Source organism: Amycolatopsis sp. lyj-84, from assembly GCF_046549075.1.
Taxonomy (GTDB): Bacteria; Actinomycetota; Actinomycetes; order Mycobacteriales; family Pseudonocardiaceae; genus Amycolatopsis.
Genome location: NZ_JAJPWO010000004.1, coordinates 1 through 56,165 on the forward strand (window position 1 = coordinate 1; position 56,165 = coordinate 56,165).

Sequence of the window (56,165 nt, forward strand, 5' to 3'; positions counted from 1 at the left end):
TCAAATCCTCCCCACTCGCCCACATCGGCATCCAGAACAAGCTCTACAAGCTCGCCGAGATGACATCAGGATCCAGTGGTTAGGCAAATACCGGTCCACCAGAACCGTCCTTACCACTCACGAGGCCTAAATCGTTTGCCCCCGCTCACCCAGATGTCGCACACTACTCGCACCCCAGTCCAGGAGGAGGACACATGCCGCGACGCCGCTACGCCATGGCTTGCCTCTTCCTTGGCATGGAAGAGAAACACGGCTCCCCGCCGTCGTCCTAGTGCGACGTCGTACCAGTGAGCCGCCCTTCGGGAAACCGAACCGGGCGGCTTTTTCATGATGAACCCTTGTAGCTCAACGGAAAGAGCACGGCACTACGAATGCCGGGGTCCAGGTTCGATTCCTGGCAGGGGTACTTCTGGAACGAAACGCCTTTGGTGCGCAGTGTGCGCCGGAGGCGTGTTCCAGGCCAAACCCCCGGCACGGCGGGGAAACCTGTTCCGTCGTACCGGTGCGGCGGTGTGGGGTCCGTGCGCTCCACGCCGCCAGACGCGCACGGTCCGGCGACCGGCCGGGATTCATAGCCCCGGCCAGCCTGGCTCGACACCAGGGTGCGCGACTCAGGACGCCTTGCGGGCGCTGTGCACGTCGCCGCTTTCGTGGCGGTGCAGCACGATGTCCCGGAAGCCGTTGTCCCGCAAGCCTTCCTCGAACGAGAGCCCGTTCGTGGCCACGACCACGAGCAGCCCGCCCGCCGCCAGGCTCGCGGTGACACGGCCGAGCCGGCCGGGGGAGTCCAGGAAGGCCAGGACGATCTCGAAGGTCCCCATCACCGGCAACCGGTCGAGCCGGTGGACCTCGTAGGAGATCCCGATGGGATTCCGTTCTTCTTCGCGTTGGGCGACCGCGATCAGCACCTGGTCCGCGTCGACCCCGACGACCCGGCCGGCGCCCTCGCCGCGAAGCAGCCGGGGATAGCGGCCATCGCCGCACCCGACGACCAGGACCGACCTGCCCGCCAGGTCCGGCAGCACTTCGAGCAGCGCCGCGGCCTGGTCCGCCATAGCGCCGACGCTAGCCGACGGGATCACCGTCCCGACAGGACCAAGAGGCCTATCCCGGACCAGGGCCGTGCCCGTATCCGCGATGAGCCGGACAGCAAGAAGCCCCGCCGCGCGATACGCGGCGGGGCTTCTTGTGAACTGTCGAAACCGTCAGGTGGCCGCAGAGCCCAGCACGGTCTCCTCGGCCTTGTTGTCGGTCAGCGCGATGTGCTTCTTGCTGCGCCGGTTGCGCTTCTCGAGGTACGTCGCCAGCGCCGTCAGCAGGAGGCACAGGCCGACGTAGATGCCGGTCGCGACCAGCGTCGAGGGCACGATCGGGCGGCCGAACTCGCCCTGCGTGCCGATGTAGCGCGCGTAGTACAGCAGTTCCTGGAACGTGATGATGAAGCCCAGCGCGGTGTCCTTGAGCAGCACCACCAGCTGGCTGATGATCGTCGGCAGCATCGCCCGGATCGCCTGCGGCAGCAGGACGAAGAACATCACCTGGGTCTTGCGCATGCCGAGGGCGTACGCGGCTTCCGCCTGGCCCTTGGGCAGCGCCTGGATGCCGGCGCGAAAGACCTCGGCGAGCACCGAGCCGTTGTACAGCGTGAGACCGAAGACCACGCCGAGGAACGGGGTCATCGGCACGCCGACGGCCGGAAGACCGAAGTAGAAGAGGAACATCAGGATCAGCGCGGGGATGGCGCGGAAGAACTCCACGATCGCCCCGGAGATCCGGCGGATCCAGGCGTGGTCGGACATCCTGCCCGCCGCGAACACCGCACCGAAGACCAGCGCGAGGGCGGCCGCCACCGCGAAGGCCCGCAGGGTCTCGAGCACGGCGTTGAGCAGGTCGATCTGGACCTGCTGGTACTGAAGCCATTCCCACTTGCGCGCGGCGAACTGGCCGGTGTCGTAGAACCGGTAGACGACGAACGCGATCAGGGCGGCGATGGCGAGGACGCCGATGACCGCGTACAACCGGTGACGCATCCGGGCCTTGGGGCCGGGGACGTCGAACAGGACACTGCTCATCGGGCCACGCTCCAGCGCTTCTCCAGGCTCCGCTGGACGAAAGAAAGTACGGCGACCAGGATGATGAAGCCCAGCGCGACCCACAGGAGGCCGATCAGCTGGTTGTCACCCCGTTCGGAGAGGTAGGACCGGATCGCGCCCGCCTCGGCGACCGAGAAACCGGCGGCGATCGTGGTGTTCTTCAGCAACGCGATCAGGGTGCTGACCATCGGCGGCGCCACCGAGCGCAGCGCCTGCGGCAGGATGATCTGGCCGAGGATCTGGCCGAAGGTCAGCCCCAGCGCGCGCCCGGCTTCGGCCTGGCCGACCGGGACGGTGTTGATGCCGGACCGGACGACCTCGCAGATGAACGCCGAGGTGTACACGGTCAGCGCCACGACCGCGGCGGTGAAGAAGCTGAGCTTGACGATGTCCAGCAGCGGGTAAGCGAACACGAAGAACGCGAACACCAGGGTCAGCGGAGTGTTGCGGATGAGGGTCACGTAGGTCGTGCCCGTGGCGCGGAACGCCACGACCGGACTCACCCGCATCATCGCCAGAATCGTGCCGAGGATCAGGCTGCCGAAGGCGGACCAGATGAACAGTTCGATCGTGGTGAGGAAGAACGGACCGTAGAGGTCCAGGTTGTCGAGCAGGACGTTCATGGAGCCTTTCCCCGCTGCCGTCGACTGGAGGTGGGTGTGGAGCGGCCGGTGAACCCATTCACTGGTCCACCGGCCGCGGGACTACATCAGTACTTCTGCAGGGTGGGCTTCTGCGCCGCCGAACCCGACTTGCCGAGGGTGGCGTCGTAGATCTTCTGCCAGGTGCCGTCGTCCAGCGCCTTCTGCAGGGTGTCGTTGATCTTGTCGCGCAGGACCTTGTCGTCCTTGTTCAGGCCGATGCCGTACGGCTCCTTCGAGAAGGTCTTGCCGACGACCTTGAAGTTCTCGGAGTCCTCCGAAGCGAAGCCCTTGAGGATCGCGTCGTCGGTGGTGACGGCGTCGACCTCCTTGGTGGAGAGCTTCTCGACGCACTGCGAGTACTTCTGGAACTCGACGATGTTGCCGGGCTCGGTCAGGCCCTGGTCGCGAACGCGCTGGATCGGGGTCGAGCCGGTGACCGAGCAGACCTTCTTGCCCTTCAAGGTCTCCGGGCCGGTGATCGAGGAGTCGTCCTTGCGCACCAGCAGGTCCTGGCCTGCCTCGAAGTACGGGCCCGCGAAGGAGATCTGGGCCTTGCGCTTGTCGGTGATCGTGTAGGTGCCGACGTAGTAGCCGACGTCGCCGTTCACGATGGACTGCTCACGGGCACCGGAGTCGACCGTCTTGAAGGTGATCTTGTCTTCGCCGAAGCCGAGGCTGGCGGCGACGAGCTTCGCGATCTCGATGTCGAAACCACCGAACTTGCCGCTGGTCGGGTCCTTCTTGCCGAGACCGGGCTGGTCGTCCTTGACGCCCAGGGTCAGCTTGCCGTCGGCCTTCATCTTCGCGAAGACCGGTGAGCCCGCCAGGTCGACGTTCGACGCCACCGTGTACTGGGGCAGCTGCGCACCGGCGTTCGCGCCTTCGGAGCTGCCGCCGGGCGAGCTGGGCGTGCCTTCCTTGCCACAAGCGGTCAGTGCGAGACTGCCGACGAGCAGTCCCACCGCAAGGGTGCGGATCCTCATGTGAACCTCTCCTGTTTCATCCGTCGATGCGGCACGCGCCCGCGCCGCGGAAATGCCTAGTGGGTCAGGATCTTGCCGAGGAAGTCCTTGGCACGGTCCGTCTTCGGCTTGGTGAAGAACTCTTCCGGGGTGGAGTCCTCGACGATCTCGCCGTCGGACATGAAGACCACCCGGTTCGCCGCACGCCGCGCGAAGCCCATCTCGTGGGTGACGACGAGCATCGTCATCCCGTCCTTCGCGAGCGTGGTCATCACGTCGAGGACCTCCTGGACCATCTCCGGGTCCAGTGCCGAGGTCGGCTCGTCGAACAGCATCACCTTGGGGCGCATGGCCAGCGCGCGGGCGATCGCCACCCGCTGCTGCTGCCCGCCGGAGAGCTGCGCCGGGTACTTGTCCGCCTGGTTGGCGATACCGACGCGCTCGAGCAGGTCCATCGCGGTCTTGCGGGCCTCGCCCGAGTTGACCTTGCGGACCTTCATCGGCGCGAGCATGACGTTCTCGACGATCGTCTTGTGCGCGAACAGGTTGAACGACTGGAACACCATGCCGACGTCGGCGCGCAGCGCGGCCAGCGCCTTTCCTTCGGCGGGCAGCGGAACGCCGTCCACCGCGATCTCACCGGAGTTGATGGGCTCCAGCCGGTTGATCGCCCGGCACAGCGTCGACTTGCCAGACCCGGACGGCCCGAGCACGACCACGACCTGCCCACGCGGCACCTCGAGGTTGATCTCCTTGAGCACGTGCAGGTCGCCGAAGTACTTGTTCACGGCGGCCGCCTTGATCATCGGCGCCGCCACCTCCGCGGTCATCTGGCCTCCAGGAGCGTTCGTTTGCAGGGGACTGCGGGGTCAGGCACCACGCGATGGCGGAAACCTACTCCCGTCGGACCGCTTGTAAAGGCGGCTTGACCAATACTTAGGGTTTCAAGTCCGTATCGTTCCGAGCCACCGGACGGACGCGGTCCACCTCCGTCCGGCGCTGATCAGCCTAGACAAGGCAGGGGTGTCCCGTAACCGGGGTCACACGACATCTGTGACGCATCGTGACCGGACGTGCCGCTCACTAGGCCGGACGGCCCAGCGGTACGGGCAGCGCGAGAGGTGACTCACCCCATAGAGTCGTTCTTCAGTCGTCGCGGTGCGGGGACGGCGTGAAAGGGAAAACACGGGTGCGGGTACTGCTGGTGGAGGACGACGACCGGGTCGCGGGCGCCTTGACGCCCGCGCTGGCCCGGCGCGGCCTGACGATCAAACGCCTGGCCTCCGGCGCCGGGGTGCTCGAGCTGGTGCACGAGGTCGACGTCGTGCTGCTCGACCTGGGGCTTCCCGATATCGACGGGATCGTCCTGTGCCGCCGGATCCGGGCGGTCAGCGACGTCGCGGTGATCGTCGTTTCGGCGCGGGGCGAGATCGACGACCGGATCCAGGGCCTGCGGTCCGGCGCCGACGACTATCTGGTGAAGCCCTACGACGTCGACGAGCTCGTCGCCCGCGTCGAGGCCGTACGCCGTCGCCGGGGTGAACGCCCGGCCGTGCCCGAACCGGCGGCCGTCATTCGCGCGGGTGATGTCTCGGTCGACATCGGACGGCACGAGGTGCAGGTCGACGGGCAGCCGGTTTCGTTGTCCCGCAAGGAGTTCCAGGTACTCGCGCTGGTGGTCACCGCTCGCGGCGCGGTGTGCGCCCGCGACCACGTGCTCAGCGAGGTCTGGGGGCACCGGGGTCCGGCGGAGAGCCGCTCGCTCGACGTCCACGTCGCCACCCTGCGGACCAAACTGGGCAGGCCCGCGCTCATCGAGACCGTCCGCGGCGTCGGGTACCGCCTCGGCGGCGCCTACGGCCCGGCCGAAGAGGGCTGATCAGGTGCGCGTCCGGCTCCAGGCGATCGTGCTGACGCTGGTCGCGGCGCTCGTGTTCGGTCTCGGCATCCCGCTCGCGCTCAGCGTGGCGGCCAGTGTGCAGCTCGACCTCTTCCTCGACCGCCTCACCGACACCTCCCGGTTCGCGTCACTGGCCCAGCGCCCGCTGGTGGAGAACCGGCCGGACCTGATCGAGGACGAACTCCGCCGCTACACCGAGGTCTACGGGGTCCCGGTGGCGATCGCCGACCAGGACGGCGAGGCCGTGGCCGGCGGGCGTGCCGAAGCCACGAAGATCGACCTCAAGGACCCCGTCATCGCTTCGCATCTGCAGCAGGCGCTCGCGGGACGGCGGTCCGAGCCCGGCCCGCTGCTGATGCCGTGGGCCACCGAGCCGCTGGTGCTGGCCGAGCCGATCCTGATCGACGGCGAGGTGCGGGGCGCGGTGATCACCCTGTCCTCGACCGACAAGGCCCGCGCCGACCTCTTGTGGTGGTGGCTGCTCATCGCGGCGGGCGCGGTGGTGGCGTTCGGGCTCGCGCTGCTGGTCGCGGTGCCGGTGGTGCGCTGGATCCTGCGCCCGGTCCGGCGGCTCGACGACGCCACCGGTGCCCTGGTCGCCGCCGTGGTCAGCGGCCGTGAGGTCGAGCGGGTGGGGGAGTCGGGCGGTCCGCCGGAACTGCGGCAGCTCGAACGGTCCTTCGACCGGATGGCCGCCAGCGTCGACGAGGCGCTGTCGGCGCAGCGCGCGTTCGTCGCCGACGCTTCCCATCAGCTGCGGAACCCGTTGACCGCGTTGAAGATCCGGCTCGGCAACCTCGACGGGCACGTCGACGACGACCTGGCCGCGGCCGACCTCGAAGCCGCCGTCGTCGACGCGCGGCGGCTCAACCAGATCCTCGACGAACTCCTTTCACTGGCCCGCGCCGAAGCTTCGGGTGGCGAACTGGTGCCGGTCGGCCTCGACGAGGTGATCGGTGCCCGGGTCGCCGACTGGACCGTGGTCGGCGCGACGCGCGAGGTCACGCTGGTCTCTTCCGGACTGGGCGGCGGCCTGCGGGTGCTGACGCCCGCGCGCGGGCTCGAAGTGGTGCTCGACGCCCTGCTGGACAACGCGCTCAAGTTCACCGAGCCGGGAACCGAGGTGCGGGTCGCCGTCACCACCGCGGACGGGAAGGTGGACATCGCCGTCCGCGACCACGGACCGGGCCTGCGCGAAGAGGAACTGGAGCGCGCGGCGGACCGGTTCTGGCGGAGTGCCGCGCATCAGAACGTGCCCGGCTCCGGCCTCGGCCTGGCGATCGTCACCGAGATCATGGTCCGCTCGGACGGTTCGCTGCGGCTCGGCTCACCCGAAGGCGGCGGTCTCGAAGTGACCGTGACCCTGCCGGTCGCTAGTCAGTGCTAGTCAGTGCTAGTCAGTGCTAGTCCTTGAGCGACCGGAAGTACCGCAGAGCACCCGGGTGCAGCGGCAGGGGAGAGGTCTCGATGGCGGGGTGGACGTCGATCGACAGCGCCGCACCGGCCGCCTTGCCCAGCTCGTCGCGTGCTTTGAACAGCCCTCGGACCAGCGCCTCGGCGACGTCGTCCGACATCGAGGCGGGCACCACCAGGAAGTTCGGCAGCACGAGCGTGGTCACCGGCCCCGGCAGGTCGTAGGCCGTCGCCGGGATGGTCGCGGTGCGGTACACCGGGCTGGTGGCCCGCAGGGCGTCCGCGAGGTCGGTGATGTCGAGCAGCCGCAGGTCGACCGTCTTCGCCCGTTCCGTGATCGAAGGCGTCGGCACGCCGCCGGACCAGATGACGGCGTCGATCTGCCGGTTCTCCAGCGCGGGCAGCGCTTCGTTGAGCCCGAGGTTGCGGCGGTCGATCGCGCCGGTCAGGCCGGACGCCTTGAGCAACTGCTTCGACAGGAACTCGACGCCGGAGTCCGGCGAACCGATCGCGACCTTGTGCCCGCGCAGCTGCGCGAACGACTTGATCGACGAGTCGGCCCGCACGACGACGTGCAGGTAGTCGTCGTGCACGCGGGCCAGCGCGGCCAGCCCGGCGGTGTTCTCGGTGGCGACGTCGGCGGCCACGAACGCGACATCGGCCTTGCCCGCGCGGACCCTGGCGATGTTGTCCGGGGAGCCCTCGGTCACCTGGACCTCGGGGCGTTCGGCGTCCAGCTCCGCGGCCCAGGCGTCGGCCAGAGGCTCGGCGAGCTTGTCGTAGACGCCGCCGTTGAGCCCCGCCGCGATGCGCACCCGCGTCCTCGACAGGTCGGGCCCGCACCCGGTGGCCAGGACGCAGACCACGGCCAGTCCCGCCGCCAGCACGCCCCGTCTCCTCATGAGGGTCGATCGTGCCATGGAACCCCGCCCGCGTACCCTCGAAGGCGAGATGAGCGCGCGCACATACCAGATCCGCACCTTCGGCTGCCAGATGAACGTGCATGACTCCGAACGTCTTGCCGGGCAGCTCGAGGACGCCGGCTACGTTCCGGGTGACGGCGAGGCCACACCCGACCTGATCGTGTTCAACACCTGCGCGGTGCGGGAGAACGCGGACAACAAGCTGTACGGCACCCTGGGGCACATCCGGCCGCAGAAGACCGCGAAACCGGACATGCAGATCGCCGTCGGCGGCTGCCTCGCGCAGAAGGACCGCGGCGAGATCGTCAAACGCGCGCCCTGGGTCGACGTCGTGTTCGGCACGCACAACATCGGCGCGCTGCCGACGCTGCTGGAGCGCGCACGGCACAACTCCGAGGCCGAGGTCGAGATCCTCGAAGCGCTCGAAACGTTCCCCTCGACGCTGCCGGCGAAGCGCGATTCGGCGTACGCGGGCTGGGTGTCGATTTCGGTCGGCTGCAACAACACCTGCACCTTCTGCATCGTCCCGGCGCTGCGCGGCAAGGAACGCGACCGCCGCCCCGGCGAGGTCCTGGCCGAGGTCGAGGCGCTCGTCGCCGAGGGCGTGCTCGAAGTAACCCTGCTCGGCCAGAACGTGAACTCCTACGGCGTCGAATTCGGCGACCGCCTCGCCTTCGGGAAGCTGCTGCGCGCCTGCGGTTCGGTGGAGGGCCTGGAGCGCGTCCGGTTCACCTCGCCGCATCCGGCGGCGTTCACCGAGGACGTCATCGACGCGATGGCCGAGACGCCGAACGTGTGCCACCAGCTGCACATGCCGCTGCAGTCCGGCTCGGACCGCGTGCTGCGCGAGATGAAGCGGTCCTACCGTTCGGGGCGCTACCTCAAGATCCTCGACCGCGTCCGCGAGTCGATGCCCGACGCCGCGATCACCACCGACATCATCGTCGGCTTCCCCGGCGAGACCGAGGAAGACTTCCAGGCCACGCTCGACGTGGTCGCGCAGGCGCGGTTCTCCACCGCGTTCACCTTCCAGTACTCGATCCGGGCCGGTACGCCCGCCGCCGAGATGGACGGGCAGCTGCCGAAGGAGGTCGTGCAGGAGCGCTACGAACGGCTCGTGAAGCTGCAGAACGACATCTCCTGGGACGAGAACAAGAAGATCGTCGGGCGGCGCGTCGAGCTGCTGGTCGCCTCCGGCGAAGGCCGCAAGGACAGCGAGACGCACCGTATGAGCGGCCGGGCCCGCGACGGCAGGCTCGTCCACTTCACGCCGGCCGGGCCGCTGGTGGACCGCTCGGTGCGGCCGGGCGACGTCGTCGAGACCGTGGTGACCTACGGCGCTCCGCACCACCTGGTCGCCGACAGCGATCTGCTGTCGCACCGCCGCACCAGGGCGGGCGACAACTCCGAGGCCGGGCTCCGGCCGAAGACCAACGGCGTGACGCTGGGCCTGCCGGGCTTCGGTGCCCCGGCCGTCACGCCGGAACCGGTGAGCGGGTGTGCACTGTGACCGAACCGAAGATCGACGAACTCGCCGCGGAGATCGACGAGGTCGGCGAGCGCGCGGCCAAGACGATCGAGCTGGGCAGGCGCGGATTCTCCATCGCGGTGCTGGCGTTCGTGCTGCTGGTCGCGCAACTGCTGCCGTGGGTCGGCGAACACGCGGGCTGGGAGGTGCTGCTCGGCAGGGGCGGCGGGATCCCGCAGCTGTTCGCCGTGACCTCCACCGGCATCGGCGTTTTCGCCTCCGCCGTGGCGCTGGTGACCCGGCGCTGGTGGCTGGCCTGGGTCTGCGCCGCGGGCGGCTGGTTCGCCTCCGTCGACGGGATGCTCGCGATCTGGTCCCAGCAGTCCTCGCACGCGACCGGCGCGGCCGGTGGCGGTCCGGGCTTCGGGATGATCCTCGCCTGGTTCGCCACCGTCGGGCTGGCCATCTACTGGATGCGTGCCGCTTTCTCGCGGAGCTGACCCGGCGGTGCCGCTTCGCCCTCCCCGAACGCTATGAAAGGCCCGTTACTTGCAAAATTTGCAAGTAACGGGCCTTTCATGGCGCGCTCTGGGGCTTACCGGTCCGCGATCGCCGCTTCAGCCGCTTCGAGCCACTCACGCCACTGCGCGGCCTGCTCGTCCGCCTTCTTCGCGCGACGCTCGTCGCCCGCCGCACGGGCCTTCTCCGCCTGCGACTCGAACTGCGCGACCCGCTCGCGGAACTGCGCCGCCCTGGCCTGCGCCTCCGGGTCGGTCCGCCGCCACTTGCTGTCCTCGGCCGACTTGACCGCGTCCTGCACGGCCTTCAGGCGGCCGTCCAGTTCGCGGATGCGCTCGCGCGGGACCTTGCCGATCTCGTCCCACTGTTCCTGGATCTTGCGCAGGTGGTTCTTCGCCGCGTCGAGGTTCGAGGCCGGGTCGATCTTCTCGGCCTCGACGAGCAGCTCTTCCTTCTGCTGCGCGTTGGTCGCGAACTCGGCGTCCCGCTCGGAGAACACCGAAGACCGGCGCGCGAAGAACTTGTCCTGCGCGGCGCGGAAACGCTGCCAGAGCGCCTCGTCGCTGTCCTTGGGCGCGCGACCGGCGGCCTTCCACTCGGTCATCAGGTCCTTGTAGCGGCCCGCCGTGTCGCCCCAGTCCGACGACTCCGAGATCGACTCGGCTTCGGCGATCAGTTCTTCCTTGCGGTTCTTGGCACCCACGCGCTGCTTGTCCAGCTCGGCGAAATGCGAGCCCCGGCGCCGGTTGAACGCCTCGCGGGCCTTGGAGAACCGCTTCCACAGCTCGTCGTCGGTCTTGCGGTCGACGCCCTTGACGGTCTTCCACTCGTCCAGGATGGCGCGCAGCCTGTCGCCGGCGGCCTTCCACTGGGTCGACTCGGCGGCGAGCTTCTCGGCTTCGTCGGCGAGGGCCTGCTTGCGGACGACGGCTGCCGCGCGGGCCTCTTCCCGCTCCTGCTTGGCCGAGGCCAGCGACTTTTCGGCGTGGGCGATGACCTGCTCGATACGGCCGCCCAGCGCGGCGATGTCGCCGACGACGGCGGCTTCGGAGAGCCCGTCGCGCAGCTGCGTCGCCGTCGCCAGCGCGTGCTTCGGGTCGCCCGCGCCGGACTCCAGCCGCGTCTCCAGCAGCTCGACCTCGGTGCGCAGGTCGTCGAACCGGCGCGCGTAGTGGAGCAGTCCCTCGTCCGGGCTCCCGGCCTGCCAGACACCGACCGCGCGTTCGCCGTCGGGCGTGGTGACGTAGACCGTGCCTTCGTCGTCGACCCTGCCCCAAGCGGACGGGCTGGGCTCGGCGGGCGGCACGGGGGGTGCGGGGTGCCCGCCACCGAGCGCGTGCGGCACCGGGTGCGGCGCCGGGGTACCGGTGGTCGTGTTCTCCTGGGCCATCGCAGGCTCCTTATCGCCTGTACGCCCGCTGGCGCGGGCGCCCCGCCTAGCGGCGGGGCCGGGTAATGCGTTGCCGTCTTGCTTCGGGGGCATCAACCCCTTGCGGCATTCAAGCAGCTCAGCGTCCACCGTGGAACCGGATGAACCACCCGAGGGCAGTGATCCTACTTCCGGAGGACCCTCCGTGTCGGTGGGTTGCGGGTCGTTCGGGGCGGGGAAGGTAACGTCGGCGGCCGTGATCCGCCGTGTCGCCGTGCTCCCGCAGCCCCCTCTGCTCATCCCCGAACTGGCCGCCGGAGCGGCGGACGAGTGCGCCGAGCTGCGCGAAGCCTGCCTCGCCGCCGCGCGGAGCCTGACCAGCGCTTCGCCGGACTGGGTCGTCGTCGGCGCGGCCGTGGGCGCGCCCGCGGTACCGGAAAACGCGAGCGGCTCTTTCCGGGGATTCGGAGTCGATCTCGGAGTCTCACTCAGCCGGGTGACAACGCCCGAAACGGAGCTGCCCCTGCCCGCGCTCGTCGCCGGCTGGCTGCGTGAGCAGGGTGGCGCGTCATCCGTCCGAGTCCATCTCGTCGACCCCGCGACCCCTCCCAGCCAGTGCGAACTGTTCGGCCGCGAGCTGGGGGAGCCCGCCGCGGTGCTCGTCCTCGGCGACGGTTCGAGCAGGCACGGTCCGCGTTCCCCCGGTGGTGAGGATGAGCGCGCTGAGGGTTTCGACGCCGCGATCCGCGACGCGCTGGCCAAGGCCGACACGGGCGCGCTGGCCGCACTCGATCCGGCCTTGGCCGCCGAACTCGGGGCAGGGGGCCGCGCGCCTTGGCAGGTCCTCGCCGGACTGGCGGACGGCGACTGGACCGCCGACGTCCTCTACTCGGCCGCGCCGTACGGCGTCGGCTACCACGTCGCGGTCTGGGAGCGGGCATGATCCGGCCGGTCGCGGTCGTCGGGCCCACGGCGACCGGGAAGACCGCGCTGGCGGTCGAACTCGCCCTCATCCTCGGGGGCGAGGTGGTCAACGCCGACGCGCTGCAGTTGTACCGGGGGATGGACATCGGGACGGCCAAGGCGACCGCCGAGGAGCGGCGAGGCGTGCCGCATCACCTGCTGGACGTCCTCGACGTCACCGAGACCGCCTCCGTGGCCGCGTACCAGCGCGACGCGCGAGAGCGCATCGAAGACCTCCTCGCCGCCGGTCGCGTGCCGGTCCTCACCGGCGGGTCGGGGCTCTACGTCCAGGCCGTGCTCGACGACCTCAAGTTCCCGGGCACCGATCCGGACGTGCGTGCGCGGCTGACCGCCGAAGCCGACGAGATCGGCGTCGCCGCGATGCACGCCCGGCTCACCGGACTGGACCCGATCGCCGCCACCGCCATCCTGCCGACCAACACCCGCCGCATCGTGCGCGCGCTCGAGGTCATCGAGATCACCGGCGAACCGTTCTCGGCGAACCTGCCGAAACCGGGGCCCGCGCGCTACGACACCGTGCTGATCGGCATCGACCGCGAACCGGCCGAACTCGACGCCCGCGTCGACCGCCGCGTGGAGCTCATGTTCGAAGCCGGACTCGTCGGCGAAGTCCGGACGCTGCTGGGCCAAGGACTCCGCGACGGGCTCACCGCGTCGAGGGCCTTGGGCTACCAACAGGTGATCGCCGCCCTCGACGGAGACGAGGACTTCCAGGCCGCCGCCGAGGCCACCGCGCAGGCGACCCGGAGGTTCGTGCGGAGGCAACGTTCCTGGTTCCGGCGGGACAAGCGCATCCAGTGGTTCGACGGCGGTTCGGAGCGGCTGGCCGAGCGCGTCCTCGAAGTGACGGCCCAGTAATCTTGCGCCCATGGGCGGCATCGAATTCCTTAAGGGACACGGCACACAGAACGATTTCGTGCTGCTTCCCGACCCCGACGGCCGCCTCGAGCTGACCGAAGCGCGGGTGGCGGCGCTGTGCGACCGTCAGCGCGGTCTCGGCGCCGACGGCGTGCTGCGCGTCGTGCGCTCGGCGGCTCTGGGTGTGGAGTCGGCAGGCGAATGGTTCATGGACTACCGCAACGCCGACGGATCCATTGCGGAGATGTGCGGCAACGGCGTCCGGGTCTTCGTACGCCACCTGGTCGATTCCGGGCTGGTGGCCGAGCACGACTTCGTCATCGGCACCCGCGCCGGCGACAGGCCTGTCCAGCTGCACGCGGACGGCTCCGTCACCGTGCAGATGGGACCGGCGGCGATCACCGGCACCTCGGTCACCGTGGTCGCCGGGCAGCCGTTCTCCGGTGTCGCGGTCAACGTCGGCAACCCGCACCTGGTGTCCGTCGTCGAGGACGACGTCGACGACCTGGACCTGCGTGACCAGCCCGACTTCGATTCCGACGTGTTCCCGGAGGGCGTGAACCTCGAGTTCATCAATCTCCTGGGGGACAACGCGCTGAAGATGCGCGTCCACGAACGCGGCGTCGGCGAGACACGGTCCTGCGGCACCGGCACGGTCGCCGCGGTCGCCGCCGCCCTGCACCTCGCGGGTACCGACGCCGGCCGGGCGACGGTCGACATCCCCGGTGGCCAGGTGGTCGTCGAGATCCGCCGCGGCGGATCCACGCTGACCGGACCGGCGGAGATCGTCGCCCGCGGCGAACTCGACGAAGACTGGTGGGCCGGGCTCGGCCGTTAGCCGACCGCGATCGGTTCCGTGGGAAGGTCGCGGAGCTTCCGGAGCGGGGAGAAGACGACCCACAGGAGTGCCGCGGTTTCTCCTGCCACGGCGACCCACAGCGTCGCCCGGATCCCGATCGCCTCACCCAGGACACCGCCGAGCAACCCGCCCAGCGGGAGCATGCCCCAGACGACGAACCGCACACTCGCGTTCATCCGGCCGAGCAGCCGGTCCGGGCACACGGCCTGCCGGTACGAGACCTGCGCGACGTTGTAGACGATGATCCCGAACCCGGCGATCATCGTGGCCACCGGGAACAGGATGATCCGCCAGCCCGGCGCGGTCAGCGGTAGCAGCAGGTAGAACGGCCAGGTCACCAGCGGCACGAGCCAGATCGACCGGGCCTGCCCGATCCGCCGGGTGATGGCGTTGGCGAAGATCGCGCCCGTGATCCCGCCCACCCCGCCGGTCGCGAGCACGAGGCCGACGGCCGCGGGGGACAGGCCCAGTTCCCGGTTCAGGAACAGGATCTCCACCGCGACGAAGACGCCGTTGAACAGGTTGGCCGTCGCCGTGCAGGCGACGATCGAACGCAGCGTGGTGTCGGTGAACACGAACCGCAGTCCCTCGACGATCTGGGGCAGCAGCTTCGTGTCTTCGTGCCGCTCGGGCTCCGGTTCGACAGTGCGGATCCGCAGCAGGAACAGCGCCGAGGTGAGGAAACCGAGTCCGGTCGCGAGCACGGCGTTGGCCGCGCCGATCAGTTGCACCAGCCCGCCCCCGACACCCGGACCGGCCAGGAACGCCACGGACTGGCTGGCCTGGAGCTTCGCGTTGCCTTCGAGAAGATGCTCGCGGCCGACCAGCGTCGGCAGATACGACTGGTAGGCGATGTCGAAGAACACCGTCGCGGTACCGACGAGGGTGGCGACCACGATGAGTTGCGTCAGCGACAGGACCCCGGCCCACCAGGCGACGGGGATGCTGAGCAGCAGTACCGCTCGGACGAAGTCGGCCCGCAGCATCAGCGTGCGGCGCCGCATCCGGTCCACCCACACCCCGGCCGGGAGCCCGATGATCAGGAACGCGATGGTCTCGGCAGCGGTCAGCAGCCCCATCTGGAACGGCGTCGCGGCCAGGACGGTGGCCGCGAGCAGGGGAATCACGGTATGACCGGCGAACGCGCCCACCTGACTGGCAGTGTCACCGGCCCAGAGCCGCCGGAAGTCCGCGTGGAAGAAGAGGGAGTCTCTGCGCACGACGCCACCTTGGCGCGAGTGATTGGAAACTGTCAATCACTTTCGCTCTAGGCTGTCCCGGTGCCCACTCCACGACGTGCCGCCACCGAGGCCGAGATCGCCGCGATGGCTTCCGGAATAAGGCTGCGCATCATCCGGTTGACGTACTCCGAGGCGCTGACCAACAAGGAACTCGCCGAACGGCTCGATCGGGACCCGGCGACGACGCTGCACCATGTGCGCAAACTCGTCGACACGGGGTTCCTCGAAGCACTCCCGCCGAGGCGCGGCACGCGCGGTGCGAAAGAAATTCCGTATCGCTCGACCGGGTTGTCCTGGCATCTTGATTCCCGCGACAGGGGGATCGATCAGGCGATCTTCGAGGCCTATCTGGCCGAGATCGCCGATGTGGGATTCGACGACGTGCAACAGACACGAATGGTCGTCCAGGTACCGGACGAGCAGATCGCCGAGTTCGAAGCACGGCTGATGGAGCTCGTCGACGACTTCATCACCAGGCCGGTCGACCCGGACGCGAAACGGACGGCGATCTACCTGTCGAAGTATCCCAGCAGGTAATGAATTCGGTCCCGCCGCCGAAACGTGGGACCATGGAGGCACGATGACGGAACTGACACACAACGATCTGAACGACATGGACCCTTCGACCGGCGAATTGGAGCTCGAGGACCGCGCCTCGCTCCGCCGGGTAGCGGGCCTGTCCACCGAACTCGCGGATGTCACCGAGGTCGAATACCGGCAGCTGCGCCTGGAGCGCGTCGTTCTGGTCGGTGTGTGGACCGAGGGCAGCGCCCTCCAGTCCGAGGCCTCGCTCGCCGAACTCGCCCGGCTCGCCGAAACAGCGGGCTCCGAGGTACTGGAAGGCCTGGTGCAGCGGCGGATCCGCCCGGATCCCGCCACCTACATCGGCTCGGGCAAGGTCAAGGAACTGCGCGAAATCGTGGCGGCCACCGGGGCCGACACGGTGATCTGCGACGGTGAGCTCTCGCCGGGCCAGCTGCGCCAGCTGGAGGAGAAGGTCAAGGTGAAGGTCATCGACCGCACCGCCCTGATCCTCGACATCTTCGCGCAGCACGCCCGCTCCAAGGAGGGCAAGGCCCAGGTCGAGCTGGCCCAGCTGCAGTACCTGATCCCGCGGCTTCGCGGGTGGGGTGCGGCGCTGTCCCGGCAGGCCGGTGGCCGGGCGGGCGGCGCCAACGGTGGCGTGGGCCTGCGTGGTCCCGGTGAGACGAAGCTCGAAACCGACCGGCGGCGGATCAGCAAGCGCGTGTCGAAGCTGCGCCGCGAGATCGCCGCGATGGACACCATCCGCGAGACCAAACGCGGTCGACGGGTGGCCAACGAGGTACCGAGCGTCGCGATCGTCGGCTACACCAACGCCGGCAAGTCGAGCCTGCTCAACGCGCTGACCGGCGCCGGAGTGCTCGTCGAGGACTCGCTGTTCGCCACGCTGGATCCGACGACCCGCCGGGCCCAGACGCCCGACGGCCGCACCTACACGCTGACCGACACCGTCGGTTTCGTCCGGCACCTGCCGCACCAGCTGGTGGACGCGTTCCGTTCGACGCTGGAGGAGGCGGCGAGCGCCGACCTGCTCGTGCACGTCGTCGACGGTGCCGACCCGACGCCGGAAGAGCAGGTCAACGCGGTCCGCGAAGTGCTCGCCGAGATCACGAAGCGCCGTTCCGAGCCGCTTCCGCCGGAGCTGCTGGTGATCAACAAGGCCGACGCCGCCGACGAGGTGTCGCTGGTCCGGTTGCGGCACCAGATGGCCGGTTCGGTGCAGGTGTCGGCACGGAAGGGCACCGGGATCACCGAACTCGCCGAGGTGATCGCGGAGCGGCTGCCGAGGCCGGAGGTCATGGTCGAGGCGCTGATCCCGTACTCGCGGGGCGAACTCGTCTCCCGCGCCCACGCCGACGGCGAGGTGCTGGAAGAGGAGCACGTCGAGACCGGCACGCGGCTGCTCGTCCGGGGCAGGCCCGAGCTGGCCGCGGCGCTGAGCGACTTCCAGACGGACGGCTCGGCTCTGTAAGCAAGTACGTACAACCTCGTGAGTGGTAAAGACGGTTAGAACCGTCTTTACCACTCACGAGTCGCTGTTCGCTGAACGTGGCCTACGCGACATTCCGCCCCATCTCGGCGTTCGCACCGAACTGCGCGCCGTCCCGGACGTCTCCGTAGTGTGGGGCTTCAGGGGTTCCACGGTACGGAGGTGGATGTGCGGGGGATTGTCGCGGCGACGGTCGTGCTGGCGGCGTTCATCGGCGGGGTCGCTCCCGCCGCGGCGCAGGAGGTCCCGGCCCCGCAGCCGGTGTGCAAGAACAGCGATTCCCGGCTCAGTGAGCTGTCCGGCCTCGTTTCGGACGGCGATCACCTGTACGCCCTCAACGACGGCGGCACCAAGACGCAGGTCTTCGTGCTCGGCCGCGACTGCAAGGTCCAGAAGGTCATCTCGGCCGCGACGGATCCTTACGATCCCGAAGACCTCGCCCGCACCGCGGACGGCACCCTCTGGCTTTCCGACACCGGCGACAATCGCAAGCGGCGGGACACGGTCGCGCTGATCTCGCTGACCCCGCAGGGCAAGGCGACGCTGCACCGGCTCACCTATCCCGACGGCCAACACGACGTCGAAGCGCTGATCATGGATCGCTCGGGCACGCCGTACCTGATCACCAAGGATTTCTTCGGCAGCTCGAAGGTGTACCGGCCGACAGGGCCGCTCGCCAGCCCCGGGCCGACCCCGTTGGAGAACGTGGGTTCGCTGCAGATCAAGGAAACCTCGACGCCGGGCGGGCCCGGCGGGTCGATCGGTTCGATGACGGTGACCGGTGCGGCCTCGATGGCCGACGGGTCGGTGGTCGCGTTGCGCACCTACACCGACGCCTATCTCTACGCCGTCACCGACGGAGACCTGAAGAGCGCGTTGCAGCGCGAACCCGTGCGCGTGCCCCTGCCGAACGAGAAGCAGGGGGAGGCGCTCGCCTTCGACCCGGACGGGACCCTGCTGTCCGGCGGGGAGGGCGTCGGAGAGCAGATCCGCGCGGTGAAGGGCGCGGCGGCACTGGCCGTGGACGCGGCCAAATCCGAGGGGAGCACCTCGGGCGGAACGTCCGCGGCCGCCGGTCAAGGCCAGGAATCCGGTTTCCCGTACGTGCAGGTCGGTATCGCCGCGATCGTGGTGATCGGCGGCCTCCTCCTGGTCGGCAGACTCCGCAAGCGGCGCGCCTGACCGAGGAAGACGTGCCCTGCCGAAGCTTGCCGGGTCTGACCCGTGGTCTCGTCCGACCCCGGGATCCCGGCGTGCTCCGGCTTTGGACTGAACGGCTCTGGACTGAACGGCTCCGGACTAAAGCCTGCGGAGAACGGCGACGACCTTGCCGAGGATCGTGGCGTTGTCACCCGGGATGGGGTCGTACGCCTCGTTGTGCGGCATCAGCCAGATGTGGCCGTCCTTGCGCTTGAACGTCTTGACCGTGGCCTCGCCGTCGATCATCGCCGCCACGATCTCGCCCGGGTCGGCCGTGGGCTGCTGGCGCACGACGACCCAGTCGCCATCGGTGATGGCGGCGTCGATCATCGAGTCACCGGTGACGCTGAGCAGGAAGAGCTCACCCTCACCGACGATTTCCCTCGGCAGCGGGAAGACGTCTTCGATCGCCTGCTCGGCCAGCACCGGCCCACCGGCGGCGATCCGGCCGACGAGAGGCACATACGCGGCCTTCGCGGCCGACTGCGGCTGCTCGACGTCGATGCCCATCGGGTTGTCGTCCGTCGTGGCGAGCACCCCGACCGCGCGCGGGCGGTTCGGGTCGCGTCGCAGATATCCCTTGCGCTGCAGGGCCTGCAACTGGTGCGACACCGACGAGGTGGAGGTCAGCCCGACCGCCTCGCCGATCTCACGCACACTCGGCGGGTAACCGAACCGGCTCACCCACATCTTGATCACGTCGAGCACCTGCTGCTGCCGCACGGTCAGGGTCTCGTCCACCTCGTAGACCTCGGGCAAGGCGCGCACCTTACCCGAGCCCCTAGGCGCGTTCTTCGCCTTGCTCTCCTTAGCCACCGTCGTGCTCCTTCATCTCCTGCGCCGCCTCCCAGTACGTCCGGTTTCCCGGACCGACTTCGCGTGTCTTCGCCGGTGGCGGACGATCTTGCCGCCCACGGCACCGGCGGCGTCCGCATAGCAGACGCCCTGGTCAACGACGTTAGCCCGACGGGACGACGATTTCAAACATCTGTTCGATGGACACGCCGTGTCGCTCGATTTTTGTCGGTGGAAGGTGGTACACATTCGCACGGACGTTCGATAGAACGCCTGTTCGACCTTGATCGCCGGGTCCGCCCGGCGCTGGACCTGAGTGAAGCAGGACTGCGAGGAGGTTCCGATGTCGATTCTGGCCGACCGAGGACTGGTGCGACCCAGTTCCCCCGGGCCCGTTCCGGCAGGGGTGACCCGGCCCGTGCGGGTGGTGCGGGGCAAGCGCGCCGAACCCCTGCGCCCGCCGACCAGGGCACGGGTCGTGGCGGGCCGCCGTCCCGGTGTCGCCACCGCCTCCCCGGCGTGCCCGGCGCCCCGGAGGCTCCCGCTCCGATGGCCGTCGCTCGTCGCGATGGCCTTGTTGATCGCCGGACTCGTCACCGGATTGGGTCTGTTCTTGGCCGGTGCTCCCGGCGCCGCGGTACCCGAACGGACCACCACGGTGTCCGTTTCCACGGGGGAGACCCTGTCGGATCTCGCGGCGCGATTCGCGCCAGGCAGCGACACCGGCGCGGTCATCGCCAAGATCAAGGAGCTCAACTCCCTGGAAGACGCCGTTCTCGTGCCCGGACTGCCGCTCACGGTCCCGGTCGCGGCCGAGGTCGAGGGGGGAGGGAAGTGACCCGGGGGACCGCTCTCACCCGCCGTGGGTGACCTCCCCGTTCGTGTCTGATCGACCCTGCCGTTGCGCTTGCGTGCGTCCGACCTGCGATCTAGTCTCCACCGCTATATGTAGTAGTTACATGGCTGTAGTTGGTCCATAGCTTGGGGTAGACTCGGCACCAGTTGTCCACAGCTGGCCGGTGTTCACCCACCGGATGTCCACAGATCGATCCACATGTCGATCTTTCCGTCGTTGCGTGGCGACGGGAGCGGGCGTCCACTCGGGACCGGCCGGCGCGGAGGGGAAGGTGATCGGCGGATGAGGTGCCCGTTCTGCCGGCATGCGGACTCTCGGGTCGTCGACTCCCGAGAGGTGGATGAGGGTCAAGCGATCCGGCGGAGGCGCTCGTGCGCCGCTTGCGGCCGGCGCTTCACCACTTCGGAGACGATGGTGCTCGCCGTCGTCAAGCGTTCCGGGGTCACCGAGCAGTTCAGCCGGGACAAGGTGGTCCGGGGGGTGCGCCGCGCCTGTCAGGGCAGGCCGGTCGACGACGACGCGCTGCAGCAGCTCGCTCAGCGGGTCGAGGAGTCGATCCGATCGGCGGGGCTGGCGGAGATCCCGAGTCACGAGGTCGGCCTGGCGATCCTGGGCCCCCTGCGCGAACTCGACGGCGTCGCCTATCTCCGGTTCGCCAGTGTCTACCGCTCCTTCTCCTCGGTCGAGGACTTCGAGAAGGAGATCTCGGACCTTCGTGAGGCCATGGCTGCCGCACCGGACGAGAGCGATCGAGACGCGAAAGACGGCTGATGCCGCCTCCCGCGTGGGAGTGAGGGAAGACCCATGACCGAGACCGTGGGATCAGGCAACCCGGCCACAGCGCGGACGAGTGGGAAGAAGAAGCAGGCCGGTGGGCTCACCGTGCGGCGTGTCTTCACCACCGAGGGCGTCCACCCGTACGACCAGGTCACCTGGGAGTCTCGGGACGTCGTGATGACGAACTGGCGCGACGGCACGGTCAACTTCGAGCAACGCGGTGTCGAGTTCCCCGACTTCTGGTCGGTCAACGCGACGAACATCGTCACCAGCAAGTACTTCCGCGGCGCCGTCGGCTCGGCCCGGCGCGAGCAGAGCCTCAAGCAGCTGATCGATCGCGTCGTCCGTTCCTACGTCGGCGCGGGGCGAGAACACGGCTACTTCGCGAGTCCCGCCGACGCCGAGGTCTTCGAGCACGAGCTGACCTGGATGCTGCTGCACCAGGTGTTCAGCTTCAACTCGCCGGTGTGGTTCAACGTGGGCACGACGTCGAAGCAACAAGTCTCGGCGTGTTTCATCCTTTCGGTTGACGACACCATGGAGTCGATCCTCAACTGGTACCGCGAGGAAGGCCTGATCTTCAAGGGCGGCTCCGGGGCCGGCCTGAACCTTTCACGCATCCGTTCCTCACGTGAGCTGCTGTCCTCCGGCGGCACCGCGTCCGGCCCGGTCTCCTTCATGCGCGGCGCCGACGCCTCCGCGGGCACCATCAAGTCCGGTGGCGCCACCCGGCGCGCGGCGAAGATGGTCGTCCTCGACGTCGACCACCCGGACGTCGAGGAGTTCGTGCAGACCAAGGCGCGCGAAGAGGAGAAGATCAAGGTCCTCCGCGACGCCGGGTTCGACATGGACCTCTCCGGCTCGGACATCACGTCCGTCCAGTACCAGAACGCGAACAACTCGGTCCGCGTCTCCGACGAGTTCATGCAGGCCGTCGAGAATCAGGGCGACTTCGGCCTGCGGGCCAGGATGACCGGCGAGGTCATCGACCGGGTCGACGCCAAGAAGCTGTTCCGCACCATCTCGCAGGCCGCCTGGGAGTGCGCGGATCCGGGCCTGCAGTACGACGGCACGATCAACGACTGGCACACCTGCCCCGAATCGGGCCGGATCACCGCGTCCAACCCGTGTTTCCCCGGTGACCAGCGGGTGGTCACCGACGCTGGTCTAGTGCGGATCGGCGACCTCGTGTGCCAGGCAGCCGCTGGTGAACGGTTCGCCGTCTACACCAACGACGTGACCCATGCTGACGACCCGGTGGCCAGGATCGTTGCGACAGAACCGACGAGGTACATGGTCACCGGCACCAATGAGATCGTCGAACTTCGTTTCAGCGACGGCTCACGATTGCGGTGCACACCCAACCATCGGGTATGGACCGCGAACCAGGGCTGGGTGCACGCCGACCGGCTCACCGCGGAAGACCGGGTCGTACGATCGATCGAATACGCTCCGAGTCCGTACGCTTCCGCAGCATTGCCGCCGCTCGCGGTGCAGGTGGCGCATCAAGCGCGTGGCAAGGCTCTTCGTGCGGTACCGGAGAAGTGGGACACTGGGCTGGCTCATTATCTAGGCTGGTTGGTCGGAGACGGTTGTCTGACAGATGTGGGCGCGACGACGGTCTATGGGAGTGAATGGGAGCGAGATGTCCTCATGCCGAGGCATCGTGCCCTGCTGGCTTCGATCACCGGCTTCGAAAGCAAGCCCAGCCGACAGTCCAATGGCACGGTGCAACTCAGGGCTAGGCGGGGTCGTTTCGGCCTGATGCTCAAGGCGCTCGGGGTTTCGACAGGGCGTTCTCCTGCCAAAGTGGTCCCGGAGTCGATCTACGTCGCTCCTGAGGACATCGTGGGCGCGTTCCTGCGCGGCCTTTTCGACGCTGACGGTTGTGTGGTGAACCAGGAGCAGAACGGCACCCGATACGTCGGCCTTGCCAGTCGTTCAGAGGAACTCTTGATCGGTGTCCAGGAGCTGCTGGCCAGCCTCGGTATCCGGGGGCGTATCTATCGCACGGGTACGAAGGCGACGTCGTTCCGGTATGTCACCAAGAACGGCGACGAACGCGTCTACGGTAGCGACGGCGAGAGCTTCGACCTCCGGATCACGGGCAGGCATATGGCCGGATTCGCCGAGCTGATCGGATTCGAACACAGCGAGAAGTCCGCCAAACTGGCTGATGTCACGGCCGGCCACGGCCATTACTCCGTCGACGAGACGGTTCGGCTGGTTTCCCGGGTTTCTCGAGGTTTCGAGACTACGTTCAATCTGACCGAGCCCCGCAATCATTCGTACATCGTCGGCGGGACTGTGGTCGCCAACTGCTCCGAATACATGCACCTGGACAACTCCAGCTGCAACCTCGCCTCGCTGAACCTGCTCAAGTTCGCCACCGCCGACGGTGGTTTCGACGCGCCGCAGTTCGCGAAGGCCGTCGAGCTGGTCATCACCGCGATGGACATCTCGATCTGCTTCGCCGACTTCCCGACCGAGGCGATCGGCGACACCACGCGCAAGTTCCGGCAGCTGGGCATCGGGTACGCGAACCTCGGCGCGCTGCTGATGGCGCTCGGGCACGCCTACGACTCCGACGGCGGCCGCGCGCTCGCCGCCGCGATCACGTCTTTGATGACCGGCGTCTCGTACCGGCGTTCCGCCGAACTCGCCGCGGTCGTCGGGCCGTACGAGGGTTACGCGCGAAACGCCGAAGCGCACCAGCGGGTCATGCGCAAACACGCCGCGGCCAGCGAACTGGTGCGGACCTATCACGCCAACGACGCCGCGGTCCGCGCGCTCGCGACCCAGGAATGGAAGCGCGGCATCGAACTGGGCGAGATCAGCGGATGGCGCAACGCGCAGGCGAGTGTGCTGGCGCCCACCGGATGCCTGACCGCGGACACCCTGGTCACCACCGACCGCGGACTGGCCCGGCTCTCCGAACTCGGTGATCTGTACGGGGACCACTGGCAGGACGTCGAGTTCACCGTCGCGACCGACGAAGGCCCGCGCCAGGCCACGAAATTCTTCGTCAATGGCGAGGAGCCCACTCGCCGGATCGAGACCAAGGGCGGATATCGGATCCAGGGCACGCTCGCCCACCGGGTCAAGGTAGTGGAGCCGGAGACCGGATCCTGGGTCTGGAAACGACTCGCCGACATCCGGTCCGGCGACCTGGTACCCCTGCAACTGGGCGGTCTGGTCGGCGATCCCCGCCGGGTTCCGCTGCCGGTGCTCGACCAGGCGTACTACGCGGGTGACCGTGACATCCGGGTGCCGGACGAGGTCACCGCCGATCTCGCGGAACTGGTGGGGTACTTCGAAGGCGACGGCAGCCTGCACGCGAAGGGCGTTCGGCTCTGCGTGGCCGACACCGATCTGGATGTCGTCGACCGCTTGCGAATTCTCACTAAGGATCTGTTCGGTCTGGAACCCGCGGTCCGGCAGTGTCAGGGCTACCAGGAGGTCACCCTTCAGTCCGTCCGGCTGGCCCGCTGGTGGCAGGCGGCGGGATTCGCGAAGGACCTCCCCGGTCCCGACCACGCCGGCAAAGGATGGACTCCGCGGGTCCCCGCGAGCATCCGGGAGACCAACGATCCCGAGGTGTACGCCGCGTTCCTGCGCGGGGTCTTCGAGGCGGACGGGACCGTGCTCGAAGGAGTTCCGAGCGTCTCCACTTCCTCGGAGCTTTTCGGCGAAGACCTGCGGAGCCTGCTGCTGGCCCTGGGCATGGTGACCACGACCCGCCGGACGACCAGCGGGTTCGGCGGGACGATTCTGCAGATCCGGCTGCGCAACGTCGACCACGCGATGATCTTCGACGAGATCGTCGGTTTCATCAGCGAACGCAAGGCGCGGTCGTTGGTATGCCTGGAGCCGAACGGATCGGCCAAAGGCGATCGAGTGCACCTTCCGCGGCCCCGGCTCGGCCGGGCGCTCGAGTACCTCTTCGAACCCGTTGAGTCCAATGAGGACGGTGGCGTCCAGCCCACTTACGACCTGTCGGTGCCGGACAACGTCACCTATGTCGCCAACGGCTTCGTCAGTCACAACACCATCGGCTTCATGATGGACTGCGACACGACCGGCATCGAGCCGGACTTCTCGCTGGTCAAGTTCAAGAAGCTGGTCGGCGGCGGTTCGATGCAGATCGTCAACCAGACCATCCCGCGCGCGCTGACCGCACTCGGCTACCAGGCCGAACAGGTCGAAGCGATCGTCGAGTACATCGCCGAGCACGGGCACGTCGTCGACGCCCCCGGCCTGCGCCCCGAGCACTACGAGGTGTTCGACTGCGCGGTGGGGGAGCGGTCCATCGCGCCGATGGGCCATGTCCGGATGATGGCCGCGGTGCAGCCGTTCCTGTCCGGTGCGATCTCCAAGACGGTCAACATGCCCGAGTCGGCGACCGTCGAAGAGGTCGAGGAGATCTACTTCCAGGGCTGGAAGTACGGACTCAAGGCGCTCGCGATCTACCGCGACAACTGCAAGGTCGGCCAGCCGCTGTCGTCAGGCAAGAAGGAGAAGGCCGAGCCCGAGGCCGAAAAGGTCGTCGAGTACCGGCCGGTCCGCAAGCGCCTGCCGAAGAAGCGTCCGAGCCAGACGGTGTCGTTCACCGTCGGCGGCGCCGAGGGCTACCTGCACGCCGGCTCCTACCCGGACGACGGGCTCGGCGAGATCTTCGTGAAGCTCGGCAAGCAGGGCTCGACCCTGTCGGGCGTGATGGACGCGTTCTCGATGTCGATCTCCGTCGGCCTGCAGCACGGGATCCCGCTGGAGTTCTACGTTTCTAAGTTCTCCAACCTGCGCTTCGAGCCCGCCGGCATGACCGACGACCCGGACATCCGAATCGCCACCAGTGTCATGGACTACCTGTTCCGCAGGCTTGCGCTGGACTACCTGCCGTACGAGAAGCGTGCGCAGCTCGGCATCTTCACCGCCGACGAGCGTTCCGCGCAGGTCGAGGCGACCTACGGCGCCACTCCCGCCGCCGAACCGGAGAACGTCGACATCGACGCCCTTCGGTCCACTGTGGACTCGTCGTCGGCGGACCCCGCCAAGCGGGTCGCGCATTCGACGGCGGAACTGGTGGAACTGAACCTCGGCACCGCTTCCGACGCGCCGCTCTGCATGACCTGCGGCACCAAGATGCGGCCCGCCGGTTCGTGCTACGCCTGTGAAGGGTGCGGAGCGACCTCCGGCTGCAGCTGATCTTCCGCGAGTGTCATGAAAGGGGCTTTCAGGACGAATAGTGTCCTGAAAGCCCCTTTCATGACATCGGAGGCGAGTACGTGACGAAGAAGAACAGTCCGGTCGTGGATCCCTTCGGCACCCTTGGGCAGGCGCTGTGGATCTGCGGCGGCCAGTGGGCGGGAAAGTCCACCGTCTCCCGGCTGCTGGCGCGCCGCCACGGAATCACCGTCTACCACTACGACCTACACGACGCGCGCGCCCACCAGGATCGCCGCGTCGTGCACCGCGTCCGGAACGGGGAGCCCGCCGCGGATCCTGACCCGGACACCGTGTGGGTCGACACCACTCCCGAACGGATGGCGTCCGACACGCTCGCCGGGTTCCCGGTGCGGTTCGAGTGGGCGCTGGACGATCTGCGCGCGCTGGTCTCAGGACGTCCGATCCTCGCCGAGGGCTGGGGACTGCGCCCGGAACTCGTCGCGCCTCTCCTGGATTCGACGCGGCGGATGATCGTCATGGTGCCCACCGGCGACTTCCGAGAACACCAGCTCCGCGTGCTGCCCCGAGCCGCCGCGATCGCGCACCACGTCAGCGATCCCGAACGGGCGCAGCGCAACCGGATCGCGCGAGATCGTCTGGTGGCCGAGGACGCGGTCCGCGCCGCGAAGGCTCTCGGCATCCGGGTGCTGGAGGTCGACGGCTCGCGCGACGCCGAAGCGGTCGCGGACGTCGTCGCCGAGCACTTCGGTCCTTACCTGGCTTGAGCGAGGTCGAGGACGAAGGTCGCCACCGCCAGCGCGAGGAAACCGGCGGGGAAGGCGATGTTGTACAGCACGCGGGCGCGCACGTGGGTGATGACGGCGCCGACGTAGAACAGCACCAGCCCGGCCGCCGCCGCGGTCCCGAGGTACGGCACCCCGAGCAGGCCGAGCAGCAGTCCGGCCGCGCCCGCGGCCTTCAGTGAGGCCAGCGGCGGGATCCAGGACGGGGGAACGTCGACTTCGGCGGAGTTCTTGAGGACGAACGGGACCCGCGCGAAGTCGGCGGCGGCGATTCCGGCGTTGATCACGATCGTCACGATGGCCAGGGTCAGGTAAGCGGAGTACATGCCCCTTGGACGAGTCGCGCGCCCGAAAGGTGACAGCGGTCAGGATCGCCAGCGGTCGAGCACGGTTTCGATGGTCGAGTGGATGCGGTCGCGGGCGGCCTGCCGTTCCACCCCGGCCATGAGGAGGTCGTCGTAGTCGGTGTCCAGGTGCCGGATCGAGGCGACGACGGCGAGGAACACCGCTCGTTCGGCCAGTTCCCGACCGGCGGCCGACCGGCCGACCCGGCCGCTGCCGCGGAGGCCGGCGTGTTCGGCGATGGCGCGTGCTCGCTCCGGCGGGCAGCCGGGGAACATCTCGGTGATCGCGGCGAAGAACCGGGCGGTGAACTCGACGTCTTCCCGGTCGCGCCGTTCACGATCACGCCCGCGGCGCCGCTCACGGACGTCCTCGTCGGCGAAGCACTGCTCCTCGGCGTCGCGCAACGCCGAGTCCTCGACCAGGATTCCTTGCCGGTCATGGCGTTTCCGTGACCGGTTGAAGCGGGTGACGACGGCGGAAAGCCGGCTCGCCTTCTTCGCCCGGCGGGTCAGGGCGGTGTCGCCCGCGGGCAGGAACACCAGGTGGCCGAGGTCGGCGCAGTCGAGGCAGTGTGGTTTTTCGTTCTCCAGGAACTGCAGGTCGCCGGTGCCGCCACAGTCGGCGCACGTCCAGTCCTTCAGTGCCACGGAGACCATGAGATCCGGCGCCTTCCGTTGCCGGGCCTCGACTTGCGCCCGCTTGGCCGCCGACAGTCCCGGCATGATCCACTGCGTCCGGAACAAGGGTTCGAGGTCGCCCGAGGCCGCCTTGAGAGGGGCTCGGTCGCGAGTCGCCCCGACGTGCTCGATCGCCGAACTTTCGAGGTTCTTCGCCGTCGCCCATCGCTGAAGCGCGCCGAGAGCGAAGCTCAGCTTCTCCGTGCTCACCGGCAGTGCCGTGGCCAGCTCGGGAGTCCTGCCCTGCTGCCAGGCCTTGAGAACGTTGTCCGGCAGCCACCCGATCCCGGTCAGGACGTCGAGCGCGGTCACCGATTTCCGTGTGGACAACAGCTTCTCCGCCGTCACCACGACGCGCTGCTCCAGTTTCGCCTCACCCTGCATCGCCGGAAATCCTAGCGATCACGCGGTTTCGGTGCGCGCCCGGTAGGCCCGGATCTTGGCGCGGTTGCCGCAGCGCTCCATCGAGCACCAGCGGCGGTTGCCCGAGCGGGAGGTGTCGAAGAAGAGCAGGTAGCAGTCGTCCGCCGAGCATTCGCGGACGCGGCCGGACCGGTCGCCCGCGACGAGACCGATGGCGTCGCTGGCGACGGCGCCGAGCAGCTGTTTCCCGGTGACGGGTGGCGCCCAGGCGAGTCGCCGCGTTTCGGGGTCGATCACCGGCCGCGGGGTCGCTCCGGTCGCGTCGTTCAGCAGGGTGAGGTCGGCGTCCGACGGTGCTTCGCCATGGGCGAGGGCGGGTGCGACACGGTAGAGCGCGTCCCGGAGTTCCTTGAGCGCGGCGAGTTCGGACGGCCGGATCTGGACATCGGTCAAGGGCGCGGTCAGCGCCAGCCGGGAGCCGGTGAACCACTCGGCGAGGTCGGAGGGCGTGTGCGCGATCTCGTAGCGCTCGTACGGGCCGGGGCCGCCGGTCAGCATGAGTTCGAGGCTGAGACTGCCCGGATCGAACCGGTACCGCTCGCCCTGGGCGTTGACGAGCAGTCTTGTTCCCGGAGTCATGTAACCACTATAGTCGGTTTCAGAAACTGGGTAAGACGGTTACAGTGGAGGCATCATGATCGGGAAGACCAAGGACGCGGGCTGGGAGATCGGCGTGTCCAAGACGGTGCCGTATCCGCTGGACCACGTTTGGGAGTACCTCTCGGGGCCGGGTCTGACGGCTTGGCTGGGCGACGTGCGGCTCGACCCGGTGAAGGGTGCGCCGTACGAGACGGCCGAGGGCACCGTCGGCGAGGTCCGCGGCTACCGCGAACGCGAGAAGATCCGTCTCACCTGGTGGCCGAAGGGCTGGGACCACGAGAGCACGGTCCAGGTGGCGCTCCGGAACGCCGGGCCGGACAAGACCGTCGTGGTCTTCCATCAGGAGCGGCTCGCCGGGGCGGAAGAGCGTGCCGTGCAACGTGATCACTGGCAGACCGTGATGAAGGTGGTCGTCGACGGCCTCGGTGGCTGATCAGGACAGTGCTCGCCGTGCCTGTTCGCTCAGGGCGGCGGTGATCCGTTCGGGGCTCAGGCCGAGTTCGCCGGTCTGGTAGAGGAACACCTCCGGGGCGAGCGGCGCCAGCAGGATGTCGGCGAGCGCGTCCGGATCCTGGGCACCCGCCTGCTCGGCGAGGAAGCGGACGTGGGTGCGCCACAGCCGGTACGGGCCGGTGGTGAACCGCGAATGCCCGACCTCGGTGCCGAGCACGAGATGCGCGTGCCGGGTGAGAAGCCCGGTCATCGCCGCGTAGAACGCGGCCAGCCGCTCGGCGGGTGACGCGCCGGGGCCCAGTGGGGGAGGGCCGGTGAGCAGCCGTTCCTGCAGTTCCCGCTCGTGTTCGTCCAGCAGGGCGACGGCGATCGCGGAGCGGTCCGGGTAGCGGCGGTACAGCGTGGCGCGGCCGACCCCGGCGGCTTGGGCGATGTCCTCCATGGTGACGTCCGCGGCCGGACGTGCGGCGAAGAGCTCTTCGGCGGCCTTCAGGATCTTCGCGCGGTTACGGGCGGCGTCCGAGCGTTCCCGGCCCGGGCCGTTCGCGAGGAGATCTTCTGTCGGCATGTCCGCAGCGTAGGGAATATCCGGACGTGACGTCCACTTGTACCGGGCGAAGCAAGTGGACGCCGTGTCCACTTCCTGGTCCGGGAGGCCCGATGAGCCACCTTCTCCACCTCGACTCCAGTGCCCGCAGCACGTCGTTCTCCCGCGAGCTGAGCGCTCGCTTCGCCGACGTCTGGCGGGCCGCGCGCCCCGGCGCGGGCTACACCTACCGCGACCTCGCCGCCCGGCCGGTCCCGCCGATCGGCCAGGCCTGGACCGAGATCTGCGACGCCCTCCTGATGGCGGGCATCACCGATCCGGAGGGCTACGCCTCGGTGGTGAAGACGCCGGAGCAGCGCGAGGCCTGGGCCGTGATCGAGCCGCTGCTGGCCGAACTGCTCGCCGCCGACGTCGTGCTGATCGGGGCGCCGATGTACAACTTCTCGATCCCCGCGACGCTCAAGCTGTGGATCGACCAGGTGACGTTCCCGAAGATGTCCTTGGCGGGCAAGGCTTTCGTGGTCGCGGGTGCCCGTGGCGGCACCTACCTGCCGGGAACGCCGCGTGAGCCTGTCGACCATCACGAGCGCTACCTGCGGGACTTCTTCGCCGGGCACTACGACGTCCACGACGTCACGTTCCTGCACGCCGAGCTCACGAACGCGCTCGTCGACCCGCGACTCGGCCCGCGCGATCCCGACCGGGCCGCGTCACGGGAAGCGGCGCTGCGGGCGGCCGAAACGCTCGCCTCGACCGGAACGGCGGCCTGATGGGCTGGGGAGTCCTGCTGCTGGCCGGAGTCGTCGAGGTCGCCTGGTCGCAAAGCATCAAACCCACGGAGAACTTCACCCGCCTCTGGCCGACGGTGCTGTGTTTTGCGCTCGGCGTCTCGGCGGTCTACCTGCTTTCGAAGGCGATGGACTCGCTTCCGGTGGGGACCGCGTACGCCGTGTTCACCGGGATCGGCGCGGTGGGCGCGATCGTCTTCGGCATCGTGATCCACAAGGACCCGCTCAGTTTCGGGCGGTTCGCGGCGATGGCGCTGATCGTCGGAGGGGTGGTGCTGGCGAAGGTGACGGAGTGAACCGGGTGTCAGGAAAGGGGCTTTCAGGACGAACAGCGCTGATTCAAAGCGTGTCCTTGAAACCCCTTTCCTGACACGTCAGGCGAGCTTCTCCCACAGGAATTCGAGCATCAGCGCCCATTTGAACGCCAGCTGCTCGTTGTCGGCCGCCGCGCCGTGCCCGCCCTCGATGTTCTCGTGGTAGCGCACGTCGTGCCCCTGCTCCAGCATCCGCGCGACCATCTTGCGCGCGTGGGCGGGATGCACCCGGTCGTCCCTCGTGGAGGTGACGAACAGGATCGGCGGATACTCGCGTCCACTGTGGACGTTCTGGTACGGCGAGTACTTCCCGATGAAGTCCCATTCCGCCGGGTCGTCGGGGTCGCCGTACTCGGCCATCCACGACGCGCCCGCGAGGAGCTTGTGGTACCGCTTCATGTCCAGCAGCGGCACCTGGCACACGATCGCGCCGAACAGGTGCGGGTAGCGCGTGAGCATGACGCCCATCAGCAGCCCGCCGTTGCTGCCGCCCTGGATCCCGAGCCGGGACGGTTCGCTGATGCCACGCTCGACGAGGTCGGCGGCGACGGCCGAGAAGTCCTCGTAGACCTTGTATCGCTTGGCCTTGGTCACCGAGGTGTGCCAGTCCGGCCCGTACTCGCCGCCACCGCGGATGTTCGCGACGACGTAGGTGCCGCCGCGCGAGAGCCAGCCGCGGCCGATCACGCCGCTGTAGCCGGGGGTCAGCGAGACCTCGAAGCCGCCGTACCCGGTCAGCAGCGTCGGGCCGCCTTCCACGCCCGAGGGACGGACGACGAAGTAGGGGATCTTCGTCCCGTCCTCGGACGTCGCGAAGTACTGCGAGACCGTCATGCCTTCGCTGTCGAAGAACGCGGGAGCGCGCTTGAGGGCTTCGACGTCGCCACCGACGTGCCCGTAGCTCAGCGTCGACGGCTGGGTGTAGCCGCTGGAGTCGAGCAGGTACTCGTCACTGACGTCGGGATCGGTGCCGGTGATCTGCGCGGTGCCCAGCTCCGGGGCGCCGGCGAGGGGCTGGGAGCTCCAGCCGTCCGACGGCGTGAGCACGCGCAGTTCGGTCCGGACGTCGGACAGCGTCGAGAGCAGCAGGTGGTTGTGCGTCCAGGCCCAGTACTCCAGCGACGTGTGGGCGTCGGGGGTGAAGAGCGTCGTGAAGGTGCGCTCGCCCGCCATGAAGGCGTCGAAGCCGGAGGCGAGCAGGGTGCCGGACGGATAGGTGGTGCCGTCGACGGTCCAGTCGGAGCGGAGCCGGATCAGCAGCCATTCGCGGTGCGAGGACGTCTGCGCGTCTTCGGGGACCTCGATCCGTTCGAGCCCGCCGGGCGTCCGGACGTACCGCTCCGTGCGGTAGAAGTCGATCGACCGGTAGGCGAAATCACGCTCGTATCCCTCGGTCGGGTCGTGGTGGGCGGACACGGAGACGTCGTCCGGTTTGCCCTCGAAGATCACCGTCGCCTCTTCGAGCGGGGTGCCGCGCCGCCATTCCTTCGCCAGCCGCGGGTAGCCCGAACTGGTCAGCGACCCCGGACCGAAATCGGTGCCGACGTAGACGCGGTCGCGGTCGATCCAGCCGATCCGGGTCTTGGCCTCGGGCACGGAGAAGCCGTCCTCGACGAAGCGGCGCTCGTCGAGATCGAACTCGCGGACCACGGTCGCGTCGGCGCCGCCGCGCGACAGTTCGACCAGCGCGCGCTGGTAGCCCGGCCGGAGGACGGCCGCGCCCTGCCACACCCAGTTCTCGCCGTCGGCCTCGGCCAGCGCGTCGACGTCGAGCAGGAGCTCCCACTCCGGCGTGTCGAGCCGGTACTGCTCGAGGGTGGTGCGGCGCCACAGGCCGCGGGGGTTGGCCGAGTCCTGCCAGAAGTTGTACAGGTACTCGCCGCGGCGCCGGATGTACGGGATCCGGTCGTCGGCGTCGAGGACCTCGCGGACCTCGTCACGGATCCCGGCGAACCGCTCGCCGGTGGACAGTTCCGCCAGGGCCTCGGCGTTGCGGGCTCGCACCCAGTCCAGCGCGTCTTCGCCGGTCACGTCTTCCAACCACAGGTACGGGTCCTCGTCACTCATGCTGACAGTCTCGCCGGGGCCTCCGTCCCGGCGCCACCAGGTGTCCGTTTCCGGCGCGTGTCTTCGCTGACCTGCTTCTCCTCCGTATGCTGGAGACTCGCACGCCCGAGGGAGACCATGACCGGCATCGACGAGGTATCCGGACGGCCCGTGCCGTCGCCGCCTCGCCCCGAAAACCCCCGTAACACGGGTACGGCCGTGATCGGCTTGCTCGTCGTGGCCGCCTTGACCGCCGCCGGGATGGCGATGGCGGGCGGACCGCGGAAGATCGACGGCCAGGCCCTTCCGGCGTCCGGCGCGTTCACCTCGGAAGGGGCCAAGGCGCCCGCCGGGACCGCGAAACCCGCGCCCAAGGAAGTACGGGAACTGGAAACGAACCCGCTGCTGGCCGAAGGGATCGCGCTCGGCGCGGTCACCTGCCGCCTGCCGGCGATCAGCCGCGACCCCGTGAAGCTGGAGACGTACTACAAGACCTTCGCCTCCTGTCTCGCCGAAGCCTGGAAACCGGCGTTGGACCAGGCGAACGAGCCCACGCTGACGGCGACCGTGCAGGTGACGCTGCCCGAGACCAGCGCGTGCGGGAAGGTGCCCAGCGAGACCGAGGCCGTCGCCTACTACTGCGGCGGTGACACCACGATCTACGCGCCGACCGAGTGGATGCTGAGCGACGCGGGCCTCGAACGGTCCCGTCATCTCGCGACGATGGCCCACGAGTACGGGCACCACGTCCAGCGCTCCAGCGGGATCCTGTCGGCGGCCGCGGAGAAGATGTCCTCGCCGGAGGAGGACTCCCCGGCCGACAAGGAACTGGTCCGCCGCATCGAGCTGCAGGCGAACTGCTTCGGCGCGCTCGCCGTCGCGGCGGCCGCCGGCCGCGGGTCCATCAGCACCTCGCTGGCCAAAGCCGCGCTCGACGACTACGGCAACACCGACGACAGCGACACCCACGGCACCCGGCGCAACCAGCTGAAGTGGGCGAAGGCCGGGTTCTCCGGGAAGACGACGGCGTCGTGCAACACCTGGGCGGCGCCCGCTTCGGAGGTCGCGTGACCGACGACGTGATGGCCGAGATCAACATCGGCCTCCAGCTGCACATCTCCGGTGACCGGGCCGGTGCCCGCGAGAAGTTCGCGGCGCTGTGGGAGCGGATCGGCGAGGACGGCGATCCGCTGCACCGGTGCGCGCTCGCGCACTACATGGCCGACGTCTGCGACGATCCGGCCGACGAACTCGCTTGGGATCTCCGCGCGCTCGCGGCGGCCGATTCCCTGACCGACGAACGCGCCAAGGAGTATCACGCGACCCTGGCCGTCCGCGGGTTCTACCCGTCGCTGCACCTCAACCTCGCCGAGGATTACCGCAAACTGGGTGATCACGGGGCCGCGAAGGCCCAGTGGGAGCTCGGGCGGGGGACCCTCGGCGCGCTCGGCGACGACGCCTACGGCACCGGGATCATCGAGGCGTACGACGCGCTCGCGACCAGGCTCGGCATCGAACCGGACTCTCCGGACTTTCGCGCACGGCGGTGAGGCCATAACCTGGAGTGACTCAGGTCACCCATCCGGGAGGAGCGCGTATGCGGATTTCCGATCTGTTGCGGAACAAGGGGGCGGCCGTCGCGACCGTCTCGCCGGGGACGAACGTCACCGAACTGCTCGAGAGACTCGCGGAGCACAACGTCGGGGCGCTCGTGGTCGTCGATGACGACGGCGGGATCGTCGGGATCGTCTCCGAACGGGACGTGGTGCGCCGGCTCAACGAGCGCGGACCCCAGCTGCTCGACGGATCGGTGGCCGCGATCATGACGAAGCTGGTCGCCAGCTGTACCCCCGAGGACTCGGTGGATCAGCTGTCGGTCCTGATGACCGAACGCCGGATCCGGCACGTCCCGGTCCTGGTGGACGGCAAGCTCGCGGGGATCGTGAGCATCGGTGACGTCGTGAAGACGCGGATGGAACAGCTGGAGAAGAGCCAGGAACAGCTCGAGGCGTACATCTCGCAAGGCTGAGCCGGAGGGCCGTTCCCGGGCAGCCGTCCGGGAACGGCCCTTTCGCGTACCCGGCTAACCGATGGCGCGGTCGAGGGTGAGCGCGGCGTCGATGAGCCCGAGGTGGGTGAACGCCTGCGGGAAGTTGCCGAGCTGCTCCCCCGTCGGGCCGATCTCCTCGGCGTACAGGCCGACGTGGTTGGCGTAGGTCAGCATCTTCTCGAACACCAGCCGCGCCTTCTCCGGATACCCGGCACGGGCGAGGGCGGTGACATAGCCGAACGTGCACAGCGAGAACGTCCCCTCGTCGCCGCGCAGGCCGTCGGGGGAGGCACTCGGGTCGTAGCGGTAGACGAGGCTGTCGGTGACCAGGTCCTTCTCGATGCCGGCCAAGGTCGCCAGCCAGCTCGGGTCGTGCGGGGTGACGAAACCGACGTCGGCCATGCGAAGGAGCGACGCGTCCAGGGAGCTGGAACCGTAGCGCTGGACGAAGGCCTGCTTGAGCGGATTCCAGCCGTGTTCCCAGATCTGGTCGTACACGCGATCCCGTTCGCCGCGCCAGGAGTCGAGCGCGCAGGGCTGGCCGTGCGCCGTCGCGAGGCGGATGCCGCGATCGAAGGCGACCCAGCTCATGAGCCTGCCGTAGGTGAAGTCGGCCTTGCCCTCCCGTGTCTCCCAGATTCCCTCTTCCGGCTGATCCCAGTTCGCCGCCAGCCAATCGAGCAGGCCAGCCAGCGCTTTCCAGCCGTCGTGCCCGATCTCGGCGCCCCGCCGATCGGCCTGGTACACGGTGTCGAGCAGTTCGCCGTAGACGTCGAGCTGGAGCTGACCGGCCGCGGAGTTGCCGATCCGGACCGGCACCGAGCCCCGGTACCCGGTCCAGTGCGCGAGCGATTCCTCCAGGAGATCCGGTGAGCCGTCGACGCGATACATGATCTTCAGCCTGCCGTCGCCGCGCAGGTGGCGTTCCCGGAGCCAGCCGGCGAAAGCGACCGCTTCGTCGGTGAAACCCAAGGCCAGCAAGGAAGAGACCGCCAGCGACGCGTCCCGCACCCAGGTGTAGCGGTAGTCCCAGTTCCGTTCGCCGCCGATCTGCTCCGGCAGGCTCGTGGTCGGCGCGGCGACCATCGCGCCGGTCGGGGCGTAGGTCAGCAGCTTGAGGGTGATCGCGGACCGGTCGACCATCTCGCGCCAGCGTCCTCGATACGTCGACTGGTTCAGCCAGTCGCGCCAGAAGCCGACGGTGTCTTCGAAGGCTTTCTCGATCTCGGAGACCCGGGTCGCGCGGGGTTCCCCGCCGTCCGATTCGAGCACGAAACCGCGGACCTGCCCGGTCTCCAGGGTGACCGAGCCGTAGACGCCGCCTTCGATGACGTGGGCGTGGGCCAGCCGCGGATCCCCCGGTTCCCGGACCGCGTGCAGGGTCAGGGCGAACTGCCCGCTGTCGAAGAGAACGCCGTCCGCGGTGACGGTGGTGGTGTGCGGCCGCCGCGCGTAGTCGAAGCGCGGGACGACGTCCACGGCGAACTCGACGCGCCCGCGCACGCAGCGGATCATCCGGACCAGCCGGTGGCCCTGGGCGGCGTGTGGCCCGGTCGCCGGGCGCATGAAGTCGATGACCTCGCCGGTGCCCAGCCTGGTCATGAACCGCGTGATCAGGACGGCGGTGCCGGGGAAATAGAACTGGCGCGACGTGTACGGCTCGCCGACGGGCCGGATCCGGCAGTGCCCGCCGCCGGGATCCAGGAGCGCGCCGAACACGCTCGGGGAATCGAAGCGGGGACAGCAGAACCAGTCGATCGCGCCGCCGGTGCTCACCAGCGCGGCGGTCTGCAGGTCGCCGATCAGCCCGTGGTCGGCGATCGGTGCTTGATGGTGGGGCACGCGAAACTCCTTGCCGGAAGGGGTTTTTCGACCAGCCTGACCCGACGGCGGGGAGCGGGCGTCACCCCGGCCGGATGAGTTCCCGGCCGCACTGACGCTCATCCGTCCGAGGTGATGTGCGCACCCCCGCCGCCGCTGTGCGATGGCCACCGTCAGATCACCCATTTCAGAAGGGACGGTGAGCCGTGGACACGTTGACCATCTGGTTGTTCCGCTCGGCAGACGGCGCGGACGGCGCGGCGGAGACGGTGAAGGGCTTGGCGAAGAACCAGCTCATCTCGGTACACGACGCCGCGACGGTGTCGTGGCCGGCGGGAGCGTCCAAGCCGAAACTCCGCCAGTTGCGCAACCTGGCGGGCCGTGGCGCGCTGAGCGGCGCGTTCTGGGGACTGCTCTTCGGCCTGATCTTCCTCGTGCCGCTGCTCGGTGCGGCCCTCGGCGCCGCGGCGGGCGCTTTCGGCGGGTTGACGTCGGACTACGGCATCGACGACGACCTGATCAAGCGGGTCAGGGGAGAGGTCACCGAAGGCACGTCGGCCTTGTTCCTGCTCAGTTCGGGCGCGGTCGTCGACAAGGTGCGGGACGCCTTCACCGGCGAAAACGCGCCGGAGCTGATCTTCACGAATCTGAGCGCCGAACAGGAGCAGGCCTTGCGCGAGAGCTTCTCGATGGAACTGGAACAGCAGACCGCCGAGGCTCCGGGAACGGGGCGGAAATGAGCGCGCAGTGGGGTGCCGAAGCCGATCTCGCCGACTCCCGGCAGGGAGAGCACCGTCCTGCCTGGGCGGGATGGATCGTCTTCGCCAGCGTGGTCATGCTCATCCTCGGCGTCTTCGACGTCATCGCCGGGATCGTGGCCCTGTTCCAGGGCGGCTACTACATCTCGGGCCCGGAATACGCCCTCGTCCTGGACGTGACCGGATGGGCGTGGGCCCATGTGGTGGGCGGCGCGCTGGTGGCGGTCTCCGGCGGCTTCCTCCTCACGGGCGCCATCTGGGCGCGGGTGGTCGCGGTGCTCTTCGCGGCCGGGAACGCGGTGACCCACCTGGTGTTCCTCTCGGCGCATCCGGTGTGGTCGATGATCGTGATCGTCCTGTGCGTGACGGTCATCTGGGCGGTCCTCGTCCACGGTGACGAACTACCGGATCGTGGGTTGTGGTGACGGGACAGCCCACCTCTCGAACACCACGAGCGCTCGCCGTCCTGCTCGGGGCGGCGGCGATCGTGGTCGGTGTCGCGGGGGTCAAAGCGGTCGCCTGGCTGGCGGCGCCGACCTTGCTGGCGCTGGTCATCGTGATCACGCTCAGTCCCGCGCACGGCAGGCTGCGGCGCCTCGGTTTCCCCCGCTGGGTGGCGACGGCGGCGCTCGTGGTGTTCGTCTACGGGATCCTCATCTCCTTCTGTGTCGCGATGATCGTGTCGGTGGCGCAACTCGCGGCGCTCCTGCCGCGCTACGCCGACCGGATCACCGCCCTGTACGCCGAAATCGCCGGTGTACTGGCGAAATTCGGTGCCGGGCCCGCCCAGTTGCGTGACCTCGTCACGTCACTCGATCCCGGCAAGCTCGTCTCCTACGCCGGCGCCCTGCTCGCCGATCTGACCGGTGTCACCACGAGCCTGGTCTTCCTGCTGGGGCTGTTGCTGTTCCTCAGCGCGGAAACGGCGGACATCGACGGCCGCATCGCCGGGATCGCGGGTGAGCGGGCGCGGACGGCGGAGGCGCTGCGCGACTTCGGCCGCCGCGTCCGGGTGTACTTGGTGGTGACCACGGTCTTCGGCCTCGTGGTCGCCGCGCTGGACGTCCTCGCGCTGGTGGTGCTGGGCGTCCCGCTCGCGCTGCTGTGGGGGCTGCTTTCCTTCGTCACCAACTACATCCCGACGATCGGCTTCCTGCTCGGCCTCGCTCCGCCCGCCACGCTCGCGCTCCTCGACGGCGGCCTGCCGGTGATGCTGGCGGTGGTGGCGGTCTACGTCGTGCTCAACTTCGTGCTGCAATCGCTGATCCAGCCGAGGTACGTCGGCAACGCCGTCGGGCTGTCGGCCACGGCGACGTTCGTCGCGCTGGTGTTCTGGGCCTGGGTGCTCGGACCGCTCGGGACGCTGCTTTCGGTACCGGCGACCTTGCTCGTGCTGGCCGTCCTCGTCGACGACCCCGGCCGCAGCTGGGTCACGGCGCTGGTCGGTTCGTCCCGGCGGGGACCGGAGCGCGGTCAGGACAGGATGAGCACGACGAAGAAGAGGCACGCCACGATGTTCAGCAACCAGCCGTGGTCGTTCGTCCAGTCGCGGACGGCGGGCATGACCCGCGCCGCGCGCCGCCGGAAGAGGAGGTAGGCCAGGAGCGGCAGGGCGGCGATCAGCGTGGTGGCCGAGAGGAACGGGACCGCCGCGCCGAAACCCGCCCCGCCGCGGCCGAGGTCGAGACCGACGGCGCACATCACGACGATGTCCGACGGAAAGAACGCGATGAGCAGGAATCCGGTACGGAATCCTCGGCGCGGACCCGCCGACATGAGCGATCCCAGCCATTTCGGCGGTTCCGCGGTTTTACGGTGCGCCCAGTTCCGGATCGCGATGCCCAGCAGGAGCGCCACCAGCCCGAATTGGACGATCGCGTAGAGGGAACCGTCCGAATCGGAGACGAGGGGATCGGGCGGGAGAAGCCCCGCCAGCCAGGTGGTGAGCGCGGTCCCCGCCGTCGCGGCGGTGGCGACCCCCGCCACGAACGCGAGCGAGGTCGGGACAGCGCGTTTCGTCGTGATCAAGATCAGCGCGGACACGAACTGCGGTCCGGCCATCATGGTGATCGCGAGCGGGAGCACTGTGAGTGAGCCGTCCGTCATTTCCGAGACTCCCGTCCGAGGCTGTTCGACAGCGAATCGCGTTGCCCGCCACCGGTGTCCCGACGGCGACGGGCAACGCTCGCGCGGCGGTCTACCGCCAGAGCCCGGGACTTCGTGATCCGCGATTTCCAGAATGCGCCGCCGCGACACCGACTTCTTCCTTCGTGGCGGGTGAAAACGCGTGCCGGGTTTCGTCACCCACGGCGAGAAATCCTTTGTTTCAAACACTCTTCGCTACGAGTGTCACCCCGACTCACCCGCCAGGGAGGAGGTGACCGCCGCGCGGGGTGAGCAAGATCGGTTCCCTCACTCGTCTGGGGAATCGAAGGGAGACAATCGGTGAGCACTGAGCCGCGTCGTCGGTCCAGAGCCAAACTCGTCCTTACCGCACTGACTTTCGTGCTGGTCCTTTCGGCGCAACCGGGGGAAAGCGGGGGATCGGGAAAGGCGGATGTCGTCCTTTCCGGTCTCGCCTTCGCCATCGGCGGGACTTCCCGCGTGTTCGCGTTCGTCTGGCATGTCCTTTCCAGCGCGGCGATGTCATGCGCCGGCCGGTGACCCGCGTCGAAGGCACCTCGACCCACGGCGGGGAACCCGTCGTGGTGCCGTCGCCGAAACTCGCCCCGCCGCCGCCCGCTTCCGACGTTCTCGAACGGGACCGTCTCCTCGACGCCCTCGATCAGGCCACCTCCGGCGAAGTCCCCAGCGTCACGCTGCTCAACGCGCCGGCGGGGTCCGGCAAGACCGTGCTGCTCGGCAGCTGGTTCCGGCGGCGGGCGCGGCAGCACGCGACCGGTGAACATCGGGCCTGGATCTCCTTGGACACCAACGACAACAAGGTGTACACCCTGTGGTCGTCGATCCTCCGCGCGTTGTACCGGAGCGCCGGGGACGGCTCGATCCCGGAGACGATGCTCCCTAGGGACGCTTCCGCGCACGAGTGTGTCGGCGCGTTCATCGACGCGTGCGCCCGGCTTCCGTGCCCGGTGATTTTGGTGCTGGACAACGCACACGAATTGTCCGCACCGGACGCGGTGAGGAACGTGAACCTGCTGTTGCGCTATCTGCCGCCGGGAGTGCGGGTCGTCATCGCGACCCGGTTCCCGCCCCCGCTGATCCTGCCCCGGATCCGGCTCGAAGGGAGGTTACGGGAGATCACCGCGCACCAGCTGAACTTCACCGAGGAGGAGACCGGGAAGCTGCTCGCCGGGCAGAACCTCGCGCTGACACAGGCGGATCTGGACGAGATCTCCACCCGCACGGAGGGCTGGGCGGCGGGGCTGCGGTTCCTCACCCTCGCGCTGGCCGCCACGCCGGACACCGGTGCGGCGATCCGGGCCTTCACCGGTGAAGACCGGCTGCTGGCCGAATACCTGGGCGGGGAGATCGTCGGCCCGCAGCCCGCGCACGTCCGCGAGTTCCTGCTGAGCACGTCGGTGTGCCCCGACATCAGCGACGAACTGGCCACCCGCCTGACCGGGCAGGAGAACTCCGGGCAGATCCTGTACACGCTCACCCGCACCAACGCGCTGGTCACCCGGCACGGCCCTCGTTACCGTTGCCACCCGCTGCTGCGCGGCTACCTGCGCGCGGAGCTGAACCGGCGTCACCCCAGGGCCCACCGCAGGCTCCACCGGTCGGCGGCCGAATGGTTCACCGACTCCGGCGACGTGCTCGCGGCGTTGGAGCACGGTATCGCCGCGCAGGACGACGAGCTGATCACGCGGTACATCCAGCGGTTCGGGCTGCGGACCGTCCTCGACGGACACGGGGCCCGGTTGCACATGCTGCTCGGCGCGATGCCGGAGCACATCCTGGCCCGGCCGCAGGTGGCGCTCATCGCCGCCGTCGCCGCGCTCGACGTCCACGACCTCGTCGCGGCGGACCGGTACCTCGGCAGGGGCGACAATCCCGCCCAGTCGCTGCGTTCCGGGCGGCTGCGCGCGCTGAACGCCGTGGCCGTCCTCTACCGGGCGAGGTACGGCGGGCACCTGGACAAGGCGCTCGCGGAACTCCGGGCCACGAGCGCGGGTGACACCGGCGACGTCGACCTCGACCTGCTGGCGCTGGCCACCCAGGGGACCGCGTCCTTGTGGCTGGGCGACCTCCCGGGCGCCACCGGTGACCTGGAACGCGCGCTGCGGACGGCCACGCTGGAGCGGCGTGACGCCGTCCGGCTGCATTGCGAGATCCACCTCGCGGGGATCGCCCGGGTCCAGGGCGACCTCGCCGGGCTGGCCGTGCACACCAGCGCCGCCCTCGAACTGGCCCGGTCCCGCGGCTGGACCGAGACTTCGCGGACCGCGTTCCTGTACGCCGTGCTCGGGATGGCGGCCTACCAGCGGCTGGACCAGGAGAGCGCCCGCCGGTTTTCCGCGCTGGCGACCAGGCTCTCGCCCGCGGTCGTGGACCCGGGGGTGGAGATGCTGACGGTGACCCTCAGCGCCGCCGTCGAATTCGGTCTCGCGGCCGATCCGCACGCCGTCGTCGAAACACTGCGGGGGCACCGGAAACGGCTCGCGGCCGAACCGGTCGCACCCTGGCTCGTCGCCTGCACGGCTCCGATCGAGCAGCGACTCGCCCTGCGCGTCGGGGAACCCACCTGGGCGATGGACGTGACCGAACGGCATCGGCACCTGCTCGCGCCCTACGCGGAGCACGCGCTGCTGAGCACCCTCGTGCATCTGCATCGCGGCAGGACCGGTGCCGCGCGCCGCCGACTGCAGCCGGTCATCGAGCGGCAGACCAGACCGCTGGTGGCGCACACCCTGATCGAGAGCTGGCTCCTCGAAGCGGTCCTCGCCGATCAGGCCGGTGAACAGAACCAGGCGCACAACGCCGTCGGCCGCGCGCTCGACCTCGCGGCACCCCAGCAGGCGCTGCGGCCGTTCCACGACGCGGGCAGGCACGTCCGGGAACTCCTGGTGAGCGGGGCCGGGAGGTTCGGGCGCACGGAAGAGTTCGCGAGCACCGTTCTGCAGTCCTTGCCCGCCCACCCCGGGGGCCCGGTCGATCCGCTCACCTCTCGCGAGCTCGAACTCCTCACCGAGCTGCCGTCGATGCGCACCACCGAGCAGATCGCCGATTCGCTCTTCGTGTCGGTGAACACGGTCAAGACCCACCTTCGCGGCATCTACCGGAAGCTCGGCGTCAACCACCGCCGGGACGCCGTCGTCGCCGCACGACGGCGTGGCCTGTTGTAGGTTCCGCCGCCCGACAGCGTCGTCGGGCCTTCCCGGCTACTCGCGCCACCCCGACAGCTCGACACCCTTGGCGACGTCCACCCGGTACCCGAGCGTCACGACACCCTTCGCACCCGGAGCGAGCGTCAGCCGCCAGGTGATCTCGCCCAGCTCGGTCCGCTCCACCGGATCCGGGACGGCGCGCACGTCGCGAACCGTGATCGCCTCGTCGCGAGAGACCGGCGCCTGGTCCAGCACGGTCACGACGGCTTCGCGCGGGCTGTGGTTGACGATCGTCGTGGTGTAGGCGGCCTCCCGCTTGCGAACACCGGACAAGGTCGCCTTGCTCGCCGTGCGGTGCGAGAGTTCCCGGTCGACCCGGATCCGGTCGTCCACGCCGAGGGCGAGTTCGAGCTCCTCACCCGGCGCCCAGACTTCGAGCCGTGTGGTGCCGACGAACTCCGTCTCGTGGAACACGGACGCCTTACCCGGCCGCAGCGTGTGCTCCGACGTGTTGACCACGGTCGCCCGCAGGAAGGCCTCCGGTGACCGCGCCGGGGCGGTGATGTAGCCCAGTTTGGCGGTCAGTTCGAGCTGTGCCAGCGTCGTGCGGTGGCCCTGTGCTCCCGAAGGCACCGCCACCGGGCGTCCCGGCCGGTAGGTGACCGCGGTGGCGCCCTCCTCGGCGGACGCGGTGCGCACCGCCATCGCCGGGGCGGGTGCCGCCAGGTTCCGGAAACCCGCCGCTTCCGGCATCCCGCCGCCCGCCGGTGACGCGCTGCCGTACGCGGCCCGCGCCATCACCGGTTCGACCGGGCGCACACGGTCGAGGAACCACGGATCGAGTTCCGGTACCTCCACGGTGTTCGCCGGACGCGCGGTCGAGAGCGCCAGCTCGCATTCGGGCCAGTCTTCGCCGGTGTGCTGGGTGATCCGCCCGTACCAGGTCACTGAGACGTCCTCGCCGCGGACACGCACGTCGTAGCCGGGCTCCCAGCTCGCGTTCGCGACCACATAGGACAGTTCGAGCCCGATTTCCGCGCGGTCCTCCTGGCTTTCCAGTTCGACCGTGACCGTCGCGCTGTCCACTTCGGACTGGCCTTGTCTGGCCTGGATCTCCCGGTCCAGCGCGCCGAGGTCGTCGCGGAGCGCGGCCAGCCGGATGCCGAGTTCGCGGCGTTTGCCCAGCGCCTCGGCCAGTTGCGTGCCGAGCGCGTCGGTGACTTCCGCGACCCGGGGCGGTTCCGCCGTGCCCGCCGCGAGCGCCTTCGCGAAACTGCCGCCACTCCGCTTCGCCACGCCTGTCAGCAGGTCGACCTTCGCGCTCTCCGCGGCGACGGCGTCGGCGACCTCGTCGACCATCGCCTGGTCGGCCCGCCGCCGCTCGGTCAGCGCGCGCAGGGAAGCGTCCGCGGGCGCGGGGTGGCGCTCGACGGCGACGTCGACCCCGGCGATGACCGCCGGACCGGACCCGGTGACACGGACCGAATCGCTGTCCAGATTCCACGGCAGCCCGGCGAAGCTGAACCGCGTCTCGTTGTCAAGGCGTGCCGACGCCCGTCTCGTTATCCGGGCATGGTGGGGGTAGACGGTGACGGCGACGATCGGTGCTTCCACGGTGCTCGGCATGCCCCCGACGTTAGTCTCTTGACACCCGTTCAGGGGGCCGGAAACCTCAGCTGCGTCTTGCCCACCCGCCCTTGGGGGTCACGTGAGAGTCGCCAGGCTCGCCGCCCTGTTCACCGCCGTCTTGGTTCTACCGGCGACGGCTTTGCCCGCCCAAGCCGACGCGCCACCAACGCCGGTCTTCAAGGACGGTCAGGCGCAACCGGTGTTCAACCCGGCGGACGTCATCCGGGAGAACGTCTGGGTCACCGCGCCGGTCGACAGCGACGGCGACGGCAAGGACGACCTCGTGCACGCCGAGGTGGTGCGGCCCCGCGCGACCCAGCAGGGGATGAAGGTCCCGGTCGTCTACCAGGCCAGCCCGTACTACGCGGGCGGCAACGACGTCGCGAACCACAACGTCGACGTCGAGCTGTACGTGCCCGGCGCCAAGCGCGCCCCCGCGGGCCCGCGGATCGCGACCAGCACCGTCGGCCCGAACGCGGCGCCGATCAGCTGGCGCTACCAGGACTACTTCACCGCCCGCGGCTTCGCCGTGGTGTACGGGGAGTCGCTCGGCAGCGGGCAGTCCACCGGCTGCCCGAGCACCGGCGACGTCAACGAGACCATCGGCGCGAAGTCCATTGTGGACTGGCTGAACGGCAGGGCGACGGCGCGTGACGCGTCGGGCAAGGCCGCCGTCGCGGACTGGAGCACCGGCAAGACCGGCATGACGGGCGTTTCCTACAACGGGACGCTGCCCAATGCGGTGGCCAGCACCGGCGTCGAGGGGCTGGAGACGATCGTCCCGATCGCGGCGATCTCCAGCTGGTACGACTACTACCGCAACGACGGCGCCGTCGTCGCGGCCGGCGGTTACCAGGGCGAGGACGCGGACGTGCTCGCCGACTACGTCTACACGCGCCAGGATCGCGCCGTCTGCCGTCCGCTGATCGACGGCATCGCGGTCGACCAGGACCGGGTGAGCGGCGACTACAGCCCCTTCTGGGACGTGCGGAACTACCGCAACGACGTGCGCAAGGTGCGGGCCTCGGTGCTCGTGGTGCACGGCCTCAACGACTGGAACGTCAAGACCGACCAGGGCACCCGCTGGTACGAGGCGCTCAAGCAGCACGGCGTCGAGCACAAGATCTGGCTGCACCAGTCCGGCCACGCCGACCCGTACAGCCTCCGCCGCGACGTCTGGCTCGCCACGCTCAACAAGTGGATGTCGCACTACCTCTACGACCTGGACAACGGCATCGAGCGCGAGCCGAAGGCCACCATCCAGCGCGAGGACAATTCGTGGGTGGACGAGGCCGAGTGGCCGCTGCCCGGCACCCAGGACGTGAAGCTCTACCCGTGGCCCGGTGGCTCCTCGAAGGGCAAGCTCGACACGGGCAACGCCGTTCCGGGCAAGCCCGCCGTCGAGAAGCTGGCCGACGACGCGAGCAAGACCGTCGAACAGCTCGCCAACGCTGCCTCGTCGGGTAACCGGCTGCTGTACTCGACCACCGCGGCGAAGCAGCCCGTACGCCTTTCCGGTACCGCGAAGGCCGGACTGTCGGTGTCCTTCGACAAGCCCGCCGCGAACGTGACGGCGGTGCTCGTCGACCGCGCCCCGAACGGCACGGCCAAGGTGATCAGCCGCGGCTGGACCGATCCGCAGAACCGTCGCGACCCCGCCCGCACCGACCCGATCACCCCCGGTGAGAAGTACCAGATCGAGGTCGAGCTGGTGGCGAAGGACTACCTGCTCGCGACCGGGCACAAGATCGAGTTCCTGCTGGCCTCCAGCGATCACGACTACACGCTCCGGCCGAAGGCGGGAGCGGGGATCTCGCTCGAGCTGAACCGCACCACCGTGGTGCTGCCGGTGGCGGGCGGGAAGCCCGCGCTGCGCGCCGCCTTCGGCTGAGTCCCGGCCGGTCCGCCCCCGAATGCCACGTCCACCCGGACGTGGCATTCGGCGTTTCCGGGTGGAAAACGCCGACCCGACCTCGGGCTTGTATGGAAAATGTATTTCCTCCGGCTTTGCTTCGCCGCGTCCGGCTTCCCCACCAGATGGAGGTCTCCATGTCCAGGTTGCGCCGCTTCGCAGCGCTCGCCGCGGCCGCCGTTCTCCCCGCGCTCGGCCTGACGCTGGCCGGTACGGCGCAGGCGTCGGCCGCCCCGAACTTCCAGGTCCCGTTCAAGTGCGGGGTGACGGTCACGGCCGCGACGTTCAGCGGGCACAGCCCGGCGAACTCGGTCGACTTCCAGAAGTCGGGGATCACCGGGATGCCGGTGCTGGCCTCGGCGGGCGGCAAGATCACCCGGGTCGCCAACGAAGGCAGCACGAGCTACGGGCGCTGGGTCGAGATCGACCACGGTGGCGGCTGGACCACCCGCTACGCCCACCTGTCGACCCAGTCGGTCTCGGTCGGCCAGTCGGTCAGCCTCGGCAAGCAGATCGGCACGGCCGGGGCGACCGGCGGCGTGACCGGTCCTCACCTGCACTTCGAAGAGCGGCTCAACGGAACGGCGCAGAAGGCGAAGCTGAACGGGGTCGCGGTGCCGTACTACGGCCACACGAACTTCACCAGCAAGAACTCGTGCGGCGGCAACCCGTACGAGGCCACCGAGGTGTGCGGCAGCGGCTTCTCCGTGGTCGACTCGCAGGCGCTCGCCGGCGGTTCCGGCACGGCGTACCTGCTCTACAACGCTTCGACCAAGGCCAACTGCGCGACCACGCTGAAGGCGGTTTCGCTCGGCACCGCGTCGCCGGTGTCGGCGTTCCTCGAAGTCCAGGGTTCGGCGCGCACCACCGATTCCGGCAGCTTCACCTACTACGCCGGACCGGTGAAGAAGACGGCCGCTTCGACCTGCGTCAAGTGGGGCGGCTCGGTCGGGACGAACGCCTACGAGAGCCCGTTCGAACACTGCGGCTGATCCCGAGGAGCCGGGCACGGTAGACCACCCCACCGACAGGATCGGCGCCCCGGACCGGTCCCGGCGGCGGTTGTCCACAACGGTCCCGGCCGTCCACAGATCTGTCCTGCCCCCACCCAGCGGCCCATTCCCGCCGCAGGGTGGGGGCATGACCACATCCACCCCGACCGGCAGGACCAAGGTCGACCTGAAGGATCCGGCGGACCTGCTCGCCGCGATCCCGTACATCCTCGGGTTCCACCCCGAGAACTCCGTCGTCGTCTTCGGGCAGCGAGGACCGGACCGCAAGCAGCAGGGCCTCACCCTGCGCGTGGACCTCCCGCCACCCGGCCTGGAGAAAGACCAGGCGCTCGACCTCGCGGCGCGGCTCGCCGCGACCGCGCACACCGGCGCCACGGTGGCCGTCGTCGGCGGAGGCGCCCCGAACCCGGCCGGGCGGCCGCCTCGCCGCCGCTTCGTCCGGCGCCTGGAATCCTCGCTCGCCGAGTACGACATCCCTTTGCTGCACTCGCTCTGGGTGCCGTCCTTCACCGCGGGCGTCAGATGGGCGTGCTACCGCGAGAAGACCTGTGGCGGCATCCTCCCCGACCCCCGCGAGTCGGTGATCGCCGCGGTCGCCATCGGCGACGGCCGCGTCATCCGCGAGAGCAGGGAGGAGCTGGAGCGCCTCTTCGAAGCCGGTCCGGCGGAGACGCTCGCGCGGCGTGCCGATCTCCTGAACCGGCTGGCCGACCCGCCGTGGGGCGGCGACGCCGTCGTCGAAGGGGGGCTCGCCGAGGTCAACGCGGCCCTCGCCCGGTACCAGCGGGGTGACCTGACGCTCACCGACGATCAGGCCGTCCGGCTGGCCTGGGCGCTTTCCCTGGTCGAGGTCCGGGGCGCCTGCCTGCTCACCGCGGCTCCCGCCGACTCGCCTTTGGCACGGGTCGCGGAAGATCTCTGGCTCCGTCTCGCCAGGGAGCTACCGGAGCCGGAATCCGCCGAAGCGCTGTGCCTGAAAGCGCACGCCGCCTACGCCCGCGGCGATCTCGCCTCCGCCGGGATAGCACTGGCGAGGGCCTGCGAAGTCGATCCGGACCACAACCTGGCCAGGCTGCTGACCGCCGCGTTGGACACGATGCTGGCGCCGTCCGAAGTGGCCGGAATCGTCCTTCGACAGCGAGAGGAAGCGCCGCCCGCGCTCAGCCTCGAGCCGCTTGGCGGGACTGAGTGAACGCCCACGCGTCGGCCACGATGCCGTCGAGGTCGGTGCGCTCGGGCTTCCAGCCGAGTTCGCCGTTCGCCCGCTCGCTGGAGGCCACCAGCACCGACGGGTCGCCCGCCCGGCGCGGCGCGACCGCGGCGGGGATCTCGTGACCGGTGGTGCGGCGGCACGCCTCGATCACCTCGAGCACGGAGAAACCGGTGCCGCTGCCGAGGTTGTAGACGCGGTGCTCGCCGTCCACCGCGTGGCGCAGGGCCAGCTGGTGCGCGTCGGCGAGGTCGACGACGTGGATGTAGTCGCGGATGGCGGTGCCGTCCGCGGTCGGGTAGTCGTCACCGAAGATCTGGATCCGCTCGCGGTCCCCGGTGGCGACCTGGAGGACGAGGGGGATCAGGTGGGTTTCGGTGGTGTGCCGCTCGCCGAAGGTGCCGTAGGCGCCCGCGACGTTGAAGTAGCGCAGGCTGACGGCGGCGATGCCGTGGGCCCGCGAGAACGACGTGATCGCGTGGTCGATGGCCAGCTTCGTCGCGCCGTAGGTGTTCGTCGGCTGCGTCGGCGCCGTCTCCGGGATGGGAGAGGACTCGGGCTCGCCGTAGGTGGCCGCGGTGGAGGAGAACACCAGCCGCTTCGTGCCGTGGTCGCGCATCGCCTCGAGCAGGCGAAGCGAGGTCAGGACGTTGCCCTCCCAGTACTTCGCCGGATCCGTCATCGACTCGCCGACCAGCGACTTGGCGGCGAAGTGGAGGACACCGTCGAAGCCGTCGCCGAGAAGGCGCCGCGCGACCTCGGCGGCGTCGCCCTCGACGAAGGTGGCGTCCGGGTGCACCGCGTCGGCGTGCCCGGTGGAGAGGTCGTCGACCACGGTGACGTCGTGCCCGGCCTCGATGAGGCGGGCCGCGCAAACGCTGCCCACATAACCGGCTCCGCCCGTCACCATCAGCTTCAGGGTCTTGGTCGGTTCGTCGGTCACGTTCGCGCCTTTCTGCTGCGGATGCGGTGGGTGCTCAGTCTCCTCGCCCCCGGGCACCTGCCGCGCCCGGGGGTGGGGGTCGAGAGGCTTCTCTTGATCAACGGAGGATCGGGGACGTTGAGTGTCCCCGATCCTCCGTTGATCAAGACCCGAGACCGGCCCGACCCCTCGACGATGTAGGAATCAGGACACTCAACGTCCCGATTCCTTCATCGTCACCCCGGCGCGCGCTGAGCCGCCAGCTCTACCCACTAAAGCGTGTCGCGGCCCGCGCCACGCGAAGGCACCGCGGTGAACAGCCTGGGGTGGCGCAGATCCGCCGCCTCGTACGCGGCCTTCACCGCCCGCCCCACGGTGTCCACATCGGACTCGCGGACCAGGGCGATGGCCGAACCGCCGAAGCCGCCGCCGGTCATCCGCGCGCCGAGCGCCCCGGCTTCGCGGGCCGAATCGACGGCGAGGTCGAGTTCACGGGTGGAGATCCGGTAGTCGTCGCGCATGCTGACATGCGAGGCGTCCAGCAGCGGGCCGATCTCGGTGATCCGGCCGGCACGCAGCAGATCCACGGTGTCGAGGACCCGCTGGTTCTCCGTCACGACGTGGCGCACCAGCGGCACCAGGTCCTCCGGAAGCTTGGCGAGCGCGGCGTCCAGCCCGTCGACGCCGATGTCCCTCAGCGCCTTCACTTCGAGCAGTTCCGCGGCGCGTTCGCAGCCCCGGCGGCGTTCGCCGTAGCCGCCCTCGGCGTGCGAGTGTTTCGTGCGGCTGTCCATGATCAGGATCCGGACGCCGGATTCCTCCAGCGGGAACGGCACCTGCTCCATCTCGCCGGACCGGACGTCGAGGAACAGCACGTTCGATTCCGTGCAGCACAAGGAAGCCGTCTGGTCGAGCAGACCGGTCGGCGCACCGACGAAGTCGTTCTCCGAACGCTGCACCCAGCGCGCCACCTCGTGCAGGGCGGGCGAACCCGCGCCGGTCCCCGGAGTGCGGCCCGCCAGCCCCAGGAGGGCGAGCGCGACGGCGCATTCGAGAGCGTGGGAGGAGGACAGGCCCGCCCCCGAGGGCACGTCCCCCGCGATCGCCACGTCCGCGCCGGCGCCGAGCCCCTGGTCACGCAGCACCCAGGCGACCCCCGCCGGGTACGCGGCCCACCCGTCGACCGAGCCGGGCCGCAGGTCGGCGATGGTGAGCGGGCCGGATTCCTGGACCCGGCCGTCCGAGCCGAGGGTGGCCACCGTCAGCGCGCCGTCCTCGCGCGGGGACGCCGCCGCGGCGAGCCGGTGCGGGAGGGCGAACGGCAGCACGAAACCGTCGTTGTAGTCGGTGTGCTCACCGATCAGGTTCACCCGGCCGGGTGCGGACCAGACGCCCGCCGGAGCCCGGCCGTGCAGGGTCCGGAAGGTCCCCGCAGCGTCGGACGCGGCGCTCACCTGGCCTGCGCCAGCACGGCGTGCAGCGCCGAGACCGGCACCTGGGCGGTGTTGTTCCCGCCGGTGACCTCGATGGTCCCGCCGGGCGCCGTCTTGCCGACCTTGACCCGGCTGCCGGGCACGATGCCGACCGACTTGAGCTCCGTCATCAGCGTCTCGTCGAGCTGCACGTGTTCGGCGATCCGGCGGATCTCGACTTCGCCGCCACCCATGCGGGCGAACTCGTCGAGCCGCACCAGGTCGGCTTCGGCCGGCGGGGCGGGATCGCCGTCGCCGAGCTTGTCCAGTCCCGGGATCGGGTTGCCGTAGGGCGACGTGGTGGGGTGGTCGAGCAGCTTGACCAGCTTGCGCTCGACGGCCTCGCTCATCACGTGTTCCCAGCGGCAGGCCTCGTTGTGGACGTGTTCCCACTCCAGCCCGATCACATCGACCAGGAGGCGCTCGGCGAGCCGGTGCTTGCGCATGACCGCGATGGCCAGCTCGCGGCCGTGTTCCGTCAGTTGCAGGTGCCTGTCGTCCGCGACCACGACCAGCCCGTCGCGTTCCATCCTGGCGACGGTCTGGCTCACGGTCGGGCCGCTCTGCTGCAGCCGCTCCGCGATCCGGGCCCGCAGCGGGACGACACCCTCTTCTTCGAGTTCGTAAATCGTACGCAAGTACATCTCTGTGGTGTCGATGAGATCGTTCACGCTGTCCCCTTCGTCCGCGTTGCTCATCGTAGTCGCTGGCACTGACAGCGACGCACGCGTGGGGACAACAAGCTCCGAGGCGGGAAAAGTCCCCCAAGCTGGGCGTGGAGCCGCGAGGCACGGGAAGATGGGCCCATGCGCCCCATGATCACCACCAGCGAACTCGCCGCGCAGCTCTCCGGGCCGGAATCGGCACGCTCCGTAGTCCTCGATGTCCGCTGGCGGCTCGCGGGCCCGCCGGGCGCCGATTCCTATCGTGAGGCACATCTCCCGGGCGCGGCGTACGTCGACCTCGACACGGCGCTCGCGGGGGAGCCGGGCGACGGCGGCCGTCACCCGCTGCCCGAGCCGGAGACTCTGCAGCGGCATCTGCGGGCGGCCGGGATCCGCGCCGGTCACCCGGTCGTGGTGTACGACGACTCCGACGGTTCGGTCGCGGCGCGGGCGTGGTGGCTGCTGCGCTGGGCCGGGCACACCGAGGTCGCCGTGCTGGACGGCGGATTCGCCGCCTGGGCCGAGGAAGAGCGCCCGCTCACCGGCGAGATCCCCTCGCCCGAGGAGGGCGACATCGTGGTGAAGCCCGGCGGCATGCCGGTGCTGGACGCGGCCGGGGCCGCCACGCTGGCCAGGGAAGGGCTGCTCTTCGACGCCCGCGCCAAGCCGAGGTACGCGGGGGAGACCGAGCCGATCGACCCGCGCGCCGGGCACATCCCCGGCGCGGTCAACGCGCCCTTCTCCGGGCATCTCGCGGAGGACGGCCGCTGGCGTGACGCCTCGGAACTGGCCGAGCGGTTCGAAGGACTCGGCGTGGATCCGGAAACCCCGGTCGGTGTCTACTGTGGATCGGGCGTCACCGCCTCGTCCGTCGTCCTCGCGCTCGAGGTCGCCGGTCACCCGGAGCCCGCGGCGTTGTACGCGGGTTCGTGGTCGCACTGGTCCCGCGATCCGGAGCGCCCGGTGGCCACCGGGGACCTGCCCGGCTGACCCGCGCGGCGGCCGGGGACGGGGCATGAGCCGCTTCCGGGCACTAGAGTCCGTGCCATGCGAGCACCGGCCGTCGTATGGGACTCCTCGCTGCTGGGTTACGACCTCGGCGGCGAGCATCCGTTCAATCCGGTGCGGCTCGAACTGACGATCCGGCTCGCCACCGAACTCGGCGTGCTCGACGGGGTCGAGCTGCTCGTCCCCGGGCCCGCGGGTGAGGACGAGCTGCGCCGCGTCCACATCGGCGAGTACATCGAGGCCGTCCGGCAGGCACCGATGACCGGTGCCGATTTCGCGCACGGGCTCGGCACCGAGGACAACCCGGTGTTCACCGGGATGCACGAGGCTTCGGCCCTCGTGGTCGGCTCGACGTTGCTGGCCGCGCGCAAGATCGCCGAGGGCGAGGCGACCAGGGCGGTGAACATCGCCGGCGGGCTGCACCACGCGATGCCGGACAGGGCGTCGGGCTTCTGCGTCTACAACGACTGCTCGGTGGCGATCTCGTGGCTGCTGGACCACGGTTTCGATCGCGTCGCGTACGTCGACACCGACGTCCACCACGGCGACGGCGTGCAGGCGGCGTTCTACGACGATCCCCGGGTGCTGACCGTTTCCCTGCACCAGCACCCGTTCACGTTGTGGCCGGGCACCGGCTACTCGGCGGAGATCGGCAAGGGCGGCGCCGAGGGCACCGCGGTCAACCTCCCGCTGCCGCCCGGCACCCGCGACGGCGGCTGGCTGCGGGCGTTCGACGCGGTGGTGCCGTCACTGCTGGAGCAGTTCCGGCCGCAGATCCTCGTCACCCAATGCGGCGTCGATTCACACGAAGAAGACCCGCTGGCGGATCTCTCGCTCTCGGTGGACGGCCATCGCGCCATCTACCGGCGGCTGCGGGAACTGTCCGAAGCGCACGCGGGCGGCCGCTGGCTCGCCGTGGGCGGCGGTGGCTACCAGCTGATCCGGGTGGTGCCGCGGTCCTGGACCCATCTGCTCGCCACCGTGCTCGATCGCGACGTCGACCCGGCGACGGCGCTGCCGCCGAACTGGGTCGCGTCGATCTCCAGGGCGGCGCCGAACGCCGAGATCCCGCCCAGCATGTCCGACGACCGCGAAACCGCCTTCGTCCCGTGGGGAGACGGGGCGGACGAGCCGGTCGACATCGCCATCCGCGACACCCGCCGCGCGATCTTCCCGCTGCACGGTCTCGATCCGGACGATCCGAGGGACTGACATGACAAGTGAGGGCACCGGTAACCGCGACCCCTTCGACTTCCCGCGCGAATGGGAGGCCGACGTCCTGCTCTCCGACGGCGGCACGGTGCACCTGCGCCCGGTGATCCCCAGCGACGCCGACGGGCTCGTCGCCTTCCACGGCCGGTTGTCCGAACGCACCCGGTACTTCCGGTACTTCGGCGCCTATCCGCGGATCCCGCAGCGCGACCTCCAACGGTTCTCCGTCGTCGACCACCACGACAGGGTCGCCTTCGTCGCGTTGCTGGGCGACGACATCGTGGCGGTCGGCCGCTACGAACGGCTCGAACACGGGCCGTCGGCCGAGGTCGCGTTCGTCGTCGACGACGCCCACCAGGGCCGCGGGCTCGGGTCGATCCTGCTGGAGCACCTGGCCGCGGCCGCTTCGGAATCCGGGCTCCGCCGCTTCGTCGCCGAGGTGCTCGCCGAGAACGCGGCGATGGTCCGCGTGTTCCGCGACGCGGGCTACCAGGTCAGCCGCGAGATCGAAGAAGGCGTGCTGCACCTGGAGTTCGACATCGACCCGACCGAGGAATCCCTCGCCGTCGCCCGCTCCCGGGAACAGGCCGCCGAGGCCCGCAGCGTGCACAACCTGCTGCACCCGAAATCGGTCGCGGTGATCGGCGCGTCCACCGATCCGACGAAGATCGGCTACGTCGCCCTCACGAACCTGCTGAGCGCCGACTTCGCGGGCACCGTCTACCCGGTCAACCCGGAGCACAAGTCCGTCCGCGGCGTCCACGCCTATCCGTCCGTCGTGGACATCCCCGAAGACGTCGACCTCGCGCTGGTCGCCGTCCCCGCCGAGGCCGTCGAGTCCGTTTTGGACGGTGCGCTGGCCAAGGGGGTCAAGACCCTTCTGATCGTCTCGGGCGGGTTCGCCGAGGCCGGGCCGCACGGGCTGCACGCCGAACTGAGGCTGGTCGGGGAGGCCAGGGCGCACGGCATGCGCGTGGTCGGCCCGAACGCGCTGGGCGTGCTCAACACCGACTCCGCGGTCCGGCTCAACGCCACCCTGGCGCCCCGGCTGCCCGCCCGCGGCCGCACCGGGTTCTTCTGCCAGTCCGGCGCGCTGGGCACCGCGATCCTCGCCGACGCCGAAGCGCGCGGTCTCGGCCTTTCGACGTTCGTTTCGGCGGGGAACCGGGCCGACGTCTCCGGCAACGACCTGCTCCAGTACTGGGAGACCGATCCGGCGACCGATCTCGTCCTGCTGTACCTGGAATCGTTCGGCAACCCGCGCAAGTTCGCCCGGCTCGCCCGGCGGCTGGCGCGGACGAAGCCGGTGGTGGCGGTGAAATCCGGCAGGCACGCCGTCCGCCCGCAACTCGCCGCGACCTCGGCGGAGGTCGACGAGTCCAGTGTCCAGGCGCTGTTCGAGCAGGCGGGCGTCGTCCGCGTCGACACGCTCGCGCAACTCTTCGACACCGCGCTGGTCTTCGCCCATCAGCCGTTGCCGGCCGGGCCGCGGATCGCCATCGTGGGCAACTCCAGCGCCATCGGGCTGCTCGCCGCCGACACCGCGCGGGCGCAAGGCCTCCGGCTGGCCTCGGATCCGGTCGACGTCGGGCCGCAGGCGGGTCCGGAGGAGTTCGCCGCGGCCGTGCGCGAAGCACTCAACTCACCGGAGACCGACGCGCTCGTCGTGGTCTTCGTGCCCCCGCTCGCCATCCCGGGGACCGCCTACGCCCGCGCGTTGCGGGAGGCCGTCGTCGAGATGGACAAGGACAAGCCGATCGTGTCGACCTTCCTGGCCGTCGAGGGCGTGCCGGACGAACTGGCCGTGCTGTCCGAGGACGGCGTGCCGACGCGGGGTTCGGTCCCGTCGTACCCCAGTCCCGAACGCGCGGTGAACGCGCTCGCGCGGGTCGTGCGCTACGCGGCCTGGCGGCAGCGGCCGCAAGGCAATCTGGTGCGGCCCGCGGGACTGCACGCCGAGCAGGCTCAGGCGATCGTCAACGAACTCCTGACGGGCGAGGACGGCAAGACGACCCTGCTTTCCGACGACGACGTGGTCCGGCTCCTGGGCTGCTACGGCATCGACGTCGTCCCTTTCCGGGTCGTGACTTCCGCGGACGAAGCGGTGAAGGAGGCCGAGGACCTGGGATTCCCGGTCACCCTCAAGG

General features: G+C 69.4%; 49 protein-coding genes, 1 tRNA gene and 2 pseudogenes (1 of these 52 running past the window's edge). 32 read left to right on the top strand and 20 right to left on the bottom strand.

Features of this window, described 5'->3' with window-relative positions:
• Positions 1-334 precede the first annotated feature (334 nt).
• Positions 335-406 (top strand) — tRNA-Arg (locus ACLJRM_RS14140).
• Between the two features lie 205 nt (positions 407-611).
• Here the strand turns inward: ACLJRM_RS14140 and ACLJRM_RS14145 are convergent.
• The 5 genes from ACLJRM_RS14145 to ACLJRM_RS14165 all read right to left on the bottom strand — a co-directional run bounded on the left by ACLJRM_RS14145 (position 612) and on the right by ACLJRM_RS14165 (position 4,505).
• Positions 612-1,055 (bottom strand): class I SAM-dependent methyltransferase, encoded by a 444-nt coding sequence (locus ACLJRM_RS14145; RefSeq protein WP_410663193.1) that lies wholly within the window; start codon positions 1,053-1,055, stop codon positions 612-614.
• Between the two features lie 150 nt (positions 1,056-1,205).
• On the bottom strand, positions 1,206-2,072 hold the full coding sequence (locus ACLJRM_RS14150) for an amino acid ABC transporter permease (RefSeq protein WP_410602251.1): 867 nt from the start codon (positions 2,070-2,072) through the stop codon (positions 1,206-1,208).
• The gene (locus tag ACLJRM_RS14155; RefSeq protein WP_410663194.1) at positions 2,069-2,716 is read right to left on the bottom strand and encodes an amino acid ABC transporter permease; all 648 of its coding nucleotides are present in this window, start codon (positions 2,714-2,716) and stop codon (positions 2,069-2,071) included. Before ACLJRM_RS14155 ends, ACLJRM_RS14150 begins: the two co-directional genes overlap by 4 nt.
• A gap of 86 nt (positions 2,717-2,802) precedes the next feature.
• Positions 2,803-3,720, bottom strand: coding sequence for a glutamate ABC transporter substrate-binding protein (locus ACLJRM_RS14160; protein WP_410663195.1), 918 nt, complete (start codon positions 3,718-3,720; stop codon positions 2,803-2,805).
• 56 nt (positions 3,721-3,776) lie between these two features.
• Positions 3,777-4,505 carry an amino acid ABC transporter ATP-binding protein gene (locus ACLJRM_RS14165; RefSeq protein ID WP_410663541.1) on the bottom strand — a complete coding sequence of 243 codons (729 nt, stop codon included), beginning with the start codon at positions 4,503-4,505 and terminating at the stop codon, positions 3,777-3,779.
• Between the two features lie 383 nt (positions 4,506-4,888).
• Between ACLJRM_RS14165 and ACLJRM_RS14170 the strand changes: the two genes are divergently transcribed.
• Entirely contained in the window at positions 4,889-5,578 is a 690-nt protein-coding gene (locus ACLJRM_RS14170) for a response regulator transcription factor (RefSeq protein WP_101606392.1), read from the top strand.
• A 4-nt stretch (positions 5,579-5,582) separates the two neighbouring features.
• On the top strand, positions 5,583-6,986 hold the full coding sequence (locus ACLJRM_RS14175) for an ATP-binding protein (protein ID WP_410663196.1): 1,404 nt from the start codon (positions 5,583-5,585) through the stop codon (positions 6,984-6,986).
• 16 nt (positions 6,987-7,002) lie between these two features.
• Here ACLJRM_RS14175 and ACLJRM_RS14180 read toward each other — a convergent pair whose 3' ends face one another.
• The gene (locus ACLJRM_RS14180) at positions 7,003-7,914 is read right to left on the bottom strand and encodes a TAXI family TRAP transporter solute-binding subunit (protein ID WP_410663197.1); all 912 of its coding nucleotides are present in this window, start codon (positions 7,912-7,914) and stop codon (positions 7,003-7,005) included.
• A gap of 16 nt (positions 7,915-7,930) precedes the next feature.
• Here ACLJRM_RS14180 and miaB point away from each other — a divergent pair, with 16 nt between their 5' ends.
• Both miaB and ACLJRM_RS14190 read left to right on the top strand, forming a co-directional pair.
• Positions 7,931-9,445 (top strand): tRNA (N6-isopentenyl adenosine(37)-C2)-methylthiotransferase MiaB, encoded by a 1,515-nt coding sequence (miaB, locus tag ACLJRM_RS14185; protein WP_174720530.1) that lies wholly within the window; start codon positions 7,931-7,933, stop codon positions 9,443-9,445.
• Entirely contained in the window at positions 9,442-9,903 is a 462-nt protein-coding gene (locus ACLJRM_RS14190; protein ID WP_101606395.1) for a hypothetical protein, read from the top strand. The genes miaB and ACLJRM_RS14190 overlap by 4 nt, the downstream gene beginning before the upstream one ends.
• Before the next feature lie 95 nt (positions 9,904-9,998).
• Here the strand turns inward: ACLJRM_RS14190 and ACLJRM_RS14195 are convergent, their stop codons facing one another.
• Positions 9,999-11,312 (bottom strand): DUF349 domain-containing protein, encoded by a 1,314-nt coding sequence (locus ACLJRM_RS14195; RefSeq protein WP_410663198.1) that lies wholly within the window; start codon positions 11,310-11,312, stop codon positions 9,999-10,001.
• A 235-nt stretch (positions 11,313-11,547) separates the two neighbouring features.
• Here ACLJRM_RS14195 and ACLJRM_RS14200 point away from each other — a divergent pair, with 235 nt between their 5' ends.
• The 3 genes from ACLJRM_RS14200 to dapF are packed head-to-tail and all read left to right on the top strand — an operon-like array spanning position 11,548 to position 13,971.
• Complete coding sequence (locus ACLJRM_RS14200) at positions 11,548-12,234, top strand: class III extradiol dioxygenase subunit B-like domain-containing protein (RefSeq protein WP_410663199.1); 687 nt, start codon at positions 11,548-11,550, stop codon at positions 12,232-12,234.
• Entirely contained in the window at positions 12,231-13,133 is a 903-nt protein-coding gene (miaA, locus tag ACLJRM_RS14205; protein WP_410663200.1) for a tRNA (adenosine(37)-N6)-dimethylallyltransferase MiaA, read from the top strand. Before ACLJRM_RS14200 ends, miaA begins: the two co-directional genes overlap by 4 nt.
• Before the next feature lie 10 nt (positions 13,134-13,143).
• Positions 13,144-13,971, top strand: a complete 828-nt coding sequence (gene dapF, locus ACLJRM_RS14210) for a diaminopimelate epimerase (RefSeq protein WP_410663201.1) — start codon at positions 13,144-13,146, stop codon at positions 13,969-13,971.
• On the opposite strand, the gene ACLJRM_RS14215 is transcribed toward dapF, so the two are convergent.
• Positions 13,968-15,212 carry an MFS transporter gene (locus ACLJRM_RS14215; protein ID WP_410663202.1) on the bottom strand — a complete coding sequence of 415 codons (1,245 nt, stop codon included), beginning with the start codon at positions 15,210-15,212 and terminating at the stop codon, positions 13,968-13,970. The genes dapF and ACLJRM_RS14215 overlap by 4 nt on opposite strands.
• 60 nt (positions 15,213-15,272) lie before the next feature.
• Between ACLJRM_RS14215 and ACLJRM_RS14220 the strand changes: the two genes are divergently transcribed.
• The 3 genes from ACLJRM_RS14220 to ACLJRM_RS14230 all read left to right on the top strand — a co-directional run bounded on the left by ACLJRM_RS14220 (position 15,273) and on the right by ACLJRM_RS14230 (position 18,447).
• Positions 15,273-15,770 carry an ArsR/SmtB family transcription factor gene (locus ACLJRM_RS14220; RefSeq protein WP_101606400.1) on the top strand — a complete coding sequence of 166 codons (498 nt, stop codon included), beginning with the start codon at positions 15,273-15,275 and terminating at the stop codon, positions 15,768-15,770.
• A 43-nt stretch (positions 15,771-15,813) separates the two neighbouring features.
• Positions 15,814-17,247, top strand: a complete 1,434-nt coding sequence (hflX, locus tag ACLJRM_RS14225; protein ID WP_101606401.1) for a GTPase HflX — start codon at positions 15,814-15,816, stop codon at positions 17,245-17,247.
• A gap of 186 nt (positions 17,248-17,433) precedes the next feature.
• Positions 17,434-18,447, top strand: coding sequence for a hypothetical protein (locus ACLJRM_RS14230; RefSeq protein WP_101606402.1), 1,014 nt, complete (start codon positions 17,434-17,436; stop codon positions 18,445-18,447).
• A gap of 117 nt (positions 18,448-18,564) precedes the next feature.
• Here the strand turns inward: ACLJRM_RS14230 and lexA are convergent, their stop codons facing one another.
• Positions 18,565-19,281 (bottom strand): transcriptional repressor LexA, encoded by a 717-nt coding sequence (lexA, locus tag ACLJRM_RS14235; protein WP_101606403.1) that lies wholly within the window; start codon positions 19,279-19,281, stop codon positions 18,565-18,567.
• 322 nt (positions 19,282-19,603) lie between these two features.
• On the opposite strand from lexA, the gene ACLJRM_RS14240 reads away from it, so the two are divergent.
• From ACLJRM_RS14240 to ACLJRM_RS14255, 4 genes and pseudogenes are all read left to right on the top strand, one after another.
• Positions 19,604-20,098 (top strand): LysM peptidoglycan-binding domain-containing protein, encoded by a 495-nt coding sequence (locus ACLJRM_RS14240; protein WP_410663203.1) that lies wholly within the window; start codon positions 19,604-19,606, stop codon positions 20,096-20,098.
• Positions 20,099-20,398: 300 nt separating this feature from the next.
• The gene (nrdR, locus tag ACLJRM_RS14245; RefSeq protein WP_026467942.1) at positions 20,399-20,887 is read left to right on the top strand and encodes a transcriptional regulator NrdR; all 489 of its coding nucleotides are present in this window, start codon (positions 20,399-20,401) and stop codon (positions 20,885-20,887) included.
• Positions 20,888-20,989: 102 nt separating this feature from the next.
• Positions 20,990-26,098 (top strand): annotated as a pseudogene (locus ACLJRM_RS14250) (LAGLIDADG family homing endonuclease); the annotation flags it as partial.
• 80 nt (positions 26,099-26,178) lie between these two features.
• Positions 26,179-26,844, top strand: coding sequence for a hypothetical protein (locus ACLJRM_RS14255; protein ID WP_410663204.1), 666 nt, complete (start codon positions 26,179-26,181; stop codon positions 26,842-26,844).
• Here ACLJRM_RS14255 and ACLJRM_RS14260 read toward each other — a convergent pair.
• From ACLJRM_RS14260 to ACLJRM_RS14270, 3 genes are read right to left on the bottom strand one after another with little or no spacing between them, the layout of a single operon-like run.
• The gene (locus tag ACLJRM_RS14260) at positions 26,832-27,188 is read right to left on the bottom strand and encodes a DoxX family protein (RefSeq protein ID WP_101606405.1); all 357 of its coding nucleotides are present in this window, start codon (positions 27,186-27,188) and stop codon (positions 26,832-26,834) included. The two genes, ACLJRM_RS14255 and ACLJRM_RS14260, sit on opposite strands and share 13 nt — an antisense overlap.
• Positions 27,189-27,227: 39 nt before the next feature.
• Complete coding sequence (locus ACLJRM_RS14265) at positions 27,228-28,268, bottom strand: DUF2293 domain-containing protein (protein WP_410663205.1); 1,041 nt, start codon at positions 28,266-28,268, stop codon at positions 27,228-27,230.
• Between the two features lie 18 nt (positions 28,269-28,286).
• Positions 28,287-28,886, bottom strand: coding sequence for a CGNR zinc finger domain-containing protein (locus ACLJRM_RS14270; protein WP_101606407.1), 600 nt, complete (start codon positions 28,884-28,886; stop codon positions 28,287-28,289).
• Between the two features lie 55 nt (positions 28,887-28,941).
• Here ACLJRM_RS14270 and ACLJRM_RS14275 point away from each other — a divergent pair, with 55 nt between their 5' ends.
• A complete protein-coding gene (locus tag ACLJRM_RS14275) occupies positions 28,942-29,340 on the top strand; it encodes an SRPBCC domain-containing protein (protein WP_101606408.1) in 399 nt (132 codons plus the stop codon).
• Here the strand turns inward: ACLJRM_RS14275 and ACLJRM_RS14280 are convergent, their stop codons facing one another.
• A complete protein-coding gene (locus ACLJRM_RS14280) occupies positions 29,341-29,928 on the bottom strand; it encodes a TetR/AcrR family transcriptional regulator (protein ID WP_101606409.1) in 588 nt (195 codons plus the stop codon).
• 92 nt (positions 29,929-30,020) lie between these two features.
• Between ACLJRM_RS14280 and ACLJRM_RS14285 the strand changes: the two genes are divergently transcribed.
• Positions 30,021-30,677: an FMN-dependent NADH-azoreductase gene (locus ACLJRM_RS14285; protein WP_101606410.1), complete on the top strand. Its 657-nt coding sequence runs from the start codon at positions 30,021-30,023 to the stop codon at positions 30,675-30,677.
• Positions 30,677-30,991 (top strand): DMT family transporter, encoded by a 315-nt coding sequence (locus ACLJRM_RS14290; protein ID WP_101606411.1) that lies wholly within the window; start codon positions 30,677-30,679, stop codon positions 30,989-30,991. The genes ACLJRM_RS14285 and ACLJRM_RS14290 overlap by 1 nt, the downstream gene beginning before the upstream one ends.
• A 78-nt stretch (positions 30,992-31,069) precedes the next feature.
• Here ACLJRM_RS14290 and ACLJRM_RS14295 read toward each other — a convergent pair whose 3' ends face one another.
• The gene (locus ACLJRM_RS14295) at positions 31,070-33,076 is read right to left on the bottom strand and encodes a prolyl oligopeptidase family serine peptidase (protein WP_101606412.1); all 2,007 of its coding nucleotides are present in this window, start codon (positions 33,074-33,076) and stop codon (positions 31,070-31,072) included.
• Between the two features lie 117 nt (positions 33,077-33,193).
• Here ACLJRM_RS14295 and ACLJRM_RS14300 point away from each other — a divergent pair, with 117 nt between their 5' ends.
• Genes ACLJRM_RS14300 through ACLJRM_RS14310 form a run of 3 tightly spaced genes read left to right on the top strand, consistent with a single transcriptional unit; the run spans position 33,194 to position 35,084 of the window.
• On the top strand, positions 33,194-34,126 hold the full coding sequence (locus ACLJRM_RS14300) for a neutral zinc metallopeptidase (protein WP_101606413.1): 933 nt from the start codon (positions 33,194-33,196) through the stop codon (positions 34,124-34,126).
• Positions 34,123-34,605, top strand: a complete 483-nt coding sequence (locus ACLJRM_RS14305; RefSeq protein ID WP_410663206.1) for a hypothetical protein — start codon at positions 34,123-34,125, stop codon at positions 34,603-34,605. The genes ACLJRM_RS14300 and ACLJRM_RS14305 overlap by 4 nt, the downstream gene beginning before the upstream one ends.
• A 47-nt stretch (positions 34,606-34,652) precedes the next feature.
• Positions 34,653-35,084 carry a CBS domain-containing protein gene (locus ACLJRM_RS14310; RefSeq protein ID WP_101606415.1) on the top strand — a complete coding sequence of 144 codons (432 nt, stop codon included), beginning with the start codon at positions 34,653-34,655 and terminating at the stop codon, positions 35,082-35,084.
• Positions 35,085-35,138: 54 nt separating this feature from the next.
• On the opposite strand, the gene ACLJRM_RS14315 is transcribed toward ACLJRM_RS14310, so the two are convergent.
• Positions 35,139-36,947, bottom strand: coding sequence for a glycoside hydrolase family 15 protein (locus tag ACLJRM_RS14315; RefSeq protein WP_410663207.1), 1,809 nt, complete (start codon positions 36,945-36,947; stop codon positions 35,139-35,141).
• Between the two features lie 185 nt (positions 36,948-37,132).
• On the opposite strand from ACLJRM_RS14315, the gene ACLJRM_RS14320 reads away from it, so the two are divergent.
• From ACLJRM_RS14320 to ACLJRM_RS14330, 3 genes are read left to right on the top strand one after another with little or no spacing between them, the layout of a single operon-like run.
• Positions 37,133-37,666 carry a DUF1269 domain-containing protein gene (locus ACLJRM_RS14320; RefSeq protein WP_101606417.1) on the top strand — a complete coding sequence of 178 codons (534 nt, stop codon included), beginning with the start codon at positions 37,133-37,135 and terminating at the stop codon, positions 37,664-37,666.
• Positions 37,663-38,109, top strand: a complete 447-nt coding sequence (locus ACLJRM_RS14325) for a hypothetical protein (RefSeq protein WP_410663208.1) — start codon at positions 37,663-37,665, stop codon at positions 38,107-38,109. The genes ACLJRM_RS14320 and ACLJRM_RS14325 overlap by 4 nt, the downstream gene beginning before the upstream one ends.
• Positions 38,106-39,281, top strand: coding sequence for an AI-2E family transporter (locus tag ACLJRM_RS14330; RefSeq protein WP_410663209.1), 1,176 nt, complete (start codon positions 38,106-38,108; stop codon positions 39,279-39,281). The genes ACLJRM_RS14325 and ACLJRM_RS14330 overlap by 4 nt, the downstream gene beginning before the upstream one ends.
• Here ACLJRM_RS14330 and ACLJRM_RS14335 read toward each other — a convergent pair.
• A pseudogene (locus ACLJRM_RS14335) lies at positions 39,224-39,790 on the bottom strand (GAP family protein); the annotation flags it as partial. The gene ACLJRM_RS14330 and the pseudogene ACLJRM_RS14335 sit on opposite strands and share 58 nt — an antisense overlap.
• 339 nt (positions 39,791-40,129) lie before the next feature.
• On the opposite strand from ACLJRM_RS14335, the gene ACLJRM_RS14340 reads away from it, so the two are divergent.
• Both ACLJRM_RS14340 and ACLJRM_RS14345 read left to right on the top strand, forming a co-directional pair.
• Positions 40,130-40,348, top strand: a complete 219-nt coding sequence (locus tag ACLJRM_RS14340; RefSeq protein ID WP_410663210.1) for a hypothetical protein — start codon at positions 40,130-40,132, stop codon at positions 40,346-40,348.
• The gene (locus ACLJRM_RS14345) at positions 40,333-42,993 is read left to right on the top strand and encodes a LuxR C-terminal-related transcriptional regulator (RefSeq protein WP_410663211.1); all 2,661 of its coding nucleotides are present in this window, start codon (positions 40,333-40,335) and stop codon (positions 42,991-42,993) included. Before ACLJRM_RS14340 ends, ACLJRM_RS14345 begins: the two co-directional genes overlap by 16 nt.
• A gap of 36 nt (positions 42,994-43,029) precedes the next feature.
• On the opposite strand, the gene ACLJRM_RS14350 is transcribed toward ACLJRM_RS14345, so the two are convergent.
• Complete coding sequence (locus ACLJRM_RS14350; RefSeq protein ID WP_410663212.1) at positions 43,030-44,601, bottom strand: DUF4139 domain-containing protein; 1,572 nt, start codon at positions 44,599-44,601, stop codon at positions 43,030-43,032.
• Between the two features lie 82 nt (positions 44,602-44,683).
• Here ACLJRM_RS14350 and ACLJRM_RS14355 point away from each other — a divergent pair, with 82 nt between their 5' ends.
• From ACLJRM_RS14355 to ACLJRM_RS14365, 3 genes are all read left to right on the top strand, one after another.
• Positions 44,684-46,495 carry a Xaa-Pro dipeptidyl-peptidase gene (locus tag ACLJRM_RS14355; RefSeq protein ID WP_101606423.1) on the top strand — a complete coding sequence of 604 codons (1,812 nt, stop codon included), beginning with the start codon at positions 44,684-44,686 and terminating at the stop codon, positions 46,493-46,495.
• A gap of 158 nt (positions 46,496-46,653) precedes the next feature.
• Positions 46,654-47,508 carry a M23 family metallopeptidase gene (locus ACLJRM_RS14360; RefSeq protein ID WP_101606424.1) on the top strand — a complete coding sequence of 285 codons (855 nt, stop codon included), beginning with the start codon at positions 46,654-46,656 and terminating at the stop codon, positions 47,506-47,508.
• Positions 47,509-47,656: 148 nt separating this feature from the next.
• A complete protein-coding gene (locus ACLJRM_RS14365; RefSeq protein WP_101606425.1) occupies positions 47,657-48,721 on the top strand; it encodes a DUF4192 domain-containing protein in 1,065 nt (354 codons plus the stop codon).
• Here the strand turns inward: ACLJRM_RS14365 and galE are convergent.
• The 3 genes from galE to ACLJRM_RS14380 form a co-directional block, all read right to left on the bottom strand.
• Positions 48,690-49,649, bottom strand: a complete 960-nt coding sequence (gene galE / locus ACLJRM_RS14370) for a UDP-glucose 4-epimerase GalE (RefSeq protein WP_101613042.1) — start codon at positions 49,647-49,649, stop codon at positions 48,690-48,692. The genes ACLJRM_RS14365 and galE overlap by 32 nt on opposite strands.
• A 284-nt stretch (positions 49,650-49,933) precedes the next feature.
• Entirely contained in the window at positions 49,934-51,115 is a 1,182-nt protein-coding gene (gene galK / locus ACLJRM_RS14375) for a galactokinase (protein WP_410663213.1), read from the bottom strand.
• Positions 51,112-51,831, bottom strand: coding sequence for a metal-dependent transcriptional regulator (locus ACLJRM_RS14380; RefSeq protein WP_101606427.1), 720 nt, complete (start codon positions 51,829-51,831; stop codon positions 51,112-51,114). The genes galK and ACLJRM_RS14380 overlap by 4 nt, the downstream gene beginning before the upstream one ends.
• Before the next feature lie 108 nt (positions 51,832-51,939).
• Here ACLJRM_RS14380 and ACLJRM_RS14385 point away from each other — a divergent pair, with 108 nt between their 5' ends.
• The 3 genes in view from ACLJRM_RS14385 to ACLJRM_RS14395 are tightly spaced (at most 57 nt apart) and all read left to right on the top strand, a layout consistent with a single transcriptional unit that may run on beyond the window.
• A complete protein-coding gene (locus tag ACLJRM_RS14385; RefSeq protein ID WP_410663214.1) occupies positions 51,940-52,788 on the top strand; it encodes a sulfurtransferase in 849 nt (282 codons plus the stop codon).
• 57 nt (positions 52,789-52,845) lie between these two features.
• Positions 52,846-54,018, top strand: coding sequence for an acetoin utilization protein AcuC (locus ACLJRM_RS14390; protein ID WP_101606429.1), 1,173 nt, complete (start codon positions 52,846-52,848; stop codon positions 54,016-54,018).
• 1 nt (position 54,019) lies between these two features.
• Positions 54,020-56,165, top strand: partial view of a GNAT family N-acetyltransferase gene (locus tag ACLJRM_RS14395; protein WP_410663215.1) — the 5' portion only. 551 nt of this gene lie beyond the right edge of the window; only the first 2,146 of its 2,697 coding nucleotides appear in the window; the start codon lies at positions 54,020-54,022; the stop codon falls past the right edge of the window.

What these genes read in the sequence shown, in the direction of transcription:
- ACLJRM_RS14145 (WP_410663193.1), bottom strand. Translation starts at nt 1,055, where the DNA reads ATGGCGGACCAGGCCGCGGCGCTGCTCGAAGTGCTGCCGGACCTGGCG.
- ACLJRM_RS14150 (WP_410602251.1), bottom strand. Translation starts at nt 2,072, where the DNA reads ATGAGCAGTGTCCTGTTCGACGTCCCCGGCCCCAAGGCCCGGATGCGT.
- ACLJRM_RS14155 (WP_410663194.1), bottom strand. Translation starts at nt 2,716, where the DNA reads ATGAACGTCCTGCTCGACAACCTGGACCTCTACGGTCCGTTCTTCCTC.
- ACLJRM_RS14160 (WP_410663195.1), bottom strand. Translation starts at nt 3,720, where the DNA reads ATGAGGATCCGCACCCTTGCGGTGGGACTGCTCGTCGGCAGTCTCGCA.
- ACLJRM_RS14165 (WP_410663541.1), bottom strand. Translation starts at nt 4,505, where the DNA reads ATGATCAAGGCGGCCGCCGTGAACAAGTACTTCGGCGACCTGCACGTG.
- ACLJRM_RS14180 (WP_410663197.1), bottom strand. Translation starts at nt 7,914, where the DNA reads ATGAGGAGACGGGGCGTGCTGGCGGCGGGACTGGCCGTGGTCTGCGTC.
- miaB (WP_174720530.1), top strand. Translation starts at nt 7,931, where the DNA reads ATGGAACCCCGCCCGCGTACCCTCGAAGGCGAGATGAGCGCGCGCACA.
- ACLJRM_RS14195 (WP_410663198.1), bottom strand. Translation starts at nt 11,312, where the DNA reads ATGGCCCAGGAGAACACGACCACCGGTACCCCGGCGCCGCACCCGGTG.
- miaA (WP_410663200.1), top strand. Translation starts at nt 12,231, where the DNA reads ATGATCCGGCCGGTCGCGGTCGTCGGGCCCACGGCGACCGGGAAGACC.
- dapF (WP_410663201.1), top strand. Translation starts at nt 13,144, where the DNA reads ATGGGCGGCATCGAATTCCTTAAGGGACACGGCACACAGAACGATTTC.
- hflX (WP_101606401.1), top strand. Translation starts at nt 15,814, where the DNA reads ATGACGGAACTGACACACAACGATCTGAACGACATGGACCCTTCGACC.
- ACLJRM_RS14240 (WP_410663203.1), top strand. Translation starts at nt 19,604, where the DNA reads ATGTCGATTCTGGCCGACCGAGGACTGGTGCGACCCAGTTCCCCCGGG.
- nrdR (WP_026467942.1), top strand. Translation starts at nt 20,399, where the DNA reads ATGAGGTGCCCGTTCTGCCGGCATGCGGACTCTCGGGTCGTCGACTCC.
- ACLJRM_RS14260 (WP_101606405.1), bottom strand. Translation starts at nt 27,188, where the DNA reads ATGTACTCCGCTTACCTGACCCTGGCCATCGTGACGATCGTGATCAAC.
- ACLJRM_RS14265 (WP_410663205.1), bottom strand. Translation starts at nt 28,268, where the DNA reads ATGCAGGGTGAGGCGAAACTGGAGCAGCGCGTCGTGGTGACGGCGGAG.
- ACLJRM_RS14270 (WP_101606407.1), bottom strand. Translation starts at nt 28,886, where the DNA reads ATGACTCCGGGAACAAGACTGCTCGTCAACGCCCAGGGCGAGCGGTAC.
- ACLJRM_RS14275 (WP_101606408.1), top strand. Translation starts at nt 28,942, where the DNA reads ATGATCGGGAAGACCAAGGACGCGGGCTGGGAGATCGGCGTGTCCAAG.
- ACLJRM_RS14280 (WP_101606409.1), bottom strand. Translation starts at nt 29,928, where the DNA reads ATGCCGACAGAAGATCTCCTCGCGAACGGCCCGGGCCGGGAACGCTCG.
- ACLJRM_RS14285 (WP_101606410.1), top strand. Translation starts at nt 30,021, where the DNA reads ATGAGCCACCTTCTCCACCTCGACTCCAGTGCCCGCAGCACGTCGTTC.
- ACLJRM_RS14290 (WP_101606411.1), top strand. Translation starts at nt 30,677, where the DNA reads ATGGGCTGGGGAGTCCTGCTGCTGGCCGGAGTCGTCGAGGTCGCCTGG.
- ACLJRM_RS14295 (WP_101606412.1), bottom strand. Translation starts at nt 33,076, where the DNA reads ATGAGTGACGAGGACCCGTACCTGTGGTTGGAAGACGTGACCGGCGAA.
- ACLJRM_RS14300 (WP_101606413.1), top strand. Translation starts at nt 33,194, where the DNA reads ATGACCGGCATCGACGAGGTATCCGGACGGCCCGTGCCGTCGCCGCCT.
- ACLJRM_RS14310 (WP_101606415.1), top strand. Translation starts at nt 34,653, where the DNA reads ATGCGGATTTCCGATCTGTTGCGGAACAAGGGGGCGGCCGTCGCGACC.
- ACLJRM_RS14325 (WP_410663208.1), top strand. Translation starts at nt 37,663, where the DNA reads ATGAGCGCGCAGTGGGGTGCCGAAGCCGATCTCGCCGACTCCCGGCAG.
- ACLJRM_RS14345 (WP_410663211.1), top strand. Translation starts at nt 40,333, where the DNA reads ATGCGCCGGCCGGTGACCCGCGTCGAAGGCACCTCGACCCACGGCGGG.
- ACLJRM_RS14350 (WP_410663212.1), bottom strand. Translation starts at nt 44,601, where the DNA reads ATGCCGAGCACCGTGGAAGCACCGATCGTCGCCGTCACCGTCTACCCC.
- ACLJRM_RS14360 (WP_101606424.1), top strand. Translation starts at nt 46,654, where the DNA reads ATGTCCAGGTTGCGCCGCTTCGCAGCGCTCGCCGCGGCCGCCGTTCTC.
- ACLJRM_RS14365 (WP_101606425.1), top strand. Translation starts at nt 47,657, where the DNA reads ATGACCACATCCACCCCGACCGGCAGGACCAAGGTCGACCTGAAGGAT.
- galE (WP_101613042.1), bottom strand. Translation starts at nt 49,649, where the DNA reads ATGGTGACGGGCGGAGCCGGTTATGTGGGCAGCGTTTGCGCGGCCCGC.
- ACLJRM_RS14380 (WP_101606427.1), bottom strand. Translation starts at nt 51,831, where the DNA reads ATGAGCAACGCGGACGAAGGGGACAGCGTGAACGATCTCATCGACACC.
- ACLJRM_RS14385 (WP_410663214.1), top strand. Translation starts at nt 51,940, where the DNA reads ATGCGCCCCATGATCACCACCAGCGAACTCGCCGCGCAGCTCTCCGGG.
- ACLJRM_RS14390 (WP_101606429.1), top strand. Translation starts at nt 52,846, where the DNA reads ATGCGAGCACCGGCCGTCGTATGGGACTCCTCGCTGCTGGGTTACGAC.